This is a genomic window from Cytophagia bacterium CHB2 (assembly GCA_030263535.1).
Taxonomy (GTDB): Bacteria; Zhuqueibacterota; Zhuqueibacteria; order Zhuqueibacterales; family Zhuqueibacteraceae; genus Coneutiohabitans.
In genome coordinates, this window is the sequence record SZPB01000013.1 from 1 (window position 1) to 57,671 (window position 57,671).

At 52.1% G+C, this 57,671-nt stretch carries 40 protein-coding genes and 1 pseudogene (1 of these 41 running past the window's edge); 35 read left to right on the plus strand and 6 right to left on the minus strand.

From position 1 onward, the window contains the following. The 7 genes and pseudogenes from FBQ85_02700 to FBQ85_02730 all read left to right on the plus strand — a co-directional run. On the plus strand, positions 1 to 871 hold an 871-nt coding region (locus tag FBQ85_02700), incomplete at its 5' end, for a T9SS type A sorting domain-containing protein (GenBank protein MDL1874072.1). Positions 872 to 884: 13 nt separating this feature from the next. Beyond that, the gene (locus FBQ85_02705; protein ID MDL1874073.1) at positions 885 to 2,810 is read left to right on the plus strand and encodes a T9SS type A sorting domain-containing protein; all 1,926 of its coding nucleotides are present in this window, start codon (positions 885 to 887) and stop codon (positions 2,808 to 2,810) included. Between the two features lie 160 nt (positions 2,811 to 2,970). Beyond that, positions 2,971 to 4,773, plus strand: coding sequence for a right-handed parallel beta-helix repeat-containing protein (locus FBQ85_02710; GenBank protein ID MDL1874074.1), 1,803 nt, complete (start codon positions 2,971 to 2,973; stop codon positions 4,771 to 4,773). A gap of 49 nt (positions 4,774 to 4,822) precedes the next feature. Continuing rightward, a pseudogene (locus FBQ85_02715) lies at positions 4,823 to 5,779 on the plus strand (glycoside hydrolase). 724 nt (positions 5,780 to 6,503) lie between these two features. Then, positions 6,504 to 7,901: an MFS transporter gene (locus tag FBQ85_02720; protein ID MDL1874075.1), complete on the plus strand. Its 1,398-nt coding sequence runs from the start codon at positions 6,504 to 6,506 to the stop codon at positions 7,899 to 7,901. Positions 7,902 to 7,944: 43 nt separating this feature from the next. After that, a complete protein-coding gene (locus FBQ85_02725) occupies positions 7,945 to 10,239 on the plus strand; it encodes a beta-glucosidase (GenBank protein ID MDL1874076.1) in 2,295 nt (764 codons plus the stop codon). 155 nt (positions 10,240 to 10,394) lie between these two features. Continuing rightward, entirely contained in the window at positions 10,395 to 13,088 is a 2,694-nt protein-coding gene (locus FBQ85_02730) for a glucan 1,4-alpha-glucosidase (protein MDL1874077.1), read from the plus strand. On the opposite strand, the gene FBQ85_02735 is transcribed toward FBQ85_02730, so the two are convergent. Continuing rightward, positions 13,073 to 14,173: a LacI family transcriptional regulator gene (locus tag FBQ85_02735; protein MDL1874078.1), complete on the minus strand. Its 1,101-nt coding sequence runs from the start codon at positions 14,171 to 14,173 to the stop codon at positions 13,073 to 13,075. The genes FBQ85_02730 and FBQ85_02735 overlap by 16 nt on opposite strands. Before the next feature lie 118 nt (positions 14,174 to 14,291). Between FBQ85_02735 and FBQ85_02740 the strand changes: the two genes are divergently transcribed. The 24 genes from FBQ85_02740 (at position 14,292) to FBQ85_02855 (ending at position 45,582) form a co-directional block, all read left to right on the plus strand. After that, a complete protein-coding gene (locus tag FBQ85_02740) occupies positions 14,292 to 17,276 on the plus strand; it encodes a glycosyl hydrolase (protein MDL1874079.1) in 2,985 nt (994 codons plus the stop codon). 85 nt (positions 17,277 to 17,361) lie between these two features. Beyond that, on the plus strand, positions 17,362 to 17,853 hold the full coding sequence (locus FBQ85_02745) for an FABP family protein (GenBank protein ID MDL1874080.1): 492 nt from the start codon (positions 17,362 to 17,364) through the stop codon (positions 17,851 to 17,853). A gap of 2 nt (positions 17,854 to 17,855) precedes the next feature. Beyond that, positions 17,856 to 18,791 (plus strand): alpha/beta hydrolase, encoded by a 936-nt coding sequence (locus FBQ85_02750; GenBank protein MDL1874081.1) that lies wholly within the window; start codon positions 17,856 to 17,858, stop codon positions 18,789 to 18,791. 190 nt (positions 18,792 to 18,981) lie between these two features. After that, the gene (locus FBQ85_02755) at positions 18,982 to 19,719 is read left to right on the plus strand and encodes a chitooligosaccharide deacetylase (protein MDL1874082.1); all 738 of its coding nucleotides are present in this window, start codon (positions 18,982 to 18,984) and stop codon (positions 19,717 to 19,719) included. A 53-nt stretch (positions 19,720 to 19,772) separates the two neighbouring features. Further along, entirely contained in the window at positions 19,773 to 21,494 is a 1,722-nt protein-coding gene (locus FBQ85_02760; protein MDL1874083.1) for a glycoside hydrolase family 43 protein, read from the plus strand. A gap of 12 nt (positions 21,495 to 21,506) precedes the next feature. Next, complete coding sequence (locus FBQ85_02765; GenBank protein ID MDL1874084.1) at positions 21,507 to 23,756, plus strand: T9SS type A sorting domain-containing protein; 2,250 nt, start codon at positions 21,507 to 21,509, stop codon at positions 23,754 to 23,756. Then, positions 23,753 to 25,012, plus strand: coding sequence for a glycosyl hydrolase (locus tag FBQ85_02770; GenBank protein MDL1874085.1), 1,260 nt, complete (start codon positions 23,753 to 23,755; stop codon positions 25,010 to 25,012). The genes FBQ85_02765 and FBQ85_02770 overlap by 4 nt, the downstream gene beginning before the upstream one ends. Before the next feature lie 4 nt (positions 25,013 to 25,016). Next, a complete protein-coding gene (locus tag FBQ85_02775) occupies positions 25,017 to 26,621 on the plus strand; it encodes a dihydroxy-acid dehydratase (protein ID MDL1874086.1) in 1,605 nt (534 codons plus the stop codon). Between the two features lie 232 nt (positions 26,622 to 26,853). Further along, positions 26,854 to 27,690: a 2-hydroxyhepta-2,4-diene-1,7-dioate isomerase gene (locus FBQ85_02780; GenBank protein MDL1874087.1), complete on the plus strand. Its 837-nt coding sequence runs from the start codon at positions 26,854 to 26,856 to the stop codon at positions 27,688 to 27,690. Between the two features lie 282 nt (positions 27,691 to 27,972). Beyond that, complete coding sequence (locus tag FBQ85_02785; protein ID MDL1874088.1) at positions 27,973 to 29,550, plus strand: aldehyde dehydrogenase (NADP(+)); 1,578 nt, start codon at positions 27,973 to 27,975, stop codon at positions 29,548 to 29,550. Positions 29,551 to 29,632: 82 nt separating this feature from the next. After that, positions 29,633 to 30,616, plus strand: coding sequence for an aldo/keto reductase (locus FBQ85_02790; protein ID MDL1874089.1), 984 nt, complete (start codon positions 29,633 to 29,635; stop codon positions 30,614 to 30,616). Positions 30,617 to 30,642: 26 nt separating this feature from the next. Beyond that, positions 30,643 to 31,806, plus strand: a complete 1,164-nt coding sequence (locus tag FBQ85_02795; protein MDL1874090.1) for an alpha/beta hydrolase — start codon at positions 30,643 to 30,645, stop codon at positions 31,804 to 31,806. Between the two features lie 238 nt (positions 31,807 to 32,044). After that, entirely contained in the window at positions 32,045 to 32,794 is a 750-nt protein-coding gene (locus FBQ85_02800; protein MDL1874091.1) for an SDR family oxidoreductase, read from the plus strand. A 5-nt stretch (positions 32,795 to 32,799) separates the two neighbouring features. Continuing rightward, the gene (locus FBQ85_02805) at positions 32,800 to 34,437 is read left to right on the plus strand and encodes a DUF4445 domain-containing protein (GenBank protein MDL1874092.1); all 1,638 of its coding nucleotides are present in this window, start codon (positions 32,800 to 32,802) and stop codon (positions 34,435 to 34,437) included. A gap of 145 nt (positions 34,438 to 34,582) precedes the next feature. After that, complete coding sequence (locus FBQ85_02810; protein ID MDL1874093.1) at positions 34,583 to 35,848, plus strand: hypothetical protein; 1,266 nt, start codon at positions 34,583 to 34,585, stop codon at positions 35,846 to 35,848. A 434-nt stretch (positions 35,849 to 36,282) separates the two neighbouring features. Continuing rightward, complete coding sequence (locus FBQ85_02815; protein MDL1874094.1) at positions 36,283 to 36,627, plus strand: hypothetical protein; 345 nt, start codon at positions 36,283 to 36,285, stop codon at positions 36,625 to 36,627. A 32-nt stretch (positions 36,628 to 36,659) separates the two neighbouring features. Then, the gene (locus FBQ85_02820) at positions 36,660 to 37,706 is read left to right on the plus strand and encodes a uroporphyrinogen decarboxylase (GenBank protein ID MDL1874095.1); all 1,047 of its coding nucleotides are present in this window, start codon (positions 36,660 to 36,662) and stop codon (positions 37,704 to 37,706) included. Between the two features lie 167 nt (positions 37,707 to 37,873). Further along, positions 37,874 to 38,515, plus strand: coding sequence for a cobalamin-binding protein (locus FBQ85_02825; GenBank protein ID MDL1874096.1), 642 nt, complete (start codon positions 37,874 to 37,876; stop codon positions 38,513 to 38,515). A gap of 137 nt (positions 38,516 to 38,652) precedes the next feature. Then, the gene (locus tag FBQ85_02830) at positions 38,653 to 38,910 is read left to right on the plus strand and encodes a hypothetical protein (GenBank protein MDL1874097.1); all 258 of its coding nucleotides are present in this window, start codon (positions 38,653 to 38,655) and stop codon (positions 38,908 to 38,910) included. Positions 38,911 to 39,253: 343 nt separating this feature from the next. After that, complete coding sequence (locus tag FBQ85_02835; GenBank protein MDL1874098.1) at positions 39,254 to 40,786, plus strand: methylenetetrahydrofolate reductase; 1,533 nt, start codon at positions 39,254 to 39,256, stop codon at positions 40,784 to 40,786. A gap of 67 nt (positions 40,787 to 40,853) precedes the next feature. Next, complete coding sequence (locus FBQ85_02840) at positions 40,854 to 41,798, plus strand: dihydropteroate synthase (GenBank protein ID MDL1874099.1); 945 nt, start codon at positions 40,854 to 40,856, stop codon at positions 41,796 to 41,798. Between the two features lie 122 nt (positions 41,799 to 41,920). Further along, positions 41,921 to 43,189 carry a hypothetical protein gene (locus FBQ85_02845; protein MDL1874100.1) on the plus strand — a complete coding sequence of 423 codons (1,269 nt, stop codon included), beginning with the start codon at positions 41,921 to 41,923 and terminating at the stop codon, positions 43,187 to 43,189. A gap of 3 nt (positions 43,190 to 43,192) precedes the next feature. Further along, positions 43,193 to 44,386 carry a mannonate dehydratase gene (gene uxuA, locus FBQ85_02850; protein MDL1874101.1) on the plus strand — a complete coding sequence of 398 codons (1,194 nt, stop codon included), beginning with the start codon at positions 43,193 to 43,195 and terminating at the stop codon, positions 44,384 to 44,386. A gap of 68 nt (positions 44,387 to 44,454) precedes the next feature. After that, complete coding sequence (locus tag FBQ85_02855; protein ID MDL1874102.1) at positions 44,455 to 45,582, plus strand: M20 family metallopeptidase; 1,128 nt, start codon at positions 44,455 to 44,457, stop codon at positions 45,580 to 45,582. On the opposite strand, the gene FBQ85_02860 is transcribed toward FBQ85_02855, so the two are convergent. The 5 genes from FBQ85_02860 to FBQ85_02880 form a co-directional block, all read right to left on the minus strand. Next, positions 45,583 to 46,851, minus strand: coding sequence for an L-rhamnose isomerase (locus FBQ85_02860; GenBank protein ID MDL1874103.1), 1,269 nt, complete (start codon positions 46,849 to 46,851; stop codon positions 45,583 to 45,585). Between the two features lie 58 nt (positions 46,852 to 46,909). Beyond that, positions 46,910 to 48,382, minus strand: a complete 1,473-nt coding sequence (locus FBQ85_02865) for a rhamnulokinase (GenBank protein MDL1874104.1) — start codon at positions 48,380 to 48,382, stop codon at positions 46,910 to 46,912. Positions 48,383 to 48,433: 51 nt separating this feature from the next. Next, positions 48,434 to 50,515 carry a bifunctional rhamnulose-1-phosphate aldolase/short-chain dehydrogenase gene (locus FBQ85_02870; GenBank protein ID MDL1874105.1) on the minus strand — a complete coding sequence of 694 codons (2,082 nt, stop codon included), beginning with the start codon at positions 50,513 to 50,515 and terminating at the stop codon, positions 48,434 to 48,436. Between the two features lie 253 nt (positions 50,516 to 50,768). After that, positions 50,769 to 51,746: a phytanoyl-CoA dioxygenase family protein gene (locus FBQ85_02875; protein ID MDL1874106.1), complete on the minus strand. Its 978-nt coding sequence runs from the start codon at positions 51,744 to 51,746 to the stop codon at positions 50,769 to 50,771. A gap of 278 nt (positions 51,747 to 52,024) precedes the next feature. Continuing rightward, on the minus strand, positions 52,025 to 54,331 hold the full coding sequence (locus FBQ85_02880; protein MDL1874107.1) for a hypothetical protein: 2,307 nt from the start codon (positions 54,329 to 54,331) through the stop codon (positions 52,025 to 52,027). Here FBQ85_02880 and FBQ85_02885 point away from each other — a divergent pair. The 4 genes from FBQ85_02885 to FBQ85_02900 all read left to right on the plus strand — a co-directional run. Next, positions 54,320 to 54,556, plus strand: a complete 237-nt coding sequence (locus tag FBQ85_02885) for a hypothetical protein (GenBank protein MDL1874108.1) — start codon at positions 54,320 to 54,322, stop codon at positions 54,554 to 54,556. The genes FBQ85_02880 and FBQ85_02885 overlap by 12 nt on opposite strands. Positions 54,557 to 54,572: 16 nt before the next feature. Beyond that, positions 54,573 to 56,111, plus strand: coding sequence for an MFS transporter (locus FBQ85_02890; protein MDL1874109.1), 1,539 nt, complete (start codon positions 54,573 to 54,575; stop codon positions 56,109 to 56,111). A gap of 168 nt (positions 56,112 to 56,279) precedes the next feature. After that, positions 56,280 to 57,305 carry a hypothetical protein gene (locus tag FBQ85_02895; GenBank protein MDL1874110.1) on the plus strand — a complete coding sequence of 342 codons (1,026 nt, stop codon included), beginning with the start codon at positions 56,280 to 56,282 and terminating at the stop codon, positions 57,303 to 57,305. 4 nt (positions 57,306 to 57,309) lie between these two features. Then, positions 57,310 to 57,671: the 5' end (the start) of a 3-ketoacyl-ACP reductase gene (locus tag FBQ85_02900; GenBank protein ID MDL1874111.1), read on the plus strand. Its footprint extends 409 nt past the window's final position; the window shows 362 of its 771 coding nt (coding positions 1–362); its start codon is at positions 57,310 to 57,312; its stop codon lies beyond the right edge, outside the window.

Sequence of the window (57,671 nt, forward strand, 5' to 3'; positions counted from 1 at the left end):
GCCGGACAATCCTTTTGCCGGCAACACCCAGGGTTTTCGCGAAGAAATTTTTGCTTACGGATTCCGCAATCCTTGGCGCTTCAACATCGATCATGTCACCGGGAAAATCTGGGTGGGCGACGTAGGATTCGATAGCTGGGAAGAAATCAACGTCGTTGAGTGCGGCAAAAACTATGGCTGGAGCCAGACCGAAGGCATGGGTTGCCGCCCGGGAGTAAATTGCGATATTGGCAAATACGATCCGCCGGTTTATGTTTATGCAAACCGCGACGTTGATTGTTCGATAACAGGCGGCGCCGTTTACCGCGGCCCGGGCCGTCCCGAGCTTGCCGGAAAATATATTTACGGCGATTGGTGCTCCGGTCGCGTTTGGTCTCTGGAAGACAACGGCGACGGCTCTTACACCAACACCTTGTTGACCGATGAAGACTTTCGCATATCATCCTTCGGCCAGGATGAGAATTATGAGATCTACGTCGTTGCGCTTAATTTTTCCAGCCCGACAAAAATCTACAAGTTTGAGTCGGCGCCAACTTCCGTTGAGGAATCGGACCAAGTGGCGAAGTCATTTTCCTTGTTGCCGAACTATCCCAATCCGTTCTGGAGCGCAGCGACATCCCGCTCTGCGGGAAACCCTTCTACCAGCATCGCTTATCAGCTTGAAATCGAAGCGGACTATGAACTGGCGATTTATGATATGGCCGGAAGGCGGGTGCGATTGCTTGAAAGCGGACATAAGACGCCGGGATCGTATTCGTCGGTTTGGAACGGGCGGAATGATAACGGCGAATTGGTCGGCAGCGGCGTCTATGCGATCAGGCTTGAAAGCGGTAACCGGGAGATCGTCAGAAGAGTGACGTTGCTGAAATAAAGAAAGAGAGTTCATGATGAAATGGCAACTCAACCAATATCGTAGCCTGAAGCATCAATGTGTTTTTCTTCTCCTTTGTTTGATTGTGTTCTTTTCGCAAGCAAATGCTCAGACATTATCCGTGCAAGGAAGAGTGACTGCTTCCAGGTTTGCGGTGCAAAATGCCTTCGTGACCTTTATCGACAATGCCGACACCACGATAAAATTTTCGGCTTTGACGGATGCTTCCGGGTTTTATCAGGTCGGCCTAATAACCTCGGTGGAATCCAATACCAATGGCCTGCCGGATAATTTTGAGCTGGGGCAAAGTTATCCAAATCCGTTTTCTTCAGCAGCGGCCATACCTTATCGGCTTGGAAAAGGTGCTGATGTTCAAGTGACGATCTATGACATTCTCGGCAGGGAAGCCAGAACGTTTGTAGTTGGCAGCCAAATCGCCGGCTTACATCACCTGTTCTGGGATGGCCGGGATAATTTTGGCAAAAGAGTCGCCGGCGGAATCTACTTTTACAAGCTTCAAGCCGGAGATGAATCTCAGGTCAGAAAAATGATTTTTGATTCACGCGGCAGAAGTTCGGTATCACTTCCGCCCGCGTTTTCTTCACCAGTACTGCACATGAACAGGATTGCAGGGCATTATATTCACAATGGGAATTATTCGATTCGTATCGAAAATACAGACAATACCTTTCCAATAGTAGTTTCTCAACAAGTTGAGAACGTTCCGGTACGGAATGATACAACGATTAATTTCAGTGTAAATGCCATCGCCACGACTGTGGTTAATTTGGACAGTGTTCAGCAGATTATCAGAGGCTTCGGCGCAGCCAACATACTGCAATGGCGGGCTGATATGACAGATGCTGAAATTGAGACCGCTTTCGGTACCGGAGAAGGCCAGCTCGGGTTTACGATTCTGCGCCTGCGTGTTCAACCGAATAGTAATGAATGGAACATTAACGTACCGACAGCCAAGAAAGCATACGACATGGGAGCAACGATTATTGCTTCACCCTGGTCTCCGCCTGCTTCCATGAAAACCAACAACAATTTGGTGGGTGGCGAGCTTAGAGAAGATGCGTATGATGACTATGCCGCTCATTTGGACGCATTTGCGGATTTTATGTCAGACAACGGCGTGCCGATATATGCCATATCGGTTCAAAATGAACCCGATGTTAATGTCACCTATGAATCATGTGACTGGAATCCGGAGCAGATGTTAAAATTCATGAGGGAAAATGCGCAAGCGATTGGAACCAGGGTGATGGCGCCGGAATCGTTTCAGTTTCGGCGGCAACTGTCTGACCCGATACTCAATGATTCGCTGGCCACCGCAAATTTGGATATTCTTGCCGGGCACATCTACGGCGGCGGTTTAGCGCGCTATCCGCTGGCGGAAGAAAAGGGAAAAGAAGTCTGGATGACCGAGCATTTGTCCGGCGAGGGCAGTCAAGCCAATGATTGGTCATGGTGCTTGCCGGTGGCAAAAGAGATCAACGACGTCATGCAAGCCGGCATGAGCGCTTATGTTTGGTGGTATATCGTCAGATTTTACGGACCCATCAGTGATGGCGAGAGAAACAGCGGCGCAAAAGGCTCAGTGACAAAAAAGGGTTACGTGATGTCGCAGTTCTCGCGCTTCATTCGTCCGGGGTATCACCGAGTCGACTCGAAGAGTTGGCCGACTACTGGCAATGTTTCCATCACGGCATATAAGGATAGTTCATCCTCCAGGGTCGTTCTTGTTGCTGTAAATACAGGTTCATCACCCCTGGAGGTGGCCTTTAGAATAGAGAGTGGTGCCGTAAACAGCTTTTCGACTTACACGACTTCGGCAGCTAAGAATGTTGTTCAAGGCGATGATGTCGATGTCATCGACGATAGATGCACTCTTAATTTGGAAGCGTCGAGCATAACGACATTAGTATCGAACTGAAATGCGTGAAGTGCAACTGAAATGTCAGAAAAATGCACGGCGGAAAAATAAAAAGGAGCTTTATTTCTCTATCCCACATTTTTCTGCCAGCGCTATTGCTTGAACGCGAAACGAAAGAGAGGTTCAAGTGAGATTTTATCTCGGCTGTTTTCTTTTCTGTTTGTGCTCAACAATCGTGGCACAACCCTCCGGGGGACCGTACGGCCCGATCCGGCAAACGTACAAACTGCCCGCCGGAGCGGGAAAAATTTATTATGTCGCGCCCGACGGGCAAGCCGACCAAACCGGCGAGTCACTAAGCACGCCAACAACCATCGAAGCAGCTATTGCACGCGTGAAGACCGGTGATGCGATCATCATGCGCGGCGGAACATATCGCACCGGCAACTTGATTTTGAATCAAGGCGTCACGATTCAGCCGTATGCAGATGAACTACCGATTTTGAAAGGAACATTTGTCGCTTCCGATTGGAAGAAGCAAGACAACGGATTGTGGGTCAGCGAGTGGTCTCGTTTATTTCCATCCAGGCCGCAAGATTGGTGGCGGCGTCATCGCGAGGGTGCAAAAACGCCGCAGCATCGTTTCAATAACGACATGGTGTTTGTTGATGGCAGGTTCCTGCAATCGGCGGGTTGGGAAGGCGAATTGGAGGAAAACACCTTTTTTATTGATTACGAAACCGGTTTAGTTTATCTCGCCGTTGATCCCACGGACAAACTGGTGGAGATCACCGCGTTCGATGTGGCCATTTTGAGAACAACGAAGGAGGCGCATGGCAAAACTTCGGATCGCAAGGGTTATACTATTCGCGGCCTCACGTTCACGCAATATGCCTATCGAGCGCTCGAAATCGAAGGCACCGAGCCGGAAGGCATCTCACCCGAATCCCAACACGGCAAAGAAGTGGTGGGCACGACGCTGGAGCATTGCACAATTTCCTTTTGCTCGCGCGTTGCAGGTTATCTGCGCGGCGATCGCATGACGATTCGGCATTGCAAAGTGAGTGATACGAGCACGGAAGGCATCTACATTATTGCCTCCAACGACGTGCTGCTGGAAAGGAATATTTTCACGCGCAACAACATCGAGAACATCACCGGCTACTATCCCGCGGCGGTGAAGATTTTCAATCAGTCTTACCGCGTGACGTGCAATGATAATTTGGTGATCGAACATCCCAATTCCAACGGCATTTGGTATGACGTCGGCAATGTTGATGGGGTGTTTACCAACAATTGGATCGAAGGCGTCGGCCGCGTGAGCAACACATTTTCTACTGAAAATCTCTGGCCCAGTGATAACGGATTCTTCTTTGAAATCTCCCAAGGCGCGATTTGTGCCGGCAATGTCTTTGTCAACAATGATCATGGCATCATGGTGCTCAATGCCTCGAATGTGCAAATCTACAATAACACGTTTGTGAACAGCATGGCCTGTATTGGCCGCAATGCGCGCAGCGCGCAAGGCGATCACTTTGGCTGGCACCCAAGCACCGGGCCGGATGTTGGCGAGCGCGACGGCCACATCTTTTCCAACAACCTGCTCGTCGGCGATAAGGATTTCAATAGATCGTTGTTGTTCGTCTGGCAGCCGGCCTCGTTGTGCGAGAGGCTCAACAAGCCGCAAATGAAGCAGCTCGATTACAATGTGTACGTACGGGGTGCAGAAAGGATCTCTTATCCTTTGATTCTGTGGAGCCCGGCAGCGAATGAGAAGTGCCAAACGGGATTTGAGTCGTTGGAAGATCTGCGCAAGTCGTATCCGGAGTTTTCGAAGAACAGTCGGCATTTTTCGAATTATGATGGCCCGTTGTTCAAAGGCATTGAGTTGGGCAATTATCAATTATTGTCCGCATTTCCGGCGGCGGGATCAGCCATGCCGCTGCCGGTAGGAATCAAAAAACTCCTTGGCCCCTCCAAGAAAGGCGGTCAGTACGTTGGAGCATATCCTCCGATGCAGTGAAAAGTTGTATCCGTGTTCTTTTCGACAGATTCGTATGGAGGTTTGAACTATGAAAATTGAGAAGATTTTTCTAAAGCAGCGCCGCGCTGCAATCTTTGCTTTGCTTTTCTGTGCAACCGGACTATCGCCGCAACTCTCATTTGCCCAGCTTGCCGCCAACAAAAGCAAGTTTGTGGGTAACATCATCGGCAACGGCTTTAGTATTCGGGAAAACAACTTTAAGAGATATTGGAATCAGGTTACTCCCGAGAATGCGGGAAAATGGGGAAGTCTCAACTGGCAGCAGCTCGACAATATCTACAATTTTGCGAAGAATAACGGCTTTCTTTATCGCCATCACACGCTGGTTTGGGGAAATCAAGAACCCGGGCATATCGCCGGCCTTGATTCCGCGAGCCAGTATCAGGAAGTGGTAAACTGGATCTCGGCAGTGGGGCAAAGATATCCCGACATGGATTACTGCGACGTGGTCAACGAGCCGCTGCACGCGCCGCCATCTTACAAACGAGCACTCGGGGGCGACGGCGCAACGGGTTGGGATTGGGTGATCAAAGCTTTTGAACTGGCGCGGCAATATTTGCCGGCGAAAACGGAATTGCATTTGAACGAGTACAGCGTCATCAACGACGGCAATGCCAACGCGCGCTACATTCAAATCATCAATCTGCTCAAAGAAAGAGGATTGATTGACGGCATTGGCGTGCAAGGCCATAATTTTGAAGTGAACGGTGGCGCCTCGACGACGACGTTGCACAACAATTTGACCAATCTCGCCGCCACCGGGCTGCCGGTTTACATCACTGAATTCGACATTAACGTTCAAGACGACAACACACAGTTGCAAAGGTATCAAACCATATTTCCGGTGCTCTATGAACATCCGGGAGTTTATGGCATAACATTATGGGGCTACATCCGGTATGAAATCTGGCAGCAGGAGGCATACTTGCTCAATGAGCGTTTGGCCGAACGCCCGGCGATGCAATGGCTGCGCACGTATCTCGCCAGCCCGCTGCGACCGGCGCTGATTTCGCCCAACGGCACGATGGAAGAACCGCGAAATCCTCTTTTGATGTGGCATCCTTCGGAGTCAGCGAATTCCTACCAGGTCCAGGTTGCCACTAACAGAACGTTCACCTCAATTGTGGTGGATTCCACTGTCGCCGATACGCTGCTGCAATTGAGTCCGCTGGCCGCAAACACGCAATACTATTGGCGCGTGCGCGGCGTGAACGAACATGGAACGAGCGCCTATTCAACTCTGGCAAGTTTCACCACCCGAGATGAGAGCTCGGCTGTCGAAGAGTTTGCCGAGATTCCGGTGGCGTTCCGGTTGCTGCAAAACTATCCCAACCCGTTCAATCCCGTTACCAGTGTGACGTACGAGGTCGGCGGCCGGCAACATGTGAGCTTAAAAGTCTATGACATCTCAGGGCGCGAGGTTGCCACGTTAGTGGATGAGAGCAAGTCTGCAGGCCGTTATCACGCCACGTTTGATGCGAGTGGTTTAAACAGCGGCGTATATTTCATCAAATTATCGGCCGGAGAATTCGTCGATATGAAAAGAGCGGTGCTGATCCGTTGAGTAAGGGTAGGCGTCAGCCGCTGGAGAATTCACTGATATCGCTGACATCCAAGTCAACTTGAAAGTATAAAAACGAACCCGGCTTTTTCTGTTTGAGAACAATCCCGGTACAAAGCAACGAACCTTTGCAAAAAGGAAAAGAACCATGCCGCCTGAAACAGAGAAGCTTTCCGTAAAAGAGAAGATTGGCTATAGCCTGGGCGACACCGCCTCCAATTTGTTTTTTCAAACGTTCATTTTGTTTCTCCCGATTTTCTATACCGACGTCTTCGGTTTGCCCGCGGCTGCGATGGGAACGATGTTTTTGGTCACGAGAATCTTCGACGCCGTCAACGATCCCATCATGGGCACGATTGCCGATCACACGAAGATGCGCTGGGGAAAATTTCGCCCGTATATTCTTCTCTTTGCCATCCCGTTTGGCATCATGGGCGTGCTCACGTTTACGACGCCTGGTTTCGATGCCACCGGCAAACTCATCTATGCTTATATCACGTACAATCTTCTGATGGTTATGTACACCATCGTGAATGTTCCTTATTCAGCACTCATGGGAGTGATAACGCCCAATTCTCTGGAACGCACGGAAGTATCGTCATTCCGTTTTGTTGCCGCTTTTGTTGGCGGTTTGATTGTGCAGGCGGCGACTATTTCCCTGGTGAAATATTTCGGTCAGGGAAATGACGCCGTGGGTTGGCAATGGGCGATGGGATGTCTTGCCGGCTTGGCGGCAGTTTTACTCTTTATCACATTTGCCACCACTAAGGAAAGAGTGCAACCGCCCAAAGAACAAAAGAGTCAGTTCAAAAGGGATCTCAAGGATTTGTTTTCCAACGCCCCCTGGTTGATGATCGCCGGAGCAACGGTTTGCCAATTGACGTTTATTGTCATGCGCCAATCTTCGGTTGCCTACTATTTCAAGTACTATGTCCGCGATCAGCAGCTCAATCTCTTCGGCAACGTCATCAACCTTTCCTACGAGACTTTCACCTCATCCTTTTTGCTGGCGGGCAGCGTTGTGACCATCATCGGCGTCGTGCTTACCAAGTGGTTTTCGAAGCTCCTTGATAAGAAAAACACCTACGCCGGATTTCTCATCGCCGCGGCCGTGGTGAACGCTGTGTTATATGTCGTACGTCCACAGGATGTCATTCTCATTTATGTGCTCAATCTGCTTTTCTCATTCTTCGTCGGGCCTGTGTCGGTGCTGCAGTGGGCCATGTACACCGACACCGCCGATTACTCGGAATGGAAAAACAACCGGCGCGCCACCGGTTTGTTGATGGCGGCCTCATTGTTTGCGCTGAAGCTCGGCTTGACTTTGGGGGGGGCATTTGTGGGGTGGTTGCTTGCCTATTACGGGTTTGTTGCGAATCAGGAGCAAACGCCGGAGGCCATGAACGGCATTGTGAAGCTGTTGAGCATCTTTCCGGCGATCTTTGGCATTGCCGGCGGCCTGTTGATGATGCGTTACCCCCTGACAAATAAAATGATGGTTAAAATCGAGGAAGATTTAACTGTTCGAAGGCAGGAAGCGCGGTAAAATTCATTGAGCTAATTCAGAATCTTTTTCAAGTACGACGAATATGCAAACCAAAGCACTTTATCAAGTTCCGGATCTACCGATAGCAGAGCGTGTCGCGGACTTGCTTTCGCGCATGACGCTTGAAGAAAAAGCTGCCCAAATGATTTGCGTTTGGCAGGATAAGAACCGGACACTCGTGGATGAGACAGGCAGATTTGATTTCGAAAAGGCCAGCTTCCATTATAAAGAGGGATATGGCTTGGGTCAGATTGGTCGCCTCAGCGATACCGCTGGCGGCATTAACGCCAGAGAGCAAGCCGAACTGTCCAACACGATTCAGAAATTTTTTATTGAAAACAGCCGCCTCGGCATACCGGTGGTTTTTCATGAAGAATGTTTGCACGGCCAGGCGGCGGTTGACAGCACAAGTTTTCCGCAGCCCATTGGGTTGGGCGCCACGTTCGATTCCGATCTGATTCGACGGCTGTATGAAATGACCGCGGAAGAAGTGCGCGTGCGCGGCGTGCATCAAGCGTTGACGCCGGTTCTGGATGTGGCGCGCGATCCGCGCTGGGGGCGCGTGGAGGAAACGTTCGGAGAAGATCCCTATCTCGTGGCGCGTTTGGGCGTTGCCGCGGTGCAAGGTTTTCAGGGTGACGGCGCGTTCAAAAACAGAAAAAGCATCATTGCAACGCTGAAACATTTCGCCGCGCACGGCCAGCCGGAATCCGGCACGAATTGCGCACCCGTGAATGTCTCCGAGCGCGTTCTGCGCGAAGTTTTTCTCTATCCTTTTAGAGAAGCCATTCAAAAAGGCGGCGCAATGAGCGTGATGGCATCGTACAATGAGATTGACGGTGTGCCCTCGCATGCCAACCAATGGCTCTTGCGAAAAGTTCTCCGTAAAGAGTGGGGCTTCAAAGGATTCGTGGTTTCCGATTATTACGCCATTCGCGAGCTTGAAATCCGGCCTGATTTTGGTCTCGGCAATCATGTTGCCAAAGACGGCAAGGAGGCGGCGCTGCTGGCTGCACGTGCCGGCGTGAATATCGAAATGCCCGAACCGGATTGCTATAAGCACCTGGTCGAGTTGGTGCGTGAACGCCGTTTGGAAGAATCTGTTCTTGATGAACTCGTCGCCGCAGTACTGATTTACAAATTCAAGCTGGGGTTGTTCGAAGATCCCTATGTTGATCCTGCCGCCGCCGAACGCATTGTCGGTAGCAAGGCCAATCGCAAGCTGGCCTTGCAAGCCGCGCGCGAAACCATCACGCTGCTCAAGAACGATCACGGCGTCGCGCCGCTTGATCTCAAAAAGATCAAAACCCTTGCTGTTATTGGCCCCAATGCCGATCGCGAATTGCTCGGCGGATACAGCGGCAAGCCCAAGCAAGTTTCAACCGTGTTAAGCGGCATTCGCGAGCGCGCGGGCGCTGCCGCGCAGATTCTCTATCACGAAGGTTGCAAGATTACAATTGGCGGGTCATGGCATCAAGATGAAGTTGTGCCCAGCGATCCGGAGGAAGATCGCAAAAGCATCGCCGAAGCTGTGAAGGTTGCGCAACAAGCGGATGCCATTGTGCTGGCCATCGGCGGCAACGAACAAACCTCGCGCGAGGCCTGGGCGTTGAACCATCTCGGTGATCGCGCAGATTTGGAAATGGTTGGCCGGCAGGACGAGCTGGTGAATGCCATTGCCGCGCTCGGCAAGCCGGTCATTGCCCTTCTCTTCAACGGTAGGCCGCTCTCCGTGCGCAATCTCGTTGAGAAAGTGCCGGTGATTTTTGAATGCTGGTATTTGGGTCAGGAAACCGGTCAGGCAGTGGCGGACGTGTTGTTCGGAGAGGTGAATCCCGGCGGCAAGCTGCCGATCACGATCCCGCGTTCGGTTGGACATATTCCGGCTTACTACAATTACAAGCCCTCGGCGCGCCGCGGTTATCTCTTCGAATCTGTAGAGCCGTTGTTCGCTTTTGGCTTTGGACTCAGCTACACACAGTTTCGCTTCAGCCCACCGCGTTTGGATAAAACCGCAATTCGCCCGGAAGAATCGACCCGCGTGACCGTGGAGGTGACAAACGCGGGCAACCGGGCCGGCGATGAAGTTGTGCAGATGTATATTCGCGACAAAGTCAGCTCCGTGACGCGCCCGGTGAAGGAACTGAAAGGATTCCAGCGGATCAGCCTGCAGCCGGGCGAGGCCAAGACCGTGGCGTTCGATATCACCCCGGAGCATCTGGCGTTTTACAATATCGATATGAATTATGTGGTGGAACCCGGCGATTTTGAAATCATGTTGGGGAATTCCTCGCGTGATCAGGATTTGCAAAAAATTCTGCTCACGGTGGAGGGATAGCGTCACGCAAGAACTTTTTTAGCGCCGCCCCGGGACGGTCGCAACGGCCGTCCCGGTTGTTCTTCGCCGTTACTGTGCGTGTTCGTATTAACGCCTTCAGGTGTTCAAAGTTTGACAAAGAGCAAGTGACATCATCGGTTTTGGTGTTCTTAAGGATGCGAAATGAACAGGACGAAACCTCCCACGAGTTTTTGTTTGCATTCAATCAAGGAAGAACAATGCGAGCACTTGTTTTCAGCCTGTTATTGAGTTGTCACCTCCTCGATGCGCAAGAAATGAACAACCAACTTGAGTACCTTGATCACACGCTGCCCATGGCAAGGCGTGTCGATGATTTGATCTCCCGCATGACGCTGGAGGAAAAGATTTCGCAAATGGGGCACAGCGCCCAGGCCATTCCGAGGTTGCAGATACCCGAATACAATTGGTGGAATGAATGCTTGCATGGCGTGGCGCGCGCGGGCACGGCCACGGTGTTTCCGCAAGCCATTGCGCTGGCCGCAACCTGGAATACGGACTTGATGCGCCATATCGCCGAAGTGACTTCGACGGAAGCGCGCGCCAAACATCATGAATATGCGCGGCAGGGTGATCGCGATATTTACAAAGGATTGACGTTTTGGAGTCCGAATATCAACATCTTTCGCGATCCGCGCTGGGGCCGCGGCCAGGAGACGTACGGTGAAGATCCTTATCTCACCAGCCGCATGGGCGTGGCGTTTGTGAAGGGTTTGCAGGGCGATGATCCCAAATATTTCAAAGTCATCGCAACGCCGAAACACTATGCCGTGCACAGCGGCCCGGAGCCGGAGCGCCACGCCTTTGACGCCGTTACCAACAACCGCGATCTTTACGACACCTATCTGCCTGCTTTCGAAGCCTGCATCAAAGAAGCAGGCGCTTTTTCCGTGATGTGCGCCTACAATCGTTACATGGGCGAAGCGTGTTGCGGCTCGCCGCGCTTGTTGCAGAAGATCTTGCGCGCAGATTGGGGCTTTCAGGGCTATGTGGTCTCGGATTGCGGCGCGATTGCCGATATTTTTGAATATCACAAAATTTCAAAAACCGGCGCAGAAGCTGCGGCGCTCGCGGTGAAATCCGGCACAGATTTGAATTGTGGCAGCGTCTATCAATCGGCCCTGCTCGAGGCCGTTCAACAAAAACTGTTGCCGGAAGAAGAGATCAATACTGCGGTGCGACGTCTGTTTACGGCGCGCTTCAAGCTGGGCATGTTCGATCCGCCGGAATTGGTCAAGTATGCCAGCATACCATTCGAGGTGAATGACTCCCCGGAGCATCGCCAACTTTCGTTGCGCGCGGCGCAGGAGTCCATCGTCCTGCTCAAGAACGAGAACAATCTTCTGCCTCTCAAAAAGGATTTGAAACGGATTGCCGTCATCGGGCCAACGGCGAATTCCTATTTGATGCTGCTCGGAAATTATCACGGCACGCCTTCACGATATGTCACGCCTCTGCGCGGCATTCAGAACAAAGCCGGGCGCACCACCGAGGTGGTTTATGCCAACGGCTGTGATCTGATTGAAGAAGACAAGATCATCCACAATCTGTCTTCGGAGAACTTGAGCGCCGGAGGCAACCCCGGATTGCAGGCGGAATACTTTCGCAGCACAAACCTGGAAGGTGAACCGTTCTTCACAAAAATCGATCCCATTGACAATGCTAACTGGATCTACGGCACGCGTCTTCCCAATCTCAGAAAAGAACCGAAATTCTCTATCCGCTGGAGCGGCATGTTCACCGCGCCGGAAACCGGAGATTACAAATTTACCATCGCGGGTGATGACGGCTATCGTCTGTTCCTCGACGGAAAGGCCATCATCGAAAATTGGACCGAACACGACGCGGCGGCCTCGAAAAGCAATCGCCTGTCTCTGGAAAAAGGCAAAGCGTATCCGCTGAGATTGGAATTTTTTCACAACTCCGGCCGCCCGCAGTTGTTCGTGCAATGGGAGTTGTTGAACTTCGATTATTTCAATCAAGCGATCGAACTGGCTAAGCGCGCGGAGGTGGTTATTTTTGCCGGCGGGATCACCGCGCAGTTGGAGGGCGAGGAAATGCGGGTGGATTACGAAGGTTTTCGCGGCGGCGATCGCACGAGCCTTGACTTGCCCAAAGTGCAGGAACGTTTGCTCAATGCTCTACATGCCACCGGCACGCCGGTTGTCCTTGTGCTCAGCAGCGGCAGCGCGCTGGCTGTGAATTGGGCCAACGAAAACATTCCGGCCATCATTCAGCTTTGGTATCCGGGGCAGGAGGGCGGAACCGCGCTGGCTGACGTACTTTTCGGAGATTATAATCCTGCCGGCAGATTGCCGGTGACGTTCTACAAATCCGTTGAGCAACTGCCGCCCTTTGCAGATTACAATATGAAGGGCCGCACCTACCGGTATTTTGAAGGCGAGCCGCTGTTTCCATTTGGATACGGCTTGAGTTATACGAAATTCGAATATCGCAATCTCTCGCTTCCTGATGAAATCAAAGCTGGAGAGGAGACAAAAGTTTCTGTCGAAGTGCATAACACGGGAATGCGGGCGGGCGATGAAGTGGTCCAACTTTATGTCAAAAATTTGACCGCCTCCGCGCCCGTGCCGTTGCGTGCATTGCAGGGCTTCAAACGCATTCATTTAAAGCCGGGCGAAACGCAGGTTGTCGCGTTTGTTTTGCAGCCGAGGCAACTCGCGCGCATCGATGAGAAGAATCAATTTGTAGTTGAACCAGGCGGGTTTGAAATAGCCGTGGGTAGCGTACTTCCGGGGACGGCAGCCGCAACGACCGGAACTCTTACAAAAGAAATAAGAATTACCGGCGAAAGCTACTTGGTGAACTGAAGCTCGGGCTTCAAAACTTTTGTGGATTCTCGCACAATAAATTCCGTGTCCAAGACCACACGTTTAGGCGGCAGCAGCGTCGGCGATTCAATGTTTTCGATCAATATTTCCGCAGCTTTTTTGCCGATCTCATGCTGCGGCGCGCGAATGGTGGTCAGCGGTACCGGATAAATTTTAGCGTAATAAATGTCATCGTTGCCGATGATGGAAATATCCTCGGGCACGCGCAGTTTCAGTTCTTTCAAGGCTGTCAAAACCGCCAGCGCCTGCAAATCATTGAAGCAAACTATGGCGGTCGGATAGGTGTCGCGGCTTCTGCACTTGAAATAGTCCAGCGTTCTTGCAAAACTTTCTTCATAGTTCGAACCGACGGACACGATCATATCTTTGTGAAACGCCAGCGTGCTTTCGCTGAACGCATGCCGGAAACCCTCGATACGTTCCTGAGTGTGAGAGGAGTTGGGTGGGCCGGCAAAATGGACGATCTTGGTGTGGCCGCTGTCGATCAAGTAGGTCACGGCCCGTTTGATTGCTTTGGTATTGTCAATCGCGACGACGTTCGCCTGTATGCCTTTAACGTCTTCCAAAAGCACAAACGGGTAGTTGATCATTCTTAATTTGAACAGATGCTCGATTTCTGCCCGCCCCTCAACCGTGGGGGCGATGATGGCGCCCTTGATGTCTTTCGTCGAAAAAAGATGTGACAGCTCTTTCTCACGCTCGTGGTCGCTTTCGGAACTGGCAACAATAACCGAGTAACCCTTGCTGTTTGCATATTCCCGCGCGCCGGTTGCAATGGAAGCATAAAACGGATAATTCAAATCCTTGATGATAACGCCGATACTTTTGTCTTGGCTGGTTTTTTTAAGATTTCGAGCAACGCCTTTGGGCCGGAAATTGAGTTCCTTCATGACCTTCAATATGTGATCGCGAGTTTCTGGCTTGACCGAATTTTTTGAGTTGATAACCGCAGAAACTGTTCCTTTGGAATAGTTCGCGCGTTTTGCAACCTCTGCAATTGTGACTTTTCTCATACTGTTCTCCGATTCGGTTGCAGGGAAAACAAGGTCTTTGAAACGGTTCATTTTTACAGAAGCAAGATACAAAATTTTTAGTTATAAACCAACGATTGAACCGAATACAGCTCTACTTTTTTGTGTAATTCGAAAAACTTCATGCCCACAATCAGCCTGAGGTAATGCCATGCGAAAGGTGAGTATTGGTTGTACGATCCCTTTTTGTTTGATATTTTTAGCCACTGAACACGTGTGCTCCTCTGGTTTGACCGATGCAGAGCCGCCTAGAGACAGCCCGGTTGCGGCATTTTCAAATGAAGTAAACTCCTACATCTTAACCAAGAACGAGAAGGGCGCCTTTGCCCTTTCCTCCTCCGGCCGGTCGGCGCCATTACACATCAGCTCGCAGGATTTCCCCGGCGTGCTGCGTGTGCTGAAACACTTGCAGAGCGACATTGCCCGCGTCACGAATGCCTCGCCCGACATCGCGATGGATAAACTTCCCGCTGCTAAGGAAATCGTGTTGGTTGGCACTTTGGGCAAAAACCCGGTGATCGACAAACTCGTGCAGCAGAAAAAGCTTGACGTGAACGGCATCGCGGGGAAGTGGGAAACTTTTCTTATTCAGGTTATTGAAAAGCCGCTGCCCAACATTGATCGTGTCTTGATCATTGCGGGCAGCGACAAGCGCGGCACCATCTTCGGCATGTATGATCTTGCCGCGCAAATCGGCGTTTCGCCGTGGTACTATTGGGCCGATGTGCCGGTGAAGAAAAAGTCCGAAATTTATATCAAACCCGGCCGGCACACGCTCGGCGAGCCGGCAGTGAAGTATCGCGGCATCTTCATCAATGATGAAAATCCGGCACTGCTGGGTTGGGTTAATAAAACCTTCGGCGGGTTCAATCATCAATTTTATGAAAAAGTTTTTGAATTGATCTTGCGCATGAAGGGAAATTTTCTCTGGCCGGCGATGTGGGGAAAAGCATTTTATGATGACGATTCGCTCAACGCGCCGCTGGCCGACGAGTATGGCGTGGTGATCAGCACTTCGCACCACGAGCCGATGATGCGCGCGCATGTGGAATGGCAGCGCTACGGTTCCGGGCCGTGGAATTATGAAAAGAATGAAGCCAAATTGCGCGAGTTTTGGACGCAGGGCATCAAGCGCATGCGCAATTATGAAAGCATTGTGACTCTCGCGATGCGCGGCGACGGCGACGAGCCGATGACGGAAGAAGCGAATATCGGATTGCTGCAGAGAATCGTTAAAGATCAGCGTGAAATTCTTGGGCAAGTAACGGGCAAAGAAGTAACGAGCATTCCGCAAGTTTGGGCGCTTTACAAAGAAGTGCAGGACTATTATGATCACGGCATGCGTGTGCCGGATGACGTGACGCTGTTGTTGTGCGATGATAATTGGGGCAACATTCGCAAGCTTCCCCAGCGCGATGAAAAGCCGCGGCCCGGCGGTTACGGAATCTATTATCATTATGATTACGTCGGCGGTCCGCGAAATTACAAATGGCTCAACACCAATCAAATTTCGCGTGTGTGGGAGCAAATGCATCTGGCATATCGTTATGGCGCTGATCGCATTTGGATTGTAAATGTCGGCGACATCAAGCCGATGGAGTTTCCCATCGAGTTTTTTTTGGATTACGCCTGGAATCCGGAACAATGGCCGGCTGAGCGTCTGCCGGAGTACACCCGACTCTGGGCAGAACGGCAATTCGGGCCGGAACATGCGAACGATATTGCCGATATTTTGACGCAATACACTAGATTCAATTCACGCCGGAAGCCCGAACTGCTCGCGCCAGACACTTACAGTCTGGTCAACTATCGCGAAGCAGAAACCGTCGTGGCTGAATACAACGAGCTGTCTGCGCGCGCCCGGCGCATCAGTGATTCCTTGCCAGCGAAATACAAAGATGCTTTCTATCAACTCGTCTTGCACCCTGTTGAAGCCTGCGCGAATTTGAATGAGCTTTATGTCACGGTTGGCAAAAATCGCTTGTATGCACAACAAGGACGGGTGGCCGCCAATACGCTGGCGCAAAAAGCCAGAGAATTGTTCAAACGTGACGCTGAGATCACCCATTACTACAACAATGTGATGGCCGACGGCAAGTGGTCGCACATGATGGATCAGACGCACATCGGCTACACTTACTGGCAGCAGCCAGACAGCAATTCCATGCCCGCCGTCAAAGAGAGCGTCATTCCAGCCGCCGCAGAAATGGGCGTTGCCATCGAAGGTTCGGCACAATGGTGGCCGAATGAAAAACGCGAAGCCGTTCTGCCGGAGTTCGATCCCTATCACCAGCAAAATTATTATATCGAAATCTTCAATCGCGGGCAAACGTCTTTTGAGTATTCAGTGCAAGCCGGAGAACCGTGGGTTAAAGTTGAACCCGCAAAGGGAAATATCGAAACAGAAAAGCGTTTGTGGATCAGCATTGATTGGAAAAACGTTCCAATTGGCAAACAGCGCGTTCCGATTACGCTTGCTGGCCCCAACAATCGCCGCGTTGTTGTGCAAGTCGTCATCAATAATCCTTCGGCTCCGAAACGCGATGAGATTGCCGGCTTTGTTGAGAGCAATGGTTATGTTTCAATCGAAGCGGAGCATTACACGCGCAATGTAGCGCAGGCGTCCTCGCCTGCATCTGCAGACAAGATGTCTGCGCTACGGTGGCAGCGCATTCCGGATTTGGGGCGCACGCTCTCGGCGATGACGCCGGTGCCGGTCACCGCACCGCCACAAACGCCCGGCGGCGACAGCCCGCGCTTGGAATATCAAATTTATTTCTTCAACAAAGGCGAGGTGAAGGTCAAAGCGTACCTGTCGCCAACGCTGAATTTCCACAACAATCAAGGTTTGCGCTACGCGATATCGTTTGACGATGAAGCGCCGCAGAGTGTCAACATGCACGCGAACAAAAATTTTCAAGACTGGGAAGAATCCGTGCGCAACAACGTCACGATTGAAGCATCGAAGCACGTGATCAATGCGCCGGGGAAACATGTTTTGAAATTTTGGATGGTTGATCCCGGCGTCGTTCTGCAAAAACTGGTCATCGAAACCGGTGAAGTCAGGCCCAGCTATTTGGGACCTCCAGAGAGTTATCAACGGCTTGGAACAGATGGCTCGGAGGGGTTGCAATAGTTCTTTTAGCGCGCGCACTATTTTAAAAACAGAAAAAGGGAAATTCTATAAGACGATGAAGACAACTAAAACTGGATGATGACACGTGCATATATCACTCACGAATTTTGCTTACATTATCGGCCGGTGGGAGGGAAGTGGCCGTGCGGAGTATCCGACCATCGTTCCTCGCGATTATCGCGAAGAACTCGTTTTTGCAGTGAACGGCAAGGATACCACGATTCATTTTGAACAACGCACCTGGATCAAATCTGCGGATGAGCGCAATGGTGAGCCGCTGTTCTGGGAATCTGGTTTCCTGCTTGACAAGGGCGAGGGATTATTCGAAATGGTCAGCGCACAAAAAAGCGGACGAGTAGAAATTCTGCGAGGCGGCGCGCAAAAAACGGATGAAACGATAATCAAACTTGACCTGGCCAGCGTTGCGATTCTCAATGATGATCGCATGATCCGAGCGGGCCGGATGCTCCATTTCCATGGAGAGACTTTGGAGTATGAGTTATGGATGAGTACGACCAAGAACATCGCCTACCAAAGGCATCTGGTCGCGCGACTGACACATAAAGGAAGACCGTAATAATGCATAAGTTGATCCGAACATTCAAGCTTTGTGCGCTGCTTGCAGTTTGTGAGGTGAGCTTTGCTCAAACGCAGACTCCTGGCGCCGACAAATGGGTGGACTACGCTGCGGGCGAATATGAAATGCTGCCCAACATCACCTATGCCACTGCAAACAATACGGAGTTGAAACTCGATCTCTATCTGCCCAGAGATCGCAGCGTGCCGCTTCCCACGCTCATTCTTTTTCACGGCGGCGGTTGGGTGGCGGGAATGAAAGAGCGCAATGTGTTTTGGTTGCTTCCCTATTTATCCATGGGATGGGCAGTAATCAATGTGGAGTATCGCATTGCGCAGAACTCGCTGGCGCCGGCCGCGGTGGAAGATTGCCGCTGTGCATTAAGATGGGCGACCTATAACGCCGGGCGGTATAACTTGGATGCTTCCAAGTTTGTGCTGACCGGCACTTCGGCTGGCGGACACCTGGCCTTGATCACCGGCATGTTGCCGGCGTTGAATGTTTTTGACCGGCAGTGCCCAACGAATGATAGCACACGCTGGGCAAAAGGAACGGAGCCGGAAACAAAAGTTGCCGCCATCGTCAACTGGTTCGGCATTACGGAGGTCGCTGATCTGCTTGATGGGCCGAATGCCAAACACTACGCTATCGAATGGTTCGGCAGCATGAGCAACCGGCTGGAACTCGCGCGGCAAGTTTCACCGCTCAACTACGTGCGCGCCGGGCTGCCGCCGATCATCACGATTCACGGCGACCAGGATAACATTGTGCCCTATAATCACGCCGTACAGTTGCACGCCGCTTTGGACAAAGCCGGTGTGCCGAATCAGCTTGTCACGATTCGCGGCGGCAAGCATGGCGGCTTCAATCGGCAAGACTTTGTGAACAGCTTTGCAACCATCAGAGAGTTTTTGCGCAAGAATAGTGTTTTAAAGTGAGGTGATTGACAGAAAGATGATTGGCAGAAAAATCTTAATCACTCGGCTTTATTTTTCCGCCAGTCATTTTTCTGTCATAGCTTTTATTCAGACCAACCTAACCCTGCAAAGGCAGAATAGAGTGAAATTCAAAACTCCAATCTTTCTTCAAATCACATCACTGCTCTTTTTGTCCGGATTTGGATTTGAAATGAACGCCCAAGAAAAAAGTTTATGGCATGGTAAAACGTGCGCCGTGTCGCTCACTTATGATGACGCGCTCAATGTGCATTTGGACAATGTCATTCCTGCTCTCGACTCTTTGGGTTTAAAAGGCACGTTTTATTTGTCGGGATATTTTCCCGCTTTTCGCCAGCGCGTGGCCGATTGGAAAGCGGCGGCGAGCAAAGGGCATGAGTTGGGCAATCATACTTTATTTCATCCGTGTACGGGAAAATTGCCTGGCAGAGAATGGGTGCCGCCCGATTATGACTTGGGAAATTACACGATGCAACGCTTGGTCGATGAAATAAAAATGGCAAACACGCTTCTCGAGGCGCTCGACGGCAAAACGAAAAGAACGTTTGCATATCCTTGCGGCGATGTGAAGATCGGCGACGAATCGTATGTTGATAAAATCAAAACCAAATTTGTTGCCGCGCGCGGCGTGAAAAGCAGAATGCCGAAAATTTCTGAAATTGATTTGTTCGATGTCGATGCTTATGTCATCAGTGGGCAATCGGGTGAAGAACTCATCGCGTTGGTCAGGCAAGCGATGCAAAATAATGCCTTGATCGTTTTTCTCTTTCATGGCGTTGGCGGCGAGCATTCAATCGACGTCTCGTTGAGCGCCCATCACCAGCTTTTGCGCTTTCTCAAGCAGAACGAAAAAGACATTTGGATCGCGCCTTTGGTGGATATTGCGGAGCACGTCAAAGAAAACAAATGAGAACCATGCCTAATCAACAAAAAATCTCCCGCAAAGACACAGAGACGCAAAGAATGCGCAGAGATATTCTTTGCGTTCCTTTGCGCCTTTGCGTCTTTGCGTGCGCTGTTGCTTTTTGCATTTGGGATTGCCGATCGACGGCTTGTGGCCAGAATAGCGCGAGTTTCACCAACCCCATTTTAGCCGGCTTCTATCCTGATCCCAGTATTTGTCGCGTCGGCAGCGATTACTATTTGGTGACTTCGTCATTTTCCTATTATCCCGGCATCCCGATTTTCCACAGCAAGGATTTGGCGAACTGGAAGCAATTCGGGCACGTGATGGATCGGCCGGAGCAATTGGATTTGGACGGCCTCGGCGTTTCGCGCGGTATCTTCGCGCCGTCGATTCGATATCATGATGGGATGTTTTATGTCACCTGCACATTGGTTGACAAGGGCGGCAACTTCCTCGTCACCTCGAAAAAAGCCGAAGGGCCGTGGTCAAATCCGGTTTGGATTCCCGAGATTAACGGCATCGATCCTTCCATGTTTTTTGATGAGAACGGCAAGGCTTATGTCGTTTATAACAGCATTCCGCCGGACGACAAGCCGCTTTATGACGGGCATCGCACATTGCGGATGTATGAATTTGATATCGCCAATCTGAAAGTGACCGGTGAGGAAATGCTGCTCGTCAATGGCGGCGTCGATCTCAGCAAAAAACCGGTCTGGATTGAAGCGCCGCATATTTTTCAAAAAGACGGTTTTTATTATTTGATCGCAGCCGAAGGCGGCACTGGCGATCAACATTCCGAAGTCGTATTCAGAAGCAAAGCCGTTGCCGGTCCGTATGTTCCTTACGAGAAGAATCCGATTTTAACCCAAAGGCATTTGGATCCGAAAAGAAAAAATCCCATCACTTCCACCGGCCATGCGGATTTTGTCGAGACCGAAAGCGGCGATTGGTGGGCCGTATTTTTAGGCTGCCGGCCTTATGATGATGATTTGTACAACACCGGCAGAGAAACTTTTTTAGCGCCGGTGCAATGGCAAAATGGTTGGCCGGTCATCAATCCGTATCATGTGGAAGTGCAGTATCATTGTCCCATCTCTACAAAAGTATCGGCGGAGAAATCCGAGATTCAGTACAGCGGCAATTTTATATTGAAGGATGAATTCGAATCGGATAAGCTGAGTTACAGTTGGCTTTTCTTGAGAACGCCGCGAACACAATGGCATAGCTTGTCACAACGCAAAGATTATTTAACCCTGCAACTGCGGCCCGAGACGTGTGCGGAAAATGTCAATCCCAGTTTCTTGGGACATCGCCAACAGCACTTGCAGGGCGAAGCCAGCGCCGCGTTGGAGTTTATGCCAAAAGCTGAAAATGAAAAAGCCGGTTTGTTGGTCTTTCAAAGCGAAAAGCACTTCTATTTTCTCTGCAAATCTTTGGAAGGCGGCAAGCCTGTCGTTCAGCTCTATAAATCCAGCGAGACTCCTCCGCAAATGGAACTATTGGCGTCACTAATGCTTGACGACGATCAAGCAAAACAAAAACTGTTGCTGAAAATCGAAGCGCGCCGCAGCACGTATTCATTTTTGTATGCCAGCAATTCGGATAAATGGAATCTGCTGAAGGAGAATGTCGACGCCAAATTTCTAAGCACTAAAGTTGCCGGAGGTTTTGTGGGATGCGTTTATGCGTTGTATGCAACTTCTCTGGGCAAGCCCAGCGACAACGCCGCATACTTTGATTGGTTTGAATCGCGGGGAGATGATGATGTTTATAAATGAAAGGATTTCACCGTGATCTCCAAAATTTGTGGTAATGGCATATTGCGCGTTGTTGCCATGATCGTCCTGTACGGAACGGTGGTCAATGGTCAGAACGCGCGCGATGTGGTCAAAGGCAACTTGATCCAGTTCAACGATAACGGCGCGTGGTGCTGGTATCAAGACGAGCGCGCCGTCGTTGACAAAGCGCGCGGCAGGCTGATCGTCGGCTCTGATGCGAGCGATAATGGCGTCGGCGGCTCGCCCCGTAACGGCGATATTGATGCCGTCATCTTCGATCTGCAAAATAGACAAGCAGAGCGCTATGCGCTTATGGAAGGCGGAACCAACTTCGGCGGCTGCGATGACCATCACGCGCCCGCGTTCCTCGTTATGCCAGATGGCAGATATCTGGCCTTTTATGCCGGACATAACAGCAATAACAATTCCTATTGGCGTTTTTTTTACACCGACCGCTGGGGAATTGAGCACGCCTTTAATTGGAACAATATCCCGGGCGGTACTGATTTTCGCACCACCTACTCCAATCTTTTTTACCTGGCGGCTGAGGATAAACTTTACAACATCGCCCGCACGTACGCGCGCAGTCCCAATCTTATGGTTTCCACCGATTCTGGCCAAAATTGGTCTTATGGCGGACTGTTAACCGAGCCGGACGTGAGCATTGGCTACGTGAACGGCTATTTCAAATACTGGAGCAGCGGCGTCGATCGTATTGATTTCGTCGCGACCGAGCATCACCCCCGCGATTACAACACGAGCATTTATCACGGTTACATGAAGAACGGCCAGTCTTTCAAATCCGATGGCACGCTGCTGGACAGTGATATTACCGACAAAACCGCTCCCAAGCCGGCGGATTTCACGCTGGTTTTCGGCGCCAACACAAGAGTCAATGGCGATCTCATGTCCCGGTGCTGGGCGATTGATCTTGCAGCGTACGATGACGGCACGATCGCCACGATTTTCAAAGCGCGGGTGAATGATGATCCCAATCATCCCTCGAATGACCCCGATCATGCGTTTTTTTATGCACGCTATGATGGCGCAACCTGGACCTCGACCTATTTGGGCAAAGCGGGCAAGAAAATGTATTCGAGTGAACAAGATTATGTCGGTTTAGGCGCGCTGCATCCAAACGATCCCGAAGTCATTTTCATTTCAACGCCTTTCGATCCGCGCGACGATGCGGCTCTCGGCGTTCGCGAAATCCTCAAAGGCGTCACTGCCGACCACGGCGCGACGTGGACATGGACGCCGATTACGCAGAAATCTGTGCGCGACAATTTCCGCCCGATTGTTCCGAGCTGGGATGAAAATAACACGGCGTTGTTGTGGTGGCGGGGAACGTATCTCTCGGCGCAAAATTTTGATGCGGCGGTTGTCGGCATTATCGAATGCAACTCCGAAACCGTGGAGCGAATGCATTACGTAGATGCCACTGCCGCGAACACTTTTTTGACAAACGGATCACCGCTCATCACGACGGGACCGGATGCCAATATGGGCGCGGCGGACGACAGATGGCATGAGCGCACGGGTTTCGGCAATGGCAATTCCGTTTTGACTTCCGCTGAGGTGAGCGGCGAGAATGCGCCCGTCCTCAAGACTCAAATGATTGTGTCCGAAGCCGGAACCTATGACGTGTGGATCAACTTCTGGGCGAATCCCACGGCGGATTGGCGAATCAAAGCCGGACTTGCTGCCGACAGAATGCAATTGTTCCGCCAGATGGCCTGCAAACAAGTCGAGGCCGACGATCATGATACTGCGCTCACCCTGACCAGCAGCGGCAATACTTTTCTTTATCAAGCCTATCTCGGTCGTGTGAGGGTTGCAGCGAACGAGACGCTGAATGTGTATGTGGACGACCACGCGATTCAGACCGGCACCTCCGGCACTCGCATCGGCAACACGGCCCGCACGTGGTATGATGGCGTGAGCTATGCCAAAGTGAATACCGCCGTCGTCAGTGTTGCAGAGCACAAGAAGATTTCGAACGAGTTTGTTTTGCGCCAAAACTCTCCGAATCCCTTCAAGCCCTCGACAACCATCACTTATTCACTGCCCAAGGCTGCCCATGTGACCGTGAAAGTTTACAATCTGCTCGGACGAGAAGTGGCGACGTTGACAGATCAACAGACCCCGGCCGGAACGCATCAGGTGATCTGGAATGCGCAGAGCGCGCCTTCCGGGATTTATTTCTACAAAATTTCAGTTGGCAATTTTTCCAAGACCAAGAAAATGATCTTGCTGCAATGATGATAAGAAAATTTTTGATGTGCATCTCGGCTTTTGTTCTCATCTGCCTTGGATTCTATTGCAACTCTCAGCCCACGCGGGACCAAAGATCGGCAGATACGGAAACAGTGATTCGCGCCGTGGCAGATGGCGTGCTCAAAGACGCCACCTTTCAGTTCGTCGATCAAAAAAGCGGAAAGCGTTTCACCTCTCCGGAACAGGCGCCCAGTGATGCACAACTGCGGCCGGAAAGTGCTTACACGGATTGGCGCTATTGGAATGGCGTGCTCAATATCGCCATGATCGAGTTGGGAGAAACGCTTAATGAACCGGCTTATATCGAGTTGGCGCGCAAGAACGTCGCCTTCGGCTTCGACAACTATCGCTACTTTGAAGGCAAATACAAAGGCGAGGACAAATGGAGCTACCCCTTCGGCCAGCACTTCATCATGAAAGAACTCGACGACTGCGGCGCGGTGGGCGCAAGTGTTATCGAAGTGCATCGCCGCGATCAGCAAGAGCGTTACCGCGCTTACCTCGATCAGACTGCCAATCACATTCTCACACATCAGAGCCGGCTCGATGACGGCACGCTGGTGCGCTCGTTTCCGCATCAGTGGACGCTTTGGGCGGATGATCTTTACATGAGCCTCTCGTTTCTGAGCCGCATGGGTGAATTTACCGGCGAGGCGCGTTACTTCGATGAGGCCGCGCAGCAGGTTATCAATTTTCACCAGTATCTTTTTGATGATCAGAAGGGACTCATGCATCACTGCTGGTATTCGGATGTTAATCGACCTGGTGTGGCATTTTGGGGACGCGCGAACGGCTGGGCAATGGTGGCGCAGGTGGATCTGTTGGATCGGCTGCCGCAAAACCATCCGCAACGCGACACCTTGCTGACACTACTTCGGCGCCATATTTTAGGCATCGCGCAATATCAGAGTGGCGAGGGTTTGTGGCACCAGCTTCTCGACAAGGTGGATTCATATCTCGAAACCTCTTGCAGCGCGATGTTTATTTACACCATCGCGCGCGCAGTCAACAAAGGCTATATCGAACCGCGTTATGCCTCAATTGCGCAACGTGGCTGGGAGGGTGTGAGGTCAAAGATTCGTTCCGATGGACAGGTCGAAGGCGTTTGTACGGGCACCGGCGTCAGTGATGATTTGGTATTTTACTATCGTCGCCCAACGCCGATAAATGATGTGCACGGCATCGGCACGATACTGCTGGCCGGCGCTGAAGTTTTGTCCGTCATAACAAAACCGGAATAACGATATGAAAGATGTAAAAAAACTCCGTAGCCAGGAATGGTTTGGCGGCAATGACAAGATGGGCTTCGTCCATCGCTCGTGGCTGCGCAATCAGGGTTACCCCGACGATCACTTCCGCGGCCGGCCGGTCATCGGTATCTGCAACACCTGGTCCGATCTGACGCCCTGCAACGGCCACTTGCGCGATTTTGCCGAGATTGTCAAAAAGGGCGTACTGGAGGCGGGCGGATTTCCGCTGGAATTTCCCGTGACCTCGATGGGCGAAACCATTATGCGGCCCACGACCATGTTGTTCCGCAATCTCGTCAGCATGGACGTGGAAGAATCGATCCGCGCCAATCCGCTCGATGGCGTCGTGCTACTAACGGGCTGCGACAAGACGACGCCTTCAACGTTGATGGGCGCGTGCAGCGTCGATCTCCCCACCCTCGTCGTGCCCGGCGGGCCGATGCTCAATGGCCGCTTTCGAGGAGAATGCATCGGCTCCGGCTCATTCAACTGGATGATCAAAACGAAGCAAACGGCCGAAGGATTCTCCGCCGATGATTTGTTGGAAGCGGAAATCTGCGCGGCGCGCAGCAGCGGCCATTGCAACACCATGGGAACTGCCTCGACCATGGCGACGATGGTTGAAGCTTTGGGTCTGACATTGCCCGGCGCCTCGGCGATTCCCGCCGTTGATTCCAGGAAAAAAGTCATGGCGACCAATTTGATCATTCATTTGTTGGCCATCGCCGGCAGGATTGGTGTAAAATTAAACCTCGAAGATTTTGACAAGCTCGGTAGCAAAATTCCGTTGTTGGTCAACTTGATGCCCTCGGGAAAATTCCTGATGGAGGATTATTTTTATGCCGGTGGCCTGCCGGTTGTGATCAACGAACTCGGCGACCGTTTGCATCAAGATGCGATAACCGTCAACGGCAAAACGCTGCGCGAGAACAATGCCAAAGCCGAATGTTTCAACCGCGAAGTGATTGCCAGCATCGATAAACCGTTACAGCCGGAAGCAGGTATTGCCGTGCTCAAAGGAAATCTCTGCGAAAACGGCGCGGTGATCAAACCCTCGGCGGCAACGCCGGCACTCATGAAACACCGCGGCCGCGCCGTCGTGTTTGAGAGCATGGAAGATTATCATGCACGCATTGACGATCCGAATTTGGATATCGACGAATCGTGCGTCATCGTGCTGAAGAGCGTCGGCCCGAAAGGCTATCCCGGCATGCCCGAAGTGGGCAACGTTGATCTTCCCGCGAAATTGATACAGAAAGGTGTGAAGGACATGGTCCGCATCTCGGATGGAAGAATGAGCGGCACGGCTTACGGAACGGTGGTGTTGCATATTTCACCCGAATCCGCCATCGGCGGCACACTGGCGTTGGTAAAAGACGGCGACTTCATCGAGCTTGATGTTGCCAATCGCAGGTTGCATCTTGATGTCTCCGACGAAGAGTTGAAGCGACGCCGAGCCACGTGGTTTCCTCCCGCGCCGCATACAAACCGAGGTTACGTGCGCATCTATTTGGAGCACGTGCAGCAAGCCGACCAAGGCGCCGATCTGGATATTCTCATAGGAAAATCCGGCGCGGTGGTGAAAGGGGATTTGCATTAAATGATCATTCTCTTTTTTCTGGGTCGTCACGCAGTTATCCGGCATGGACGTGAAAACCGGCTACCGCCTGCACAGCCTGGGCACGTTCATCATGGGGGTTTCAGCGGCGGTATTTTTGTTCTTGTTTCATCTGGCGATTGTTTGAAAGTGAATGTTCGTAGTGGCGCCTTTAGGCGCACATCGTCCGGAACATCGTGACCCTAAAGGGTCTACTACAAACAAGATTCTAAAATTGAAACTCTACAAAATAAAAACCGGCGTCGTCATTGAAACAGATCACGGCTTTCATTTGTTGGAAGGCGAAAACTGGGATACTTTCGTCAATGACGACAATCTCTTTGGCAAACTCGCTGCAATCGTGCGCGCGGTTGAACCGATAGAGAACGGCCAACAACTTCTGAACTCCCGTTTGGAAGCCCCAATTCAATCTCAGGAATTATGGGCAAGCGGCGTCACGTACATTCGCAGCAAAATTGGCCGCCAAGAAGAGTCAAAAAATTCCGGCGGCGGGGAATTCTACGCGCGCGTTTATGAAGCGGAACGTCCCGAATTGTTTTTCAAAGCGACTTCGCACCGCGTCGTTGGTTCGGGCGGCAAAGTGAGAATTCGCCAAGATTCCAACTGGAATGTCCCAGAGCCGGAGCTGACTTTGATGATCACCTCCAGCGGCAAGATTGTCGGTTACACCATCGGCAATGACATGAGCTCGCGAAGTATCGAAGGCGAGAACCCGCTTTATCTGCCGCAAGCCAAGACGTATGACGGCTGCGCTGCCCTCGGCCCGTGCATTTACGTGACGGAAGAACCTTTGCCCGCGGACACGATCATTCATCTTGAAATTGCAAGAAACAACGCGCCGGTCTTCACCGGCAGCGTAGACATTAAACAAATGAAGAGAACGCCGGAAGGGTTGGTTTCCTATTTATATCGGGAATGCTCTTTTCCGCACGGCAGCTTGCTCATGACCGGAGCCGGCATTATTCCGCCGAGTGATTTTAGCTTGCAAAGCGGTGATGAGATTCGCATTACGATTCAACCAATAGGCATGTTAGTAAATACCGTGAAATAGTAATGCCTGACTTCATATCATTGATTTAAGCGAAGACCAAGTAGTCCCGAAGGGACTTGTGAAAATAGCCCCGCCATTTATGGCGGGGATTTGAAGTCATGGTTTTGCACAAGTCCCGCGAGGGACGATTGAATTCTCACGATCAACGCGCACTTCTCATTCGTCCCTTGCGGGACTTATGAGGATATGTTGGCATGTTGACCCCGCGATAAATCGCGGGGCTATTTTCATCTGTCCCTTTGCGGGACAGATCATGGCGCTTTTCTTACGTGAAATAATAATATGGAACTCACCGGACTAAATTTTATCGGCAACGAGCAATCGGGAAAAGGCAAAATCACTTTTCATGCTGTCAATCCTGCCACCGGCGCTGAGATGTCGCCGGCATTTCATGAGGCTACGCCGCAGGAAATCGATGAAGCCATTCTCAAAGCCGAAGCAGCTTTTCTTACATACAGCAAAAAGAGCGGACCGGAACGCGCCTTGTTCCTCGAAACCATCGCAGATGAAATCGTCGCGCTCGGGGATGGTTTGATAAAAAGATGTGGCGAGGAAACCGGCTTGACTGAGGGAAGACTGACCGGCGAACGAGGAAGAACGGTGAATCAACTGAGACTTTTCGCCAGTCTTCTGCGCGAAGGTTCTTGGGTGGATGCGCGCATCGATACGGCAGATCCGAATCGTCCGCCGGCGCCCAAGCCTGATATCAGAAGCATGCAGAAGGCTTTGGGTCCGGTCGGAATTTTCGGCGCGAGCAATTTTCCATTGGCTTTTTCCGTGGCAGGCGGAGACACGGCTTCCGCGTTGGCCGCCGGTTGCACGGTCGTTGAAAAGGCGCATCCGGCGCACCCCGGCACTTGCGAGATGATCGCGCACGCCATTGTGAGAGCCGTTGAAAAATCCAACATGCCGAGCGGAACATTTTCCATGGTGCATGGCCATTCCACCGAAGTCGGCATGGCGATGGTAAAACATCCGTTGATCAAAGCCATCGGCTTCACCGGATCTTTTAGAGGAGGAAAGGCGATCTTCGATGCCGCCGCGCAGCGGCCAACGCCGATTCCGGTTTATGCCGAGATGGGCAGCACCAATCCCGTGTTCATTTTGCCTGGCGCATTGCGGGAGCGAAAAGCAGAGATTGCGAAAGGATTGACCGCTTCCGTCACACTGGGCGTCGGCCAATTTTGCACAAACCCTGGGTTGGTTGTCTTCGAAGAGTCTGCCGACGCTGCACAATTTCAACAACTCGCTACCGCCAATTTTCAAGAAGTCGCTGCAGCAACCATGCTCACGTCACAGATTCATCGCGCCTACGTAAACGGGATCGAGAAATTGCGCCAGCAAGCAGGCGTTGCGATGTTGGCAAAAGGCAAAGCTGAGGAGGAAGGGTTCCAGGGCGTTGGTTATCTGTTTCAAACCAACGCCCGGAATTTTTTAGCCAACGCGCATCTCGAGGAAGAAGTTTTTGGACCTTCCACCCTGGCGGTGACCGCAAGTAACAAGACTGAGCTTATTGGCGTTGCACAAAGACTAAAGGGCCATCTGACGGCAACACTTTGGGCGACAGATGACGATTTCAAAGAGTATGCGGATCTCATCGCCATTCTCGAACGCAAAGCCGGCAGGTTGATCATCAACGGTTTTCCCACCGGCGTCGAAGTTTGTCATGCGATGATTCATGGCGGGCCGTTTCCGGCGACGACGGATAGCCGCTCGACTTCCGTCGGCACGGCAGCCATCACACGGTTTACCCGGCCGGTCTGTTATCAGAATTTTCCAAATGCTATATTGCCGGATGAACTAAAGAATGAAAATCCGCTGGGCATCTGGAGGTTGGTCAATGGCGAGAGGAAGAAATAATCTTTGCGTATTACGCATTACGTTTTACGGGTTACGTAACGAGTAATGCGTAATCCGTAAAACGCAAAAAGGTGAATTGAACATGGAATATCGCGAACTTGGACGCACCGGATGGAAGGTTTCGACGTTGAGCTTCGGCGCATGGGCGATTGGCGGTACTTGGGGCGCGGTGGATGATCAGGAATCGCTGGCGGCGCTGCATCGCGCGCTCGATCTGGGGGTGAACTTCTTCGACACTGCCGATGTGTATGGCGATGGACGAAGCGAGCGTTTGCTGGCGCAGCTTCGCCGTGAGCGGCCGCAGGAATTTTATATCGCGACCAAAGCTGGTCGCCGCCTCAATCCGCATGTTGCCGCCGGCTACACGCGGCAGAATCTCATGGCATTCGTCGAACGCAGCCTGAAGAATTTGGAGACGGAAGCAATTGATCTCTTGCAATTGCATTGCCCGCCCACAGATGTTTATTACATGCCGGAAGTGTTTGGCGTGCTGGATGATTTGGTCGATGCCGGCAAGCTGCGTTATTACGGCGTGAGCGTGGAGAAAGTCGAAGAAGCATTGAAGGCCATCGAATATCCGAACGTGCAATCGGTGCAAATCATTTTTAATATCCTCCGGCAGCGCCCGGCTGATCTCTTCTTTAGTGAAGCGCAACGCCGCCGCGTTGGAATTCTGGCGAGAGTACCGCTTGCTTCAGGTTTGTTGAGCGGCAAATTCACGCGCGCCAGCATATTCGCGCCGGACGATCACCGCGCTTTCAACCGGCACGGTGAAGCATTTGATCGCGGCGAGACTTTTTCCGGACTGGACTACGACGTCGGTCTGCAAGCGGTCGAAGCATTACGCCCGTTGGTGCCACGCAATTGGACGATGGCACAACTGGCGCTACGCTGGATTTTGATGTTTCCGGCGGTGACGTGTGCCATCCCGGGGGCCAAGCGCCCGGCTCAGGTCGAAGAGAACCTCAAGGCGGCAAGTTTGCCGCCGCTTTCAGACGAAACCATTGCTGCAATACGTGGCATCTACAATCAGTATGCACGTCCACATGTACATCAATTTTGGTAGAATTAAATCGTGGAGATGTTTTGATCATGAAAACAAAATCTACGTTAACTCGCCACTATGCCGGCAGGATTGCCCTTGCTGCTGTTTATCTTTTTCTCGCTGTTTTTTCGATTGAAGTTCTGAATGCTCAGGAAAAGAAGAGCATGGATGTCGCTTCATCACCGCCACGAGTGGAGATCCCCGGCTCGCAATTGCAGAAGATCACCTCTGCGATTGTCGGGCAGGAATACGATTTATATATCCATTTGCCGAGAAACTACGGCAGTAAAGATCAAAAGCATCCCGTGCTCTATTTGCTCGATGCACAATGGGATTTTCCTTTGGTCACTGCCATTTTTGGCCAGCAATTCTATGATGGTTTTTTGCCGGGCCTCGTCATTGTTGGAATTACCTGGGGAGGAAAAAATCCCAACCATGATTCGCTGCGCGCGCGAGATTTGACGCCGAACAATGCGGCGCCGTTGCTCCAGTCCGGCGGTGCGCCAAAGTTTCTCGCTTTTATCAAACAAGAGCTCATCCCTTTTATCGAGTCCAAATATCTCGTCTCGGGCGACCGCACGCTAATGGGCAGCTCGTTCGGCGGCCTTTTCACATTGTACGCCCTTTTTAGTGAAACAGAATTATTTCAACGCTACGTTTTGACCAGCCCGGCGGTGGGCTGGGCAAATGAAGGCATTTATGCTTTCGAAAAGAACTATGCAGACAAGAAATCCCAACTTCCAGCCCGGCTTTTTATGGCTGTGGGAGAACTGGAAGACGTTGCCGGTTTTCAGAAATTTGCGGATCAGTTGAAAGCGCGGAATTATGATGGCCTTGCGCTGCAAACCCGGGTGCTGGAAAACACCGGCCATTCCGGCACAAAAGCCGAAGGCTACACCAGAGGCTTGCAGTTTGTGTTCGCGCGGCCGTCATTAAAACTTGCAGCAGCAATCTTGGCGCAATACGTTGGCACCTTTGAGCCTAATCCTGAAACTAAAGTTTTGATTTCAGTGGAAAATGATCATCTTATCGCGCAGGGCCCGTACAATACAAAACTTGTATTGCATGCTGAGACCGAACAAGATTTCTATGTTCCGGGCCAGTATCTATTCGCCCGTTTCAAGAAGGATGAGCAGGGAAGGGTTACCGGTTTTCAACTGGCGCAATTTGGAGGAGAAGTCTTTGCGCGAAAGGTTGGAGCACCCGACTAGTACGCTGACAGCCTTATTTGCACAAGTACTTTGTTTTGTCATCACGTAGGGATCTTTTGAAGTACTTGGTGCTGCACTTAAAATTTCACAAGATCCTGCCGGGCGGGACGACATACAGAAGAAATGGACAAGGTTTTCGACATCTGAATGCAATAGAGTGGCCGCGTCAGCCAGGAAGATCAGTTAATTCAAGTGATAGGAAGAATCAATCAAAGGAGTTCTTAAACGTATGGCAGTCATGTATGATGATCTCATTGGCAAGCATGTTCTGGTTACCGGCGGCGCAAGTGGACTCGGCTATGCCATCGCCAAGGCGTTTATCGCGAATCAGTCGAAAGTTGTTATCGTCGGCAGAGATGCGGAAAAGCTCGCGCGTGCTCAAAGTGAGTTGGGCGAGAATGCGCGTGCCATTGCATTTGATTTGAACGAGATAGATCGCTATCCGGAATTGCTGGCGCAGATCCAGAATGCCGTTGGTGCGATCGAGGTGCTGGTAAACAACGCGGGCATCAATTTGAAGAAAGAGGCGCTGACGGTTTCCAATCAAGAGTATCAGGCAATTGTGCACACCAACCAGACCGCGGTCTTCGCGCTTACGCGAGAGATCGCGCAGACCATGGTGGGCCGGGGTGGCAACATCATCATGATCAGCTCGATGGCCACGCACTATGGTGTTCCCAAAGTTGTCGGTTATGCCGCTTCGAAATCTGCGGTCGAGGGCATGACGCGCGTGCTGGCAGTGGAGTGGGCGCCGCATGGCATTCGCATCAATTGCATCGCCCCGGGTTTTATTGCCACGGCGATGTCTGCGCAAGCTTTTGAAAACGATCCGGAGAGAAAAGCGAGAGCGCTGGCGCGCACGCCCATGGGAAAATTCGGCGAACCCTCGGATGTGGCCAATGCAGCGCTGTTTCTGGCATCAGCACAGGCGAAATATATCACCGGCGTCGTGCTTCCGGTTGACGGCGGCAATTCCATTGGATTTTGAAAACCATGAGCGTTGAGCTACACTTCAATAATGAACATGCCAGCGTCGCGCCCGGCTCTTCGCTTTTCGAATATGCCGAGTCTTTGGGCATTCGCGTGCCGACTTCGTGCTTCAAGCAGGGAAAGTGCAAGGAATGCCTGGTTGAAATCGTTGCGGGCGTGGAATGCCTTTCCGCACCGGTGACGCAGGAAGAACACTTGCGCGAGAACTTCCGGCTTTCCTGCCGCACGCGCATTGTCACAGACACCGGCGTGGTACGATGCCATACATTGCGGCGCGGCGACATGCGCATCGAAAAACGCGCGTTGCGGCTTCCGGTGGCTCATGAAAACCTGCAGATCGATCCTGCAGTAACGCGCGATGGCGAGCGGATTCTGCTGGATGGCGAAGAAATCGATCGCAGATTGGGTCCCATTCACGGGCTGGCTGTGGATCTGGGAACGACGACTGTCGTCATTCGCCTTTTGAATTTGGAAACTGGAGAAATCATCGCGGATGCGGCTTTCGAAAACCCGCAACGATTCGGCGGCGCCGAAGTGATGTCACGCATCCATTATGACTCCACGCACCGCGGCAAGCTGCTGCAACGCACGCTCGCGCGCTATTTGAATCATGCTATTGAAGAGTTTCCGGTGGACCCGGCCTCGATCTACGAAGTTGTCGTTGCGGGAAATTCCACCATGCGCGATTTGTTCTTTCGGCTCAATGTGTATTCCATCGGACAAAGTCCTTACCAATCTATCACTGAGTTGGAAAGGGCAGGCGGCCAGCGGACCGCGACGAGTGTCACTGCACCAGCGAGACGCCTGCTCTTGCGGCTGAATCCCAAAGCGCGCGCTTATGGCCTGCCCATCATCAGCGGTCACGTGGGCGCGGACGCCGCCGCTTGCATGCTCGCTGTGGATATTGCGAATGAAGAGCGTTTGGTCGCGATCATGGACATCGGCACCAATACTGAGTTGATTGTCGGCAACAAGGATAGAATTCTCGCGGCCTCTTGTCCCGCCGGACCGGCATTCGAAGGCGGTAACATCTCCTGCGGCATGCCGGGATTGCCGGGCGCCATTGAAAGAGTGAGAATTAACGACGAGGGAAAAGGCGATTTCAGCGTCATCGATGGCAGTGAGCCGGAAGGGATCTGCGGCTCTGGACTGATCGATTTGTTGAGCGAGCTGCTTAGAACCGGGCGCATCAATACTCTCGGAAGATTCGAGCAGGGTGACAAGCGCTTTGTCTTGCTGGAGAACGGCGCTCGCCCAATTTATTTGAACGAAAGCGACATCAACGAATTGGCTCAGGCCAAGGGCGCCAATGTTGCGGGCTTGCAAATTGTGTTTGACGAGTATGGGATTGGATTTGAAGATTTGGATGTTTTTTATTTGGCGGGAGGATTTGGCCGCCATTTGAATGTCGAGGCTGCCAAACGGATTGGCCTGATTCCCAATATCGACAATGCCAAAATCCTGCAAGTCGGCAATGCCGCGATCGAGGGCGCCTGCACTGCGCTGCTCTCGCAAACAAAACGTGACGAGTTGGAGAATTTGGTGAATAAAATCAGGCATTGCCGCCTGGAGACGCACCATGGATTTTTCGACTACTTTGTGGAAGGTTGCCAATTCCATCCGCTTGTATCGTCAGGATAAGTATGGATTGTTGCATCAGCGGTTGATGAAGATATCATCTCATCATGGCGGAATCTTGTTTCAATTCCGCACGATACCCGGTTTTGCCGGGCCAGTATCATCATGACAGATTGGTTGTTCCCAGGAACTGACGCCTTAAAAACGCATGCTTGAATTTTACGACACACAACCCGAGACAAATGTTCAGGAAACTGAATACAAACGTCTTTTGGGTTATCCTGTAGAGTTTGATCTCACCGGCCGCGCACGCGAGCTGGCTGACTGGGCAAGACGGTGGTACATCGAGAATGGCAAACCGTGGATCTATGCCCGGCAAATCAATCGCCTTGATCTGCTCGACGGAAAGCTCATGATCGCCGGCGTGGAGTTCTCCTCGAAAAAGTTACATGCACAATTGCTCAGGGCGCAAGCGCACGCGGCGGTCGTGGTGGCGGTGAGTGCCGGCAGGGAATGCGAAGAAAAGGCGCGCCAGCTTTGGCTGGAAGAAAAACCGGATGAGTACTTCTTTTTGGAAATCTACGGCTCTGCAGTCGTTGAACATTTGATTACGAACGCAGGCGCGCGGTTATGCGCTTGGGCGGAGCAACAAGGCCATGCGATTCTGCCCCATTACAGTCCGGGTTATTCGGGGTGGGAGATTGAAGATCAGAACAAGCTCTTGAACTTGATTTGTCAAAAAAACTTTCGGGAGGAAATTCATGTTCTCGAAACCGGCATGTTGTGGCCCAAGAAATCCCTGCTTGCCGTATTTGGCATCACACAGCATGTCAATCAAGTTCGACGCCTCCGGGAATTGGTGCCGTGTGAAAGCTGTTCCATGCCGTCGTGCCGGTATCGCCGCCTGCCGTATGGCCGTGCGCGCAAACTCATGGAAGAAGTAAGCCAATTGCAGGCGCGTGTTGATCGAATCTCCAACGGTGCGGCCCAGAGCAAATCGATCCTTGATCACCATGGGAAATACTCCATCAGCGTCCGCGCTCTGCAAAAGTGGTCGCAGGAACGGCTGCACCTAAAAGTTCTTGCGGACCGTTCGGTGCAGGCGCGATTCCGCTATGCGGGCACCACTTGTTCGAATTTAGGGCGGCCACTGGAGTATGACTATCATCTCAAGCTGGCCTCAGCAACAGAGGGTTACAAAATCATCGAGATGAGTTGTGCGCCGGCGCCGGGTGATGCCGGCCATGCCTACATGTGTGAATATATCCGCAACGGTGAGAAGCTTGCACGGGACATTGCCGGTGAAAAGCCGCTGCTGGGCTGCTCACTCAATGAGGTGTTGAATTGGAATCGGCAGTTCAGCCCGTCGGGATGCTTTTGCGACGCAGTAAGCCGTGAGCACAAGTGGGGACTGGTGCTGGAAGTGCTTCACTACGCATTGGTGCAGAATGAAAAGAGAAGGAATGCTGTTTAGGAAGTGCGCAAAATCAACTTGGAATTTTGTTGTAGCCCTGCCCCCTTTACGGGGCACTGTTGTGATGCCGGATTTACTGGTTACAACAGCGGCCAGCAAATGGCCTGGACTACGTCAAATGGTAATTTATTTTTTGCGCGACCGATTAGATGATTAATGTGCATGACCAGCAGAAGAGATAGAGTCAAGATCATTATGGTCAAAATGAGTAAAAGCTTTTGAATGATTTTGTCCCAAATCATTTTGATGAATGGCTTTCGGCTCTCGCCTATTTCGACTGGTCATTCGCATTATTCAATTCTTAAACCACGCGTGAACGCGCATTGAACGTAGCCAACCCGCTCCCATCAGCGGTTCAAAAGGCTGATGGAGTTGCCTTTTGTTTCTCTTGATAATTCGACAAACGGAATAAGACAAATCTTGGAGCCTCAGTCATGACGAAACTTTGTGATCTCAATCAAGCGGCAAAAGAGAAATTGTTGCCGGAAGTCAACGACAAATCCGGCATTGGCGTGCATTACATCGATGCCTTCATCAAACCCATGAACACGACGCTTGCGGACGGCACCCGCGTGTCCTGCAAACGTAAAGGTCTGAAGATCACCCTGGCTGCCGGCACGATAAAAGGCGAGGGCTTGATGCGAAGGCTGGAGGTCGGCAAAGACCCAGTCGTGATGCTGCAAGCAGCGTTGCAGGAGGCGGCGAAAGCGGCGGGAGTTGAAATGAGCATCACGGACACCGAGATATTTATTTCAGGATTTCTAAAACAATTGCCTTGACCCCCAAACGCATTTCTGAGAGGAAATAAAACATGAAGCCAGCACAATGGGAGATCTTCAAGAAGGCAGCCCGTCTGGAAAAATTGGAGCAGGTGCCCATGGCGCTGATTATTGACAGCCCGTGGATACCCGGTTATTTGGGCTTGCATCACATGGATTATTATCTCGATCCCGAGCTATGGTTCCAGTCCAATTTGAAGATCCATGAGGAATACCCGGATATCATCTTTGTTCCCTCCTGGTGGATGGAATACGGCATGGCGGCGGAGCCTTCGGCTTTGGGAGCGAAGATCAAATTTTGGCAGAACAACACTCCCAGCGAATATCATACACTTTATCACATCGAGGATATCGACAACTTCCCGGAATATGAAGTGGAGTGCGACGCTTTCATGGCAATGACGCTACACCGCATCAAAATGCAGAAACAGCGCATTCTGGAACAAGGCGAGATCCTGCCGATGGTCACCTCGCGCGGTCCGCTGTGCACCGCCGGATTTGTGCGCAGTACCACAGAGTTCATGATTGACATTGTGGAAAAACCCGAATGGGCGCACAAACTGATCGATCGCTGCACCAATCTCATCATCGACTGGTTGAAGGCGCAGGTGAAAATCATGGGCGATTCGGTGGAAGGCATTTTCATTCTGGACGACATTGTAGGCTTCATCAATGAAGAACATTACATGGAATTTGCTCATCCTTATTTGAAGAGAATCTGTGATGCCTTTCCCAAAGATTGGGTCAAGCTCTATCACAATGATGCCGAAATCGCCGCGTGTTTGGATCATTTGCCGGACTGCGGCTTCAATGTTTTGAATTGGGGCAAGCAAACCGACATTGCTGAAGTGAAAGCACGCGTCGGCGACCGCATGTGCCTCATGGGCAACGTCAATCCTTTGGAAATTGGAGTACGCGGCACTCCGGAGGAGGTGCGCGCAGCTACATTGGAAGTTTTGGAAAAAAGCGGTGGCGAAGGAATCATTCTCTCCGTCGGTGGAGGCGTGAGCCCGGGCATGCCGCGCGCCAACATTTTGGCCATGCAAGAGGCTTTAGCAGAGTTCAATTCCAACCGATAGAAGCAGCCCGGATTTGCCGTGTAACGGCGATGAGGAGGTGGAAATGATGATGTCAGAAGAGAATGGCGCCCGCCGCCGGGCAGGCGGGAAACGCCAAGAAAAAGCGGAGAAAACGCAAAGAAATTCTGGCCTGGTTTGACACATTCATCTTGCGGAGAAAGCGACATATGCCTGATTATGCCTTGATGAACCAATGCCTTTACGAAGGCAAAGCTAAAGAAGTCGAGCAAATGACCAAGGACGCGCTCGCCGAAGGACGCAGCGTTCAAGAAATTTTGAACGAAGGATTAATTGCCGGTATGAGCGTGGTCGGCGAAGACTTCAAACATAACATTCTTTATGTTCCCGAAGTGCTGATTGCCGCACGCGCCATGAAGGCCGGCATGGCGGTGCTCAAACCGCTACTGTCGGCGCATGATTCGAATGTTCAGCCGCCCGGCGTGATCGTGATGGGAACCGTGCGCGGCGATCTGCACGACATCGGAAAGAATCTGGTGTGCATGATGGCCGAGGGCGCCGGATTCAAAGTTCACGACATTGGTGTGGATCAGAGTGTCGAGAAATTTTTTGCCGCGGCCGAGCAACACAAGCCGGATATCATCGGCATGAGCGCGCTGCTCACCACCACCATGACATACATGAAGACTGTCATTGATGGATTTGAGGAAAAAGGACTAGGCCATATCAAAATGGCGGTCGGCGGCGCGCCCATCAGTCAGATGTTCGCCGACGAAATCGGCGCCGACGGATATGGCGCGGACGCTTCCAGCGCCGTCGATCTATTCCTGAAATTGGTTGGGAAGGGATAGCGCATTCGACAAAAACTCATGGCAGAGAATCATTATCCGGCAGAATGATTTTTGTGAAGAATGCAAAATTGGAAAATTTACTCTGCCGTTGAATCATCCTGCCAATTTCAAACTGATTTTTGTATTGAGGCCCGATCATGGCGTTTTACCAGATACTCTTTTGGCAAGATATCCCCTCGCAGGTAAAAGCCTGGGATGATTTTGATGAGGTCAAAATCGAAATGCCGCCCCGCTTCACGGGTCGCATCGACCAGGAAGCCCAAGCCCAGGGCCTCGTCGAGACTGATGATTATCTCCAACAATGGCGTTGGAGCGAGATCATGGAGCGTGAGGGCGCGCCGGAGGAAGTCGCCAGTGCCATAAGAAAGGAATTGGAGGCCTCTGCCGGAGACTGATAGGGCACTCGACCAGAAGAAATTCTTATGCAAGAACACAGACGAAATCTCATCCTGCCCGGCGGGATCTTGTGAAGTACTTGGCAATCTGCCCGCAACTTCACAAAATCCTTGCTGGATGACATTCAAAGATGGATAAGACTTTCAAGGTAATCATGTACTAAAACGGATGATTTTTCCTTTGTAGTTTTACCGGGTTGGTGTGACTGACGGTGATTGCTTGATCTGCTTCTGTGTTAGGAAGCAATACTTTGGTGTTTATGTGCAAAAGACTCTTCGCGAAAAACTCTTTCAGACCAAAGATTTTCTCCTGGGCGTCGAACTGTTGTCCATTCGCGGCTCGATGACGGAGAAAAGCGCGGTGAAAGCGCGTGATTTTGCCAACGATTTGGTGGCGTGCCCGGCCGTCGATTGGATTTCGATTACGGACAATGCCGGCGGCAATCCCAAGCTGGCGCCGCACGCGCTGGGCAAACCCATTTTGTATGCGGGCAAAGAAGTTGTCATTCACATGACGTGCAAGGATCTCAACCGCAACGGGCTTGAAAGTGAAGCCTGGGTTTTGAGCAGTGAGGGTTTTCATAATATTTTGGCCATGACCGGCGACTATCCGGTTGCCGGCGGTGGGGGCATGGCAAAGCCGGTTTTCGACCTCGATTCCATTAGCTTGATCGCCATGCTGAACAAGATGAATCACGGCTTCGAATATCGCAAGAACGGCGCTCAGAACAACACCGAGCGTCTTGGCGAAACCCAATTCTTGATTGGCGCGGTAACGAGCAATTTCAAAATGCGCGAAGGCGAAGTTGTGCCGCAATACCTCAAACTGCAAAAAAAAATCGAATGCGGCGCGCAATTCATCATCAATCAAGTCGGCTTCGATTCCCGCAAGATTCATGAATTGCGGATTTACATGGATCAGCACGCGATGAAGCATGTTCCCTTGATCGGGAATGTCTACGTATTGAATCCCAGAGTCGCCCAAATCTTTCATGATCGGAAAATCCCCGGCATTGTGGTGACGCCGCCGCTGCTGGCGCTTTGTTTGAAGCAGCGACAATCCGCTGACGAGGGCCGGGCATTCTTTTACGAATTTGCGGCCAAACAGATTGCTATCTATCGCGGCTTAGGATATCGCGGCGCCTATCTGGGCGGCATTTATGATTTTGCCGCGATTGAAAGAATTTTGGAAATCGAACGTTCGTTTTCTCGTGATGATTGGAAGCAATTTGCGCGTGAAATCAGATACTCGCGGCCGGGAGAGTTTTTCTACTACTTGGAAAATTCTGAAACCGGATTGGCAGATTCTTCAGTTCGGAGTCCGGCTTCTGAGAAGAAAAAGTCCAAGCATGTTGGCCTGGTGTATCATTTATCCAAAATGACACATGAGCTTATGTTTGCGTCGGATGGCGCTTTTGCAAAATTGGGCAGGAGGTTGTGCCAACATGCACACGATCCCAGCCAGGGACCTGGCTGGATGCGCCTTACGGAGCGCTGGAGCAAAATGGTTCTGTTCGATTGCCGGGATTGCGGCGACTGTTCTTTGCCGGAAATCGCGTACTTGTGCCCCGAGTCGCAATGTGCCAAGAATCAGCGCAATGGTCCGTGCGGCGGAACGAAAGACGGGCTTTGTGAGGTCGATGGCTTTGGCGATTGTATTTGGCTGCGCGCGTATGAGCGCCTTAAACATGATGCCAAGGAGCTGGAGTTGTTGCGCCACGTTCCTGTGTTGCAGGATCAGGCGCTGCGGGGGACTTCTTCCTGGGCGAACAATTGGCTGGGACGCGATCACGCGGCCAAAACGGTCGATCAGATCTGCACATCTGAAGTGAAGAAACGGAACGCTGAAGAGCATGAACTGCAACTCACGCCATAACTCAACCCCGCAGGAGTTAAGCAGCCGCTCACGCAACTGAAATGCAGCATCTCAAAAGGAAAGCAAAATGGCTGAAACAAAGCTGCGCCTCATCGGCGATTTGATCAACAATGCCTATGCCCGGGCGCGCAATGCATTCGCGGAACGAAATGTGGCGGGCTATCAACAGCTCGCGCGATTGCAGGCAAACCTGGGCGCGGATTATTTGGATTTGAATATCGATGCCACGCGCCAGGTTCAGGTAAAGTTGGCCGACATGCTGAGTTTTCTGCCGGAAGTTATTCCTGCGATTCAAGAGGCGACGCCCCTGCCGCTTTGCATCGACAACCCCTCGGTGGAGTATCACAAAGTCGCGCTGAAATATTATGATCGCAGCAAAGGTGCGCCCATCCTGAATTCTCTTGCTGCCTCGCGTGAACGTTTGGAAGAAATGATCGAGTTGGTCGCGGAATACGATACCCTCGTCATTGTCATGGCTTCTGAAAAATTTGGCGACGATGGTACGGAGCAATGTCTGCACCCCAACGATGTTCACGCTGCTGCTAAACATTTCGTTGAGTTGTTGGCGACCAAAGCGAACCGCAGCAACGACAAGATCATCATCGATCCGGGACTCGCGCCGGTTGGCGCCGATACCTACGGCCTGGTGAACATCGGCTTGGATGCCATGCGCCTTATCCGGCAAGATCCCGATTTGCGTGGTGTACATCTCACCGTGGGCTTGTCGAATTTTGCCTGGGGCACGCCCAAGTACATTCGCGAAAATTTGGAACGAGCCTATTTGACTCTGGCGGTTGGGGCCGGATTGGATTTCGCAATTGCCAATCCGGAAAAATCACCGGTACCATTGCCCGCAGACCACCCGATTGTGCAGCAGCTTCGCCACGCCCTGGAGCAAGGCAGGCCGGGAGAGGGGGAGAGCCAGGAAACCGCGGGATTTCGCCAGGCCGAGGCCGTGATGGAGTTGTGCAAAAATGCTGCGCCCGCGGATGATTGCCCCGGAGAATCTTGATTGACGGAACAATTGAGAGGCAGAATGATAATATTTGAAAAAGGCTTCTCATGGCTGCAGCCAGTTAGCGCCAAATTCAAAGAGATAGTCATCCTGCCGAAAGCCTCTACTGCCGCAAGAAAATGATCATTCCAGAAGCTTCCAACAAACGCTGTATCTGGCTGCGTGTCGGTACGCTGATCGATGGTGTCAGCACGAAGCCTTTGAAAGATGTTCATTTGGTTTATGATGCACAGTCGATACGATACCTGGGCGATTTGCCGCCTGCCGATTTGTTGAATCCCGGCCAAGTTCGACCGGATGCGGTGTTGCACGAATATGTTCTTTTGCCCGGCTTGATCGAAGCGCATGCGCATTTGTTTCTGGAAGGCTCGGAGTTGGATCTGGCAAAACGCAGCGCTCACCTCAAACAAACTTCCCAAGAATTATTGAGGGCGGCACGCGCGCGCTTAGAGAAGCTTGTTCGGCTCGGCATCATCGCGGTTCGCGATGCGGGCGACAGACACGGTGTCGGGTTGGCGCTCGGCAAGCTTTATGCGCACGAAGACAAACCGGTGATGCCCTATGTCGACAGTCCGGGCGCGGCGATACACCGCCAGGGTCGATACGGCAGCTTTATGGCGGAGCCTCTTGAAAATTACCCTTCTCTCAAAGCATGCGTGCATTCCAGGATTCATGCGGGCGCTCATCGGATTAAGTTAATCGCTACCGACATCATAGATTTCAAAGAAGGTCGAGTTAATAAAGAGCCGCAAATGACCACCGACGAAGTAACAGAGCTGGTGCGCGCGGCACAAGAACTCGGCAAACAGACTTTTGCGCATGCCTCCGGCGATGACGGCATCGAGTGTGTCATTTCCGGTGGAGTCGATTCGGTCGAACATGGATTCTTTATTCGTACAGACCAATTGGCGAGAATGCGCGATCGGCGAATCGCTTGGGTGCCGACCATTGCGCCGGTGCAAAAGCTGACCGAATATGCCGCGCGCCTGGGTTGGGATGAAAGAGTCGTTTCAAATCTGCACAGGATTCTCGAACAACATACGGCGAGCCTGCAAAAGGCGCATGAAATGGGTGTGCCGATCATTGCCGGCAGCGATGCCGGCTCCTACGGTGTCGCTCACGGTTTTGGTCTTTTGGAAGAATTGGAATTGCTGGAACATGCGGGACTTTCGGCAATATCTGTGATCAATGCTGCAACCGGAACCAGTGCGCAGCGGCTGGGCTACAAAGAAAGGTTTGGCCAAATCAAACCGGGATTTCGCAGCCGCTTTATTCTCACAATGCATTCGCCGCTGAACGGCATTTCAAATTTGCGAAGACCCAAATATGTCGTGTTCGATGGCGTGGTATACGATTCCACCATGAACTTCGACACTTCAGGATTGTGACTCATGGCGCTTGAACAAACGTGGCGGTGGTTTGGCCCGGCCGATCCCATCTCTCTCAAGGAGATCAAACAAACCGGCGCCACCGGCATTGTCACGGCATTGCATCAGATTCCCGTTGGCGAAGTCTGGCCAGTCGAAGAAATTCTAAAGCGGAAAGCGATCATTGCCTCGGAAGGACTGACCTGGTCCGCGGCTGAGAGTGTTCCGGTTCATGAAGATATAAAAAAGAGAAAAGACAACTATCGGCGCGGTCTGGAGAATTATGCTCTGTCGATACGAAATCTGGGAAAATGCGGCATTGACATTGTGTGCTATAACTTCATGCCGATTCTCGACTGGTCGCGCACCGATCTTCAAGTGGAATTCAAAGACGGCTCGATCACCACGAAATTTGAAACAAAGGCGTTTGCCGCGTTTGATCTCTTCATCCTGCAGCGGCCGCAGGCAGAACACAGTTATAGCACTGTTCAAATTCGGCAAGCACGGCAATATTTCTCCGGCTTGAGTGAGAGTCAAAAAGAGAAACTCAAACAAACCGTGCTGCTGGGGCTTCCCGGTTCGCTGGAAACCTACACATTGGAAGAACTGCGAACGGCTGTGCGTGGCTACGAAGAAATCGGAGAGGGTGAGTTGCGCGAAAACTTGATCGCGTTCATCAAAGAAATCGCGCCGGTTGCCGAGGAGGCGGGCGTGCTGCTGGCCATCCACCCCGATGATCCGCCCTGGCCGCTGTTAGGTTTGCCCCGAGTGGTGCGCAACAATGCAGATATCGAACAGGTTTTGCAGGCCTGTGATTCACACGCGAATGGATTGACGTTTTGCACCGGCTCGCTGGGCGCAGGCTTTGACAATAATCTTGTTGAGATGGCAGAAAATTTTGCAAATAGGATCAATTTCATTCATCTCCGAAATGTCTCGTGCAATCCAGAAGGCGACTTTATTGAAGACAATCATCTGGAGGGCAACGTGGATATGTTCGGCGTGATGCGGGCGCTCTTGCTCGAGCAAAAACGCCGTATCGAGGCGGGAAGAAAAGACCACCGTATGCCCATGCGGCCGGATCATGGCCATCTCATGCTGCCCGATCAACCTCGGAAAAATATCTATCCGGGGTATTCCTTGTTTGGCAGAATGCGAGGACTGGCAGAATTACGGGGATTGGAGCTGGGGATTCAGCGCTCGCTTCAACTATCATGAGTAAGTTTTGTGTAATTGATTAAACTCGCGAGGTTTTTGAATTTTTGATAGGCTTGGGAGTATGTCACATGCATCGCGCCGTTGCGCTTGCCAGAGAATTGATTGCCATCCCTTCCGTGAACCCCATGGGGAAAAATGTTTCAGGAGAAATCTATTCTGAAAAACAAATCGCTGCGTTTATTCACACCTTTTTGCATGCTCTGGCAGTTGATGTTCGTATTGAGTCCGTTGATCCGAATCACCCGAATGTGATTGCCATAATCGATGCCGGCAAAGCAGAGACCGTGCTGTTGGAGGCGCATATGGACACGGTTTCGCACGAAAACATGAGCATTTCCCCGTTTGATCCCAAAATAGAAAATGGATTGCTGTTTGGCCGCGGTTCGTGTGACACGAAATCGGCGCTGGCGGTTTATTTGTATGCCGTCGAACAGATGCTGAAGCAGGGATATTCCTGGAAACGCAATTTGCTACTCGCCGCCGTCCATGACGAGGAATATTTGTTCGGCGGCGCGCGACAATTGGCGCAGATGAATCTCAATGCGACGTTTGCCCTTGCGGGTGAGCCAACCTCGTTGAACATCATTCACGCGCACAAGGGCGTTTGCCGATTTCTATTATCGACGCCCGGTAAAAGCGCGCATGCGGCGTTGCCGTGGCTGGGTGAAAACGCAATTTACAAAATGGGAGAAGTGATCAAGCGGTTGGAAGCGTATGCGCAACGCTTGGTTGAAAAAAATCATGCCGAGCTGGGTCCCGCCACTATGAATATTGGAAGAATTTGGGGAGGCGAAACCGTCAATACCGTGCCGTCATCCTGCACGATTGAGATTGACCATCGCCTGCTGCCGGGCGATAATTATGATTCTATCCGGACAGCCATTGAACAAGAATTGCAGGAAATTGCTGAATATCGCCTCGATCCGCCGTATCTCGAAGCCCCGGGTGTTTACAACGACAAGAACAGTCTGGCCTGCTGCGAGCTTTTGTCTGCCTGCCAAGCAGCCGGGTGGACGCCTGCGCTTAAAACGGCACACTACGCGACAGATGCCTCGATTCTAAATGCGGCAGGAATTCCCACGATTGTTTTTGGGCCGGGGGACATTGAAAAGGCTCATACGGCAGCAGAGTGCATTGCGGTGCGTGACATCGAAAAAGCGGCAGAAATCATGCTGGCGCTGCTGCGCGCCGCTTGATCACATGCGTTTGCTCGTCACCTTCGCTTCATACGATTTCATTTCTGATAGCCAGGCCATACCCACCGGCACATTCATGCGCTCACAATATTGATCCCAAACAGCGCCGAAAGGCAGAGTTTTGATTTCTTCGAGCAAAGCAAGCCGGCTGCTGTAATCTCCGGCATGTTCATATTCCGCCAGTTTATCTGCCGGTTCCACGAGCGCGAGCAACAAGGCTTTGATAACGGCGCGAGTACCGATAACCCATGCGCCCACGCGGTGAATGCTGGCGTCAAAAAAATCAAGCGCGATATGAATGCGATCGATCATGCCGCTATGCACGATTTCTGCGGTCACGGCGCGCACCTCGTCATTGAGCGTGACGACATGATCGCTATCCCAGCGCACACCGCGGCTGAGGTGCAGCAAGAGCTCCGGGGAGAATTGCAGAATCGCGGACAGTTTGTCGGCAACGGATTCGGTGGGATGAAAATGCCCCATGTCCAGGCAAATGATTTTTCCCCGAGTGAGGGCATAGCCGAGATAGAATTCATGCGAGCCGACCACATAGGCCTCACTGCCAATGCCGAAAAGTTTGCTTTCAACTGCGTCTTTCATTGCGCTGGACGGGTATGACACATTGAAGATTTCATCCAAAGCTTCACGCAAACGAAACCGCGGCCGCCAGCGGTCTGCAGGAATATCTTTGTAGCCGTCGGGTATCCAGAGATTGTGAAGGCAAGCGCCGCCCAATTCGCGGCCCATAACCGCGCTGATTTCGCGGCAGCGCTGCACATGCGCCATCCAAAATTCGCGAATCGCCTTGTCGCGATGGCTCAAGGTGAATCCCGACTCGGCTTTGGGATGTGAAAAACACGTGGCGTTGAAATCAAGTTTGAGATTTTGCTGTTTGGCCCATTCCATCCAACCCTTGAAATGCTCCGGCCGGATTTGATCGCGCTCAACTTTTTTCCCGCCGAATTCACCGTACATCGCATGCAGGTTGAAGCGATGCCGCCCCGGTATCAAAGCGAACGCTTTCTCCGCATCCATGCGCAACTCAGCTACCGTGCGTGCCTTGCCGGGATAGTTGCCCGTGGCTAAAATTCCGCCGCCGGAGAGTGCCGCCTCCGGCTTCTCAAACCCGCCGACATCATCGCCCTGCCAGCATTGCAGCGAAATCGAAATGTTTTGCAGGGTTTGCATCGCGGCTTCCGTATCGACGCCGAGAGCGGCATATTTTTCCTGCGCCAGTTTATAAGCCGACTGATTTGCAGAGGTGTTCATGCTCCAGTTCCTGTTCATAAAGCGTGGTTCTGCGTTAACGCTGAATGCTTCACATTTCTCATTGCACCAGTTTGTGAAATCGCACAAACGCCTCGTTCCAGGCTTCTTGCTCCTGTGGCTCGAAATGTACGGGCGGAAAGGAAGTTGCCACGACGCCGCGAATCTCCGCCAGAGATTGCACTTGCCCGGAGGCCAGAGCCTGCACCATGATATTGCCAATGGCAGTAGCCTCGGTTGGTCCGGCGAACACCGGCAAACCGGTGGCGTTGGCAGTCCATTGGCACAGCAAAGTGTTGTTTGCGCCTCCACCGACAATGTGCAGCCGGCTTATCTTTTGTGGGTGAACTTGTTTCAGTTGCTCCAAAACCAGGCGGTATTTGAGCGCAAGACTTTCATAAACACATCGAATGATCTGAGCGTGAGATTGCGGAACTGCTTGCCCGGTGCGCAGGCAGTAGGCCTGTACTGCTGCAGGCATATCCGGCGGATTGAGAAACTCCGGGCTGTCGGGATCAATCCACGCCTTGCCCGGCGCAGCGCTGGCTGCCAATTGCATGAGTTCCTCGTAAGTGTATTGACGTTGCGCTAGCCACGCCCGGCGGCATTGTTGTACCAGCCACAGCCCCATGATGTTCTTGAGCAAACGAAACGTACCAGAAACTCCGCCTTCGTTCGTAAAGTTGAGTTGTTGTGTTTGCGCCGTGATTACGGGTGCATGAACTTCTACACCCATGAGAGACCAAGTTCCTGAGCTGAGGTATGCCCAATCCTGACCCTGCGCCGGAACTGCTGCCACGGCAGAACCAGTATCGTGACTGGCGCAGGCAACCACAGGCACTTGCTGCATGCCGGTTTCGCGGACAATAACAGGAAGCAGGACGCCAAGCCTGGTGGCAGGCGCAACAACTTCCGGCATGAGGGCCCGCGAAACGCCGATGGCCTTGAGCAATTCTTTCTCCCAATCGTGCTTCAAGGGATTATACAATTGCGAGGTGGTGGCAAGTGTGAACTCGGATTTTTTTTCACCGGTAAGAAGATAGCTCAAGAGATCGGGGATGAAAAGCAAATGCTGGGCGATTTGCAGCAGCGAGGAACGGTTGCGGGCCATGGCCAGCAATTGAAAGATGGTGTTGAACGGGAGCATCTGAATCCCGGTGAGTTGATACAGCCGCTCCTGCGGCACCATCTTGAACATTTCCTCCATCATACCGGCGGTGCGATGGTCGCGATACGCAAAAGGCAATCCCAAAATGTCGCCCTCGCGGCCGACCAAGCCGAAATCCACGGCCCAGGTGTCAATCGCGATGCTGGCGGGTTTGTCCGTGTGTTGGGCAGCGCACGCTTGCAATGCATTTTTGATCTCTTCAAATAGCCGGTATATGTTCCAGTGTAAATGGCCATTCACCTCCAGCGTGCCGTTGGCAAAGCGGCTGATCTGTTGAATGGTCAATTGCCCATCCGCGAGCGCGCCCAGTATTGCTCGGCCGCTTTCCGCGCCAATATCAAAAGCGAGATATTGTGAAGTTGACATGGCGTTCCCGATCAATTATGGTGTCGCGCCACTATCGGTCTTTATTCTTGATCAACGCGTGAATGCACCCGCGTGGCCGGCATCGACGTTAAGGAGATTGCCCGTGGATTTTGCCGAAAGCTCCGAGGCAAAAAAGTAAATCGCCTCGGCAATGTCTTCCGGAAAGACATTGCGCTTGAGCATGCTGCGTTTGCGATAGAATTCTTCCAGCTCATCGGTGGAGAGATTATAAGCTTGTGCGCGTTCCTGCCGCCATTGACCGGACCAAATCTTTGAGCCGCGCAAAACCGCATCGGGATTCACCACGTTGGCGCGGATGCCATAATCAGCGCCTTCGAGCGCGATGCAGCGCGCCAAATGCAGTTCTGCCGCTTTCGCCGTGTTGTAGGCCGCTGCTTTCGGAGAGGCTGCCAGCGCATTTTTACTGCCCACAAACACGATTGATCCGCCCAATCCCTGCGTCTTCATGATTTGATAAGCTGCGCGCGACACGAGAAAGTAGCCGGTAGCCAACACGCTGACATTTTTGTGCCACAGAGCCAGAGTCGTCTCTTCGAAAGCAGCGGCGGAAGCCAGGCCGGCGTTTGACACTAAAACATCCAATCCACCGTATTCTTGTATCGCACGGCGGAATGCAAGTTCAACCGAGGCCTCATCGGTGACGTCGCTGACGGCCGCTCGCACCACATCCCGGCCAAATTCTTTCTGCAATTCCTTTTCAGCAACTTCAAGAGCATGCGCGTCGATATCCATTAAAACCACACAAGCACTTTCCTGCAAGAAGCGGCGCGCCGTGGCTTTGCCAATACCGCCTGCTCCTCCGGTGACCAGCGCGACCCGGCCCGCCAGACTTTTGGGTTTGGGAAGGCGTTTCAGTTTGGCTTCTTCGAGTAGCCAGTATTCGATGTTGAATGCTTCCTGTTCTGGAATACTGAGATAATCACTGACGCCCGTAGCGCCCCGCATCACGTTGATGGCGTTGACGTAATACTCGCCGGCGATGCGGGCCGTTGCTTTATCTGAGGCAAACGTGAGCATGCCCACGCCGGGCAGAAGAATCACCACCGGAAAAGGGTCGCGCATGGCCGGTGAATCTTCGCGGCGGCAGCGTTCATAATAGGCTTGATAACCCGCGCAGTATTCTTGCAGCATTGCATCGAGTTTGCTGATGACGCTTAGGGGGGAATCTGCCGCCGGATTCAAATCTACAAACAATGGCCTGATCTTGGTGCGCAGAAAATGATCCGGGCATGAAGTGCCGAGCGCAGCCAGCTCGCGGGCGCGCGTCGAGTTCACAAACTCCAGCACTTCGGGCGCGTCATTGAAATGGCCGATCTTGTGTTTTGCTGCGCTCAACTTGCCGCGCAGGGCCGGCATCAAAGCGATAGCAAAATCTTTACGCGCGGCATCAGATAACGACTGGTGTTTTTGCCCGCCAAATACTTCGCGTTTGCTGTGCTGCTCAAGATAGGTCGTGGCTGTTTGGATGACGCGCAGAGTTTGTTCATAACATTCCTTCGCGGTTTTGCCCCAGGTGAACAGGCCGTGACCGCCCAGCAGAATGCCTTTGAGTTTGGGATTGGCCTGACACATGGCTTCGAGTTTCAATCCCAAATCAAAGCCCGGCCGTTGCCAGGGAAGCCACCCCAGTTCGCCGTGAAAGATTTCGCGCGTCAGGCGTTCGCCGTCCTTGGCAGCAGCAATCGCGATGATCGCATCCGGATGGGTGTGATCAACATGAGGTTGCGGGATGAAAGCATGCAACGGCGTATCGATGCTCGCTGCGCGCGGATTGAGATTGAACGCACAATGCGGCAGATATCCGACCATTTCATCTTCGTAGGCCAGGCCGCGGTAAAGTGATTTGAGCGTATGCAATTTGTCCATGTAAAGCGTTGCGAAACCGTCCAGCTTCATGCTGCCTAAATCACCGCCCGATCCTTTTACCCACAAGACGTCAACTTTTTTTTGTGAAAGCGGATCTGTCATATGAATCTTGGCGGAGGTGTTGCCGCCGCCATAATTCGTGATGCGCAAATCGGAGCCGAGGAGATTGGACCGATAAAGCAGCAACTGTTCTTCGGTGAAACCGGCGCAGGAAGAATCATTCCAGCGATTTTCAAGGGTAGTCATAGGAAATGAAGACTCGATGGTTAAAATCGGGTGAGTGGACTTGTGTTGAAGCGCCGAAGCGGCTTCAGCTTTTCCGCATGAGGAGCGGGCATTTATATTTTGCGATTTAGGAATCAGAATTAAATAACTTTCGTATATCTCAAACCGCGAATAAACGCTAATAAACGCGAATTAGAAATAGATTAGCGTACATTCGCGTTAATTAGCGGTTGCAGGATATGGCTAGGTTATTTAAATGGCGTTCTTTATTTGATCAACCCCTTTTTACCGTGGGCTTGACCTGCGCCGGATGCACGCATGGCACGAGTTGCAAGGCGTATTGATGCCAGTAAAATCTTAAAGAATCTTGTTTCCAATTTTTGTAGATGTTCTCCCAGCCGTGGTGTTGCATGTGCGGCCGGAAAGAATCCCAAACCACCTGCGGCGCGCTAAAGGGCTGATAGCGGAAATCGCACGAAAGGCGCAGTAAATCCGCCGTGGTATTGTCATAAGCTTTATGGACAGTGAGCGAATGAAACATGATCACATCGCCCAGAAAAAAATCGCCTTTGTGCCATTCGTATTTGCTCTCGTCAACATCGGCGCACAAGCCGCCCGTGCCTTCCGCCTCTTTGGTGGGAAAGATGCCCGCGTGGTGTGAGCCCCGCGCAATGCCCAATCCTCCCAGCGCAACCGGACAATCGCTCAACGGAAACCAAACGGTGTAAACCTCCGGGCTTCCTTGAATGAAAACATAATCCTGGTGTGAAGGCGTTGTCATTTTGCTCGAGCCGGGCAGGGTGATGCGCGCGATGTTGCGGGCATGCGGAAACACCGGCCCGCCCAGCGCGGTTTCCAGCGTTTTTAGAATTTGAGGATCGTGCGCCAGGGCGTGAAAATTTTCGAGGTATTGCATCTCGCGATAGACCGGCGTGAACTCGAAATAACCGGAGTAAGCATCGGCTCGACCTTTGCCCTCCTCGAGCCTGGTCCCCGGCAACAGCCAACCATGTTTTTGGCAAATTTCCAGGATTTCCATGCGCAAGCCCTGCAGACGCGCGCGATCCAACAAACCGCGCAGGAAAATATAACCATCTTCCGCCAGGCGCTGGCGCAACGCGCCGGGTTGATTGAGCAGATCTTGGGATTCGACCAACGGTTTTTCGATCATCAATTCTTCTCCTTGATTTCGAATGCCACCGCTTTCTCGGCCAGCACGCGGCCGGTTTGTTCGTGCGTTTGAATCTATCATGCTTGCAAAAAACAATTTTTTTGATCACGAAGGCGCCAAGAAAAAAACTCAGGGTATTCGTGACTCAGTGGCAAAAAAATGGTTCCGGCTTGTTCGGGTTAGGGTAAGCGATTTCGTCGCCGTTTTCCACAATTTTTTTTGCTTCTGTGAACGCGGGCCAGAATTACAGTGGACATACCCGATGCAAAACGATTATTGCAATGGCGTCTGGCACGCGGGCCGGACGCCATTGCACTGCTGATATGTTTTTTGATGTCGGCAGCGAGGTTTGAGAAACCTCAAACCTTCCACATGATGTTCATATCGATGCGCGGCTCGACGTGGCGATATTTTTCCACCAACTCGATTTTGCGCTGCAAAAGCTCGCCTAGATTTTCACCATAAATAAAACTCGTCTCGCCGGTTTTGGAAACCACCATGAAATTCACCGTACTGGTGTTCCACAAATCCAGCAAGTCCTTGGTGTTTTGCAGATCGCGCGTCATCATGTCATCAAGATACGCGCGCCAGCGTTTCTTTTGGGCTTGATTGTCAGTCCCGAGATAGCCGTGTACGCCCGCCACCCAGGCCGACAGGCTGCGCAGCACGCCGATCCAGCAACGCAGGCCGCGCAAGCGTTCATATTGATCCACAAACACGCGCCGCGCTTGCTCGGTAAGCTGTTGATTGTGGGCTTGCGCCTTGGCGAGTTGCAGCACGCTTTCGAGCCGCGGGGTTACGTGCTCGTCAACCCGCTGCACAAATTTCTCGCCATACTCTTGCGTGACCAGATCAAAGAGCACATCTTTTCCCAGATCAACCAAGTTGGTGTTGTTAGCCGTGCTCACCATGAAATCTTCGTAATAGCGCCGTTCCGCATCGGGAATCGCCAGCAAATCGGGAACGATGGGCCGCACCCAGATTCGCAACCAGACGAAGCCGAAATTGGAAAACAAATACAGAATCGGCAAATGTTGAATCGTCTCATCGGTTTGCTGCCAAAGCGCAATGAGTTGCGCTGCAGCTTGCTCACCCACCCACTGCACGGCTTTGTGTTGCAACACTTCTTCCAGGCGCGCATTGGGATCGAGCATGAATGCGCGAAAAACTTCCTGGTTGATGTGATAAGGCGCCAGCCGCGAAGGCGTGAAACCGCCGAGATTGGCGGCATATTCCACCCCGGTTTTTTTCATTTCGTGCAGCTTTTGCCAGATCATCCCAGGATAGGGCAGGCCGAGAAGCGGCTCAAAATTGTAGCCATTGCCGTGCGAATAGATGAGATGGGAGGCAATACCGCGTTTTTGATGTTCCTGGATGAGTTGTTTTTCTTGCGGATCCATGTTGAGATGATGCACACTGCCGGCGATGCCTATCACATCGGGGTACTTGTCGTGATGATAAGGCAAATCATAACCACGCACCAGCAATGACGGCACTTCGAGATCGAGATGGTCGCCCAGATTTGACAGGATCACGTCATGTTCAACTTTAAAAGGCTCGAGACGCAATGATACGCGGAAATCCGGATTCAGCTCGGCCGCCGCATCGCGCAAAACTTTCATGTAACGCACGACGTTTTTGCCGGCAACCTCGGCGATCTGTTCATGCGTGCGCCATTCGCGAATCAAATACGGGCCGCCGTTTCTGCCCACATACAGCGAGCTGGTGTATTCGAAACCCGAACCGCTGTCGTTGCTCCAGATGCTGAGATAAGCGAGATCCGGAACCGCGCGCAAAAGTTTCTGCATCATCTCGCGATAATGCGCCTGCACCAAGGGATGCGCAATCGTCATGGTAAATCGCGGCCGGCGGCTGCGAAAAGGGTGGTCGACGCGCGCGCCGCGCAGCGTGGGATATTTATAAAAAAACTTTTCCGGAACCGAACGCGGCTCGAAACACAAGAGGCCGGGTTCCAAGCCGTATTTCCTTCCCAATACGGCGTAACGCTTCAACAAATTCAAATTCGCGGTGAGATGCTCGACGGGATAAATGCCTTTGTTTAGCTCACTGTGCACGAACTGATCCAGCGCCGGGCAATACGAATAAAATTGCGAATAGTATTCGCCCTCGACCGGATCTTCGAACGGCACCGGCATGGCCAGGCCATTTACTTCAACGTGTGTGTAGCCGGCGCGCGCCAACTCGCGAATGTGTTCTTCTGCATTGAAATTGCGCGCCGTGCGCCAGGTTTGCGTCAGCAAATAATCGAACAATGGGCGATGCCATTTCAATGCGGCGGTATAGTATTTCCCTTTTTCGAACTCTGCGGCGGGAGAGTTGGCCCAATCCTCCAGCAATTGCAGGGTATAAGCGAAGAGCAGCGCGGGGTGAGAAACGATCAATTCGCCCGCGCCCTCCGGCGTTACTCGCACGTAGGCCCAGTGTTTGTTTGAGGGCGCTGCGGCCTTGATCTTGGCGATGTCGAATGAGGCATTCTGCGCGACCGCGAGGCGAAAGGCGGCTGCGGCCGGCGGGCCTGCGTCATGTACAACGTCGAGTTGCGGAAAGGATTTTTGGAATTCCGCTGCGCATGTTTCTTCAACGGGAAGGGCCTTTGCGGGAAGGTGCAATCGTTTGGTTTTGAGCAGAGCATTGTGAAAGTTCATAGCAGGCGTCCTGAGGTTGGTGGCAAAACCGGCATCATGAAATTAATTGATTTAATTTCACATTATCCTTTCAAAAATCCATGCCTTTTCGGCAAAAAAAATTCGCCTTTCCTCTGCTTGCAAATTTGGGTAAAACTGTTAACGTTAGCAATTTTAGAGCGGCGTTGGAAAACAAGACGGCGTACCGCCTTTGCCGTTTTCATTTTGCTCGATAGCTGTGGTTGAATATAGAAACGTTAGTATGCGGCTACGTGATTTTTCTCCTTTTCATTTTGACATATCTGAAGTAGAAGCCGGCTCAACAACCCACTTGCGCAGCATGCGCCTGTCATTTAGGGAAGGCATGCTCACGGGGATCATGGGTGTGTTTACCGGCGGCGTGGTGCTTACCGGTTTTGCGCTGAGTCTGGGCGCGAATGAATTTATGATCGGCCTGCTGGCCGCCATTCAAGTCGGCGTAAACTTGCTGCAAATCCGCGCCTTTCGCCGGCTCGAAAAGCACGGACAGCGCAAAGCCATGGCCGTGCATTTTGCCACGCTGGCAAGACTGATGTGGATTGCCATCGCCGCGGTGACGTTTATCCCGATTCCGGCGCTGCAGCCGTACAAAATCTGGCTTTTTTTCATTCTGTTTGCGATCAGCGCGGGGTTTGGCATTTTCAGTTTGGTGCCCTGGGTTTCTTGGCTCGTCGATCTCGCGCCGGAAAAAGTGCGCGGGCGTTTTTACGCGCAACGCAACTTTGCCGGAGGGGCGTTGGGCGTGATTCTCGGCGTGCTTGCGGGAAAATTCATTGATTGGTGGAACGCGCAGCAATTTGCCCCCGCGCCTTACGGTTTTGTCGTGCTCACCTCGTGCGGCATGATTTTCGGATTATGGGCGGTCAGAGTCATCAAGCAAATGCACGAGCCGCCTTTTACGCCGCCGCCTGCGCGGCTCACGTTTTGGGAATCGCTCAAAATCCCGTTTCACGATCCGAATTTCCGCCGCTTGTTCTATTTTCGCATTACCTATGATCTTTCCATGGGCATTGCCGGCGCGTTTTATGGCGTATATATGCTCACCCAGGCGGGGTTGAGTTATTTTTTTGTGTCAGCCATGGCCATGCTGTCAACACTCACCAATCTGCTTGCCCTCAAACCCTGGGGTATCATTATTGACAGATTCGGCAACAAGCCGGTTTTACAAATTTGCATGATTGGCAAAGCGCTTTTTGCCCTGCTCTGGATTTTCACGACGCCGGACACAATCTGGCTTTTTATTCTCGTGCATCTTCTGGGCGTGTTCGACGCCGGCAATACCCTGGCCATTCCGAATCTCGTTTACAAGCTCGCGCCCGCCAATCGCCGCGCGAATTACATAGCTGTGGACGGCACAGTCGTGGGCATTGCCGCGACCATTGCGCCGCTCATCGGCGGCGGCTTGGCGTTGCTGTTTTCCGGTTGGCAGCTCACGCTCGGTGGGTTTCATTGGGCGCATTTTCATTTTCTCTTTGTTACGGCCGCGCTGCTGCGCCTGGGCACGTTTGTGACGCTGCACTACGTGCATGAGCCGGTGTCGAAATCCATGAAGCATGTGATTCGCGTGTTCTGGCCCACGCGCAGCATCAATATTTTTGAAGGTTTTCAGCAGGCGCTGCATGCGTTGCTCGCGCCTTCGCGTTCCATGATCGAGAAACTGGTCGAGAGGCACAATGGCAAATCTTCGCGCAGAAGAAACGATGCCATAAAGGCAAAAAAAGAATACCTCGGCTACCAAGAAAAGCGCGAAGAGAATTTGTAACCAAATCGACGAAATTTCCAACCTCGCTAATAAACCTGCTGGCCACTGTCCAAAGCTTGGAGGAATCCCTTGCCGCACGCCGCCTTAGTTGACAAATGCCAAAATGTTTTCCGTTTCGCAGAAAAGCAATTGCGCCACCTGATCACCGCGTATCCCGATTTTTTCCCCATGTACACCGTGAACGGCAAGTGGAAGCACGGCGGTGAAGTATGGACGAACTGGTGCGAAGGCTTTCTGGGCGGGCAAATGTGGCTGCTGTATGCGCACAATCAGGAGGCTTGGTGGCGCCAGCAGGCGGAACATTATTCACGCCTGCTCGAACACCGCAAGAATGATCGCAATGTGCACGATCTCGGTTTTCTGTTTTTCTCCACCTGGAAACGCTGGTATGATTTGACCGGTGATACGAAGATCAACCAAACCGTGATCGACGCCGGCCGCACACTGGCCTTGCGTTTTCAAGAGAAAGGCCAGTATCTGCGTTCATTCGTGTCTCAAGAAAGCTTGTTTATCGATATTATGATGAACGTGGGCATTATCTTCTATGCGGCGCAACAAACAAATGATGAGAAACTCTGGCGCATTGCCAATCAGCACTGCCTGACCACGCGCAAATACCTGGTGCGCGGCGATGGCAGCACCTCGCACGAAGGCATTTTCGATCTCGCCTCCGGCGAGTTCCTGCGCCAAACCACGCATCAAGGCTGGCGGCATGATTCCTCCTGGGCGCGCGGCCTGGCGTGGGCGCTGTACGGCTTCGGCACGGTGTATTCTTTCACCAAAGATGCGCGCTATTTGCAAACCGCGGAAGCGTGCGCCAATTTTTATATCGAACGCACGCCCGCGCACGGCGTCCCGCCCAATGATTGGGACGAGCCTGATCCTCAAACACCCTATGAAAGTTCCGCGGCGGCCATTGCCGCCAGCGGCATGTGGAACCTCGCGCAACTCACCGGCGATCCGGCGCGCGGCCGCCTGTATCGCAATTATAGTCTGCGCATTTTGGATACGCTCACCACACCGGAATTTCTTGCCACCGAAACCCCGGGCTGGGAGGGCATTCTCAAGCACGGCATTTATCACTGGCGCAAAAATCTCGGGGTGAATGAGAGTGTGATGTGGGGCGAGTATTTTTTTCTGGAAGCAGTAGCGAAGGTTCTGCAAGCAGCCCGTGAAAAAGACGCAATCCTCTGAACTCATGAATCGCGTAGCCATCATCACCGGCAGCAGCCGCGGTATTGGACGCGTTGTTGCTTTGAAGCTGGCCGAACAGGGCTGGCGGGCCGTCGTCAATTATCGCAATGGCGCGGAGGCGGCCGCTGAAGTGGTCGCGGCCATTGCAGCAGCAGGCGGAACCGGACTGGCGGTCAAGGCGAATATCGCCGTTGCTGCAGAGCGTGAAGCGTTGCTGCATGAAACGCTGCGCCATTTTGGAAGAATCGATTTGCTCGTGAACAATGCCGGCATGGCGCCCCGGCAGCGTGTTGATTTGCTGGAAACCACTGAAGCAAGCTACGATGAGTTGATGACGGTCAATCTCAAAGGCCCGTTCTTTCTCAC

Coding starts and splice junctions, on each gene's coding strand:
- FBQ85_02775 (MDL1874086.1), top strand. CDS start 25,017: ATGAAAGATGTAAAAAAACTCCGTAGCCAGGAATGGTTTGGCGGCAAT.
- FBQ85_02875 (MDL1874106.1), bottom strand. CDS start 51,746: ATGATAGATTCAAACGCACGAACAAACCGGCCGCGTGCTGGCCGAGAA.
- FBQ85_02865 (MDL1874104.1), bottom strand. CDS start 48,382: ATGTCAACTTCACAATATCTCGCTTTTGATATTGGCGCGGAAAGCGGC.
- FBQ85_02895 (MDL1874110.1), top strand. CDS start 56,280: ATGTACACCGTGAACGGCAAGTGGAAGCACGGCGGTGAAGTATGGACG.
- FBQ85_02810 (MDL1874093.1), top strand. CDS start 34,583: ATGCTTGAATTTTACGACACACAACCCGAGACAAATGTTCAGGAAACT.
- FBQ85_02870 (MDL1874105.1), bottom strand. CDS start 50,515: ATGACTACCCTTGAAAATCGCTGGAATGATTCTTCCTGCGCCGGTTTC.
- FBQ85_02890 (MDL1874109.1), top strand. CDS start 54,573: ATGCGGCTACGTGATTTTTCTCCTTTTCATTTTGACATATCTGAAGTA.
- FBQ85_02760 (MDL1874083.1), top strand. CDS start 19,773: ATGCGCAGAGATATTCTTTGCGTTCCTTTGCGCCTTTGCGTCTTTGCG.
- FBQ85_02820 (MDL1874095.1), top strand. CDS start 36,660: ATGAAGCCAGCACAATGGGAGATCTTCAAGAAGGCAGCCCGTCTGGAA.
- FBQ85_02705 (MDL1874073.1), top strand. CDS start 885: ATGATGAAATGGCAACTCAACCAATATCGTAGCCTGAAGCATCAATGT.
- FBQ85_02725 (MDL1874076.1), top strand. CDS start 7,945: ATGCAAACCAAAGCACTTTATCAAGTTCCGGATCTACCGATAGCAGAG.
- FBQ85_02720 (MDL1874075.1), top strand. CDS start 6,504: ATGCCGCCTGAAACAGAGAAGCTTTCCGTAAAAGAGAAGATTGGCTAT.
- FBQ85_02790 (MDL1874089.1), top strand. CDS start 29,633: ATGGAATATCGCGAACTTGGACGCACCGGATGGAAGGTTTCGACGTTG.
- FBQ85_02805 (MDL1874092.1), top strand. CDS start 32,800: ATGAGCGTTGAGCTACACTTCAATAATGAACATGCCAGCGTCGCGCCC.
- FBQ85_02830 (MDL1874097.1), top strand. CDS start 38,653: ATGGCGTTTTACCAGATACTCTTTTGGCAAGATATCCCCTCGCAGGTA.
- FBQ85_02855 (MDL1874102.1), top strand. CDS start 44,455: ATGCATCGCGCCGTTGCGCTTGCCAGAGAATTGATTGCCATCCCTTCC.
- FBQ85_02785 (MDL1874088.1), top strand. CDS start 27,973: ATGGAACTCACCGGACTAAATTTTATCGGCAACGAGCAATCGGGAAAA.
- FBQ85_02845 (MDL1874100.1), top strand. CDS start 41,921: ATGATCATTCCAGAAGCTTCCAACAAACGCTGTATCTGGCTGCGTGTC.
- FBQ85_02795 (MDL1874090.1), top strand. CDS start 30,643: ATGAAAACAAAATCTACGTTAACTCGCCACTATGCCGGCAGGATTGCC.
- FBQ85_02770 (MDL1874085.1), top strand. CDS start 23,753: ATGATGATAAGAAAATTTTTGATGTGCATCTCGGCTTTTGTTCTCATC.
- uxuA (MDL1874101.1), top strand. CDS start 43,193: ATGGCGCTTGAACAAACGTGGCGGTGGTTTGGCCCGGCCGATCCCATC.
- FBQ85_02825 (MDL1874096.1), top strand. CDS start 37,874: ATGCCTGATTATGCCTTGATGAACCAATGCCTTTACGAAGGCAAAGCT.
- FBQ85_02840 (MDL1874099.1), top strand. CDS start 40,854: ATGGCTGAAACAAAGCTGCGCCTCATCGGCGATTTGATCAACAATGCC.
- FBQ85_02750 (MDL1874081.1), top strand. CDS start 17,856: ATGCATAAGTTGATCCGAACATTCAAGCTTTGTGCGCTGCTTGCAGTT.
- FBQ85_02730 (MDL1874077.1), top strand. CDS start 10,395: ATGCGAAATGAACAGGACGAAACCTCCCACGAGTTTTTGTTTGCATTC.
- FBQ85_02735 (MDL1874078.1), bottom strand. CDS start 14,173: ATGAACCGTTTCAAAGACCTTGTTTTCCCTGCAACCGAATCGGAGAAC.
- FBQ85_02815 (MDL1874094.1), top strand. CDS start 36,283: ATGACGAAACTTTGTGATCTCAATCAAGCGGCAAAAGAGAAATTGTTG.
- FBQ85_02740 (MDL1874079.1), top strand. CDS start 14,292: ATGCGAAAGGTGAGTATTGGTTGTACGATCCCTTTTTGTTTGATATTT.
- FBQ85_02755 (MDL1874082.1), top strand. CDS start 18,982: ATGAACGCCCAAGAAAAAAGTTTATGGCATGGTAAAACGTGCGCCGTG.
- FBQ85_02880 (MDL1874107.1), bottom strand. CDS start 54,331: ATGAACTTTCACAATGCTCTGCTCAAAACCAAACGATTGCACCTTCCC.
- FBQ85_02860 (MDL1874103.1), bottom strand. CDS start 46,851: ATGAACACCTCTGCAAATCAGTCGGCTTATAAACTGGCGCAGGAAAAA.
- FBQ85_02835 (MDL1874098.1), top strand. CDS start 39,254: ATGACGGAGAAAAGCGCGGTGAAAGCGCGTGATTTTGCCAACGATTTG.
- FBQ85_02800 (MDL1874091.1), top strand. CDS start 32,045: ATGTATGATGATCTCATTGGCAAGCATGTTCTGGTTACCGGCGGCGCA.